The organism is Microcoleus sp. SVA1B4 (assembly GCF_036700545.1).
Taxonomy (GTDB): Bacteria; Cyanobacteriota; Cyanobacteriia; order Cyanobacteriales; family Microcoleaceae; genus Microcoleus.
Window position 1 is genome coordinate 1 of the sequence record NZ_JAUBPB010000012.1, and the last position, 45,551, is coordinate 45,551.

Consider the following 45,551-nt stretch of genomic DNA (forward strand, 5'->3'; position numbering starts at 1 on the left):
CAATGCGAACAGGATAAGGTTATTGAAAAATTCTTTCTAGACTATCCGCCGAAAAATAAAATATTTGTCGAGGTAGGAGCTTGTGATGGCGTACATTACAGCAATGTACGCCGCTTATATGAAACTTATGGCTGGACTGGACTCTGTATAGAGCCAGTAAAAAGGAATTTTGAAAAACTGGCACAATCCTATGAGAATACCTCTGTCAAGTGCATCCGTGCAGCCGTAGGATTAGAAGAAGGAGAACTAGATATAAATGTTGGTATCAATCCTGACATACCAGAATGGCAAAGTGATGTTTCTACATTTTTAGAGTCGGAAACACTGCGTTGGCAAGAAGAGTATGGAATGTTGTGGGAGAAAGAAAAAGTTTCTATCAAGAGACTGACAGCCATTCTTGAGGAAGAGGGGATTCCCGAAATTGATTTTATTTCAATAGATACTGAAGGCTTTGATTTTGATGTTCTAAAAAGTCTTGATTTTGATCGATTTCACCCCTCAATGATTGTTATCGAGTATGGCAAAGACAGAGAAAAGATTATATCATACTTAGCAGAGTTAGGCTATTCGTTGATGTTTGACAACAGCCAGGATTTATTCATGGTTAGGCTGAACCACTTATTCAGTGAAACATGCCCCTATCTGCCAGCAACGAAAGCTTACACAGGTGCAACAGGTAATCCCCCCTATGCAGAAATTCAACAAGCGACCGAAAACCATCTTCACGAGTTTATTGGGAAATCAGCCAATGAAGTTCGGTGTATTGTTATTGTTGGCGGCCACTTGGGATTTGAGATAGATAGATTTTTACAAAACTATCCAAATGCCGAAATTTATGTATTTGAAGCAAGCCAGCGTTACTTCTCCCTACTTTTAGAGCGTTTTCCTGGAAATCCACGCGTTTTTTGTTACAACTATGCTGTCTCTGACGAGAATGGAACCGCTGTTTTTTATGAAACAACGCTAGACGGAACAGGCTCTCTTCTTCCGATGAGAGTTCAAGAAGATCAAGACCAAGGACTAACTACTTTCGGTGCATCTCCAGCAGAAGCATACACAGTAGCCACAGTCACTCTGGACAGTTTTGCTCCACTAGCGGGAAAGAAGATTGATTTACTCAGGTGCGATGTGCAAGGAGCCGAACTAAAAGTTCTTAAAGGTGCCAAACAAACATTGGAGCGTTGTTCTTCTCTCTTTTTAAAAGTTTGGTTATACAGAACTATGTACCAAGATCAGTGCCAACTGTCTAATCTAGAGAAGTATCTAGCAGACCACAGTATCTATCTATCAGGTATCGGACTGAATCAAAGTGGCGGAGGTGAGGGAAACTCTTTTTGGATCAAAGGCAATCAAATTCATCAAAAAGAAATTTTAACGGTATTAAATTCTCGAAAAAAAATTGTCGCCTTGATTGAGACAAAGAACGAGTCAATACAGATTGCTTTTTGTATTCGGGCTGTTGCAAAGTTTGTTGATGCTATTTGCGTTCATGACGATGTTTCAGATGATAATACAGTGGAAATTGTTGAATCCCTGCGGAAAGAATATCCTATTGAGCGAATCATCAGAAAAACTGAGTCATGGCAATACAGCGAAAGCGGACGTCAAAAACCACTATTGGATGCTGGTCGAGAAATTGGGGGAACACACTTCATTTTTATCGATGCAGATGAAGCTTTTACATCAAACCTTATAGAAAATGAGTTCTTACGTAAGGAAATCCTGAAGCTGAGCCCAGGTGATAGGCTGCAATTAGCATGGATTCAGTTGTGGCGTTCGGTAAAGCAATATCGACATGATACATCAGTTTGGACAAATAATTATAAACAGATTATATTTGCTGATAATGGTAAATGTTATTACGGTGACGAAGCATTCCATGTAGGTAAAATGCCCCTGGGTCTTGAAGGCAAGCTATATACGATTGAGGGAGATGATTATGGATTACTTCATTTTCAATTTGTAAACTGGCGCAATCTCCTTGTTAAGCAAGCTTGGTATCGCTGCTTGGAACACATTAGGCAACCGCAAAAATCAATTCAAGAAATTAATAGTATTTATGGACTTAGCAAAGATGAAACCAATCTAGGCTTACGTCCCTGTCCGCCTGAATGGTTTTATGGTTATCCTTTTTTTGATAAAACAATCTATAATTGGCCAGAGCAATGGCGAGAAAAACAGGTTCTACAATGGTTTAAGGAATACGGTTACGACTATTTTTCAGAACTTGACATTTGGGATATAGACTGGGGGAACGGTATTGCCGAATCACCTAGTACGCATCCATATTCACCCGGTGACGTAAAATATCATCGCCCAGTTATAAATTCGGAGTCCAAAGATGTATGTAAAATACTTTTTTACTATGCTGGCTTTACTGATACCAGCCATATTGCAGATGGCGGAGCCGCTACAGCAATTATAAGTTTAGCGACATCACTGGCAAAATTATATCCTTCTTTGTGTGTTGAAATCACAGGAGATCATATAACCAAATCGCATACCTATAAGGGTGTAAAGTTTTTAGCATTTCCGAAGCCTCAAGATAGAGAAGCTTTTATATCAAAGTATGATGTTGTGATTTTGGGTGCAGTCATCAGAACGTTATTAAATATTCCTAAGCGACCAGGACAGATATGGATTTTACATCACCACTGCTGGTATTTTGAAGCTGAAGACATCAAACGATTTAATGACTTAGACGCTATCCTATGTCTTTCAGAAATTCACCGGGATGCAGCGATTTCCCAAGGTGCTCCTCCTGAAAAAACTCAAATATGTACAAACATGGTAGGAGACATTTTCACTCCACAGCCAGTAGCGCGAAGTAAACACTCTATCCTGTTTGCTGGAGCCATAGTTTCGGATAAAGGTCTCCACGTCCTATTAGAAGCATTACCCATTGTAAATCGCATTTTCCCTGACGCAGAAGTTCATGTTTATGGAAGTGCCGCGCTATGGCTGGATCACAGTGATAGCTATGAAAAAGATATCAAAAGTGTAGAACGCAAGGGAGTATATTTTCATGGATCGGTTCCTCGTAAGAGAATGCCTGAAATTTATTCTCGGCACAGCATCCTGTGTTTACCGTCTTACCTAGAAAGTTTCAGCCTTGTATCAGTTGAAGCTCAAGCCTGTGGCTGTATTCCTGTAGTACACCATGTAGGCGGGGTAGCTGCAACTCTTATAGATGGCAAAACAGGTTTGCTCTATTCACCTAACACTGAACAAGAGTTGGCAAAGACAATAATTAAGGCATTAAAAAAAATTGATTATGACGATTCAATCCGCCAAGTTTCGGCTGCGTTTGCTCAAGAATCCTTCAGTATTTATAAGGTCGTAGAACAATTAGTATCGGTCTTGCGAACAGCGCTACTAGATCAGCAATATAGCGAAGTAACTTTGTCCAGAACAGCCTTGCTAAATACGCAGCATGAGCGCTCTCATTTCAAAGTTTCAGCGATACTATCCACCTATAAATCAGAAAAATTTATTCGTGGCTGTCTGCAAGACTTGGTAGAACAAACACTCTACCAAAAAGGAGAAGTTGAAATTATAGTTATTGATAGTGCTTCTCCCGAAAATGAGCAGGCAATTGTGCGAGAATTCCAGTCAAAGTATCCAAATATAGTCTACGAAAGGACAACAGAGCGTGAACCTTTATATGCCTCTTGGAACCGAGCAATTAAGATGTCGCGGGGAGTCTATATTACAAATGCTAATGCGGACGATCGTCATCGACCTGATGCGCTAGAGATATTGGCTAACTATTTAGATACTCACCTTGACACAAGTTTAGTCTATGCCGACCAGTTAATCAGTACGGTTGCTAATGAGACATGGCTCACAAATCAAGCTACTCAGCGCTTTAGTTGGCCGCATTTTGACTACTCTGAACTGGAACGTCAGTGTATTTGCGGCCCCCAGCCAATGTGGAGAAAGGACATACACAATCGTCATGGCTATTTCCGAACATATCTAATTGCCGCAGCAGATTACGAGTTTTGGCTGCGTATTGGCAAAACTGAAAAACTGGTACATATTTCAGAAACACTTGGCATCTACTACCATAACCCTGATGGCTTATCAACATCTGGTAATGCACCTGTGGATGAGCCCATACAGATTTGGGCAGAATATGGCATATCCCGTGAGGGAGTTTCCCCTGTTAACGTGGTAGTGCCAATTGCTCCATCAGAACTAAACGCACTACCCTATCGCCAAATAGGGCAATCAACTGTTAACATAGGTCGCCCGCTTGTCAGTGTCATCATCCCCACTAAAGACCGCCCCGAAATGCTTACCCAAGCTATCCAAAGCGTTCTCAATCAAACCTTTACAGAATTAGAAATCATTGTGGTCAACGATGGGGGCGTTGACGTACAATCAGTCATCTCACGCCTCAATACCAAGGGTAACATTGTCTATAAAAAACACGATCGCGCTCTCGATCGCTCCGCCGCCCGTAACACTGGCATCCGCGCCGCCCGTGGTAAATACATCGCCTACTTAGACGACGACGATATCTACTACCCCAATCACATCGAAACCCTGGTCAAATTCCTAGAAAATGGCGAATATAAAATCGCCTATACCGATGCTGTCATGGCCCAACAGGAAAAACAAAAGGGTGAATATGTGACAGTTCAGCGTAGTGTGCCCTACTCGCTAGACTTTGATAATGACAAAATCTTAGTGAGTAACTGCACTCCTAACTTATGTCTAATGCACGAAAAATCGTGCTTAGATGAAGTGGGCTTATTTGATGAAACCCTATCAACCCATGAAGATTGGGATTTAATAATTCGGCTATCTCGCAAATTTGACATAGCCCATATCAAAGAAACTACCTGCGAATTTACCCAAAGAAAAGATGGCACTAACACCAGTAGCCATAATCGAGCCGATTTTACTCGCACTCGGGAGATTATTTTTAACCAATATCGCCCGTATGCAGAGGCTAACCCCGCTATTTTAGAGGCTCAAAAAGAGGCTTTTATTGGAGAAGCAAAAGAGTTAGCCCAGCAAGTACAGCAGATACAAGCACAATTTACCCAATCTCTGGGTAAATTACAGTCTCAGTTAGAAGAAAAAGAGTCACAATTACAGCAAACTCAAGCAGAAAAATCTCAGTTAGCAGCGCAATTGGAAACTTGGCAGCGATCGACTCAGGAGGTACAAGCTAAATTAGAGGCGACTCAATCGGAAAAGGAATGGGTAAAATCTCAGTTGAATAGTTGGAAACAAACAGCCCAAGAAATGCAGAGAGAATTGGATCGTTCGCGTTTAAAACTGAAACAAGCACAGTCACAATTAGCAACGATAAACCCTAACTCTGATAAAGTAACGATAAATTAAGACCATGTTGCCAAGGGCCAATAACAAAAACCATGACTACTTATTTTAAAACAGCTAACCAACTGAAACAAAAAGGTCAATTATCTGAAGCCCTTGCGTTTCTGGCGTAAACCGGTTCATCCTCAATACATTCAGTAGCTTGAGTCTGACTCATCCAATTAACACACTTGTTGCGATCGCATTATTAAAATCGGATGTGGTTAGATCGAATGAATCTATAGTTTGCTAAAAAATAACGTAAGCTGTTCTGCATTTAAATTGTATGTCAAAAAAATTAAAGTCTTGTGGGGAGTAGGGGTTGGGCGTCCCGCCCGCCCTGAATATACAATTTAAATGCGCGACAGCTTACTCGTGAATTTTGGTCTCCCGTATAATATTTGACAGGTAGTTGATCGTATGCACCGGCTGTGCCTGCTCGATCTGAATTCTACTCATTGGAGTAAATTGTTTGAATACTGGTTCAATACAAGGACTGGTGGCAAAGATAAAGCCATCGAAAGAAGTAGTGCCGTAATCGAAATCGGACGATACTTCAATTCTATAATCGAAATTCTCAAGCCGTTTTATAACATCCTGATGCAATTGTTGGGAATGAGTTGAAATAAAGAGATAGTCTATGATTTTGGTTGCTAATGAATTGGAGCAATCCTCTAGCATTTCCATCTCATATCCTTGAATATCACAATGAAGTATGTCAAGTTTCTGTATTCTTCTTTCCTCTAAATATTTATCAACCCCAAACAGATTTTTACCGACAAACGCCTGTGTGAATTCGCCAACGAAGCCATTCTGCTCAAAATTATGCTTTCCTGCGTTTATATTTTCCAATTCTGGCTCTACCAGATGAACGGTTGCATTGGAACGAGCCATTTTTAGCCACATTGAGTAGTGCCCCCAGTATGCACCAAGTTCAAGCATTATTGGCGAAATTGGGAAGCGATTTAATGCCTCTTGAAATACAAATTCCTCTAATGGTTCATGTACCCCGCGATTTATGGAGAGAATAGAACTGAACGCACCGTAGTAGGCGTAAGGACCAGATATTGGCATCTTCAAACCGTTGTGAAGATAAACATAGTTGCCTTCCACAAATCCAGCACGGGGATCTCTCTGTATGAGAAGGTTGAGTGGGTCTGAGACGATTTCTCTGTATCGCCCTATAAAATCCTCAGCATTAGCTTTTTGTCCCATGTGTTCTACCTTTTGTAAATAAGCGATTTTCTATACTTTAGCATATTTATTTACTTAAAACCTACATTCCGCACTTCTTAACATAGTCAGAAGTGCTTTTACGGAAAACCGTTATTCCAGGGCTTTAATATGCAATTATTTCTCAATAAAAATTATTTTACGGGAAATAGATAATGATTCTTTATAAAAAGCAATATAGTTTAATAATGCTGTAAGCCTTGCTGAGAAAAGCTTACAGCCATTTGTTGATCTAAATCTTCAGAATAATATTAAGAAGTGCGGAATGTGGGTTAAAATAGTTCCTGTCAAGAAAAGGTATAACGGGACTTAAACAAAAAAACTGAAACAAGCCCAATCACAATTAGAGCGATCGGCTTTCCCCATCGGTAAATCCTAGCTCAAAAAACCCGGTTTTTGCCAAAAACCGGGTTTCGGAAAAAAGCTCAAGTCTATTACTTCGCCTTTAATTCCAGCCCCCGACGATAACAAACACTAGCCTCCTTTTGTCGCCCCACCTTAGCCAAACTATCACCCAACTTATCATAAACCTCAGCTAAATTAGGATTAAGATCGATCGCCTTTTGATAAAACTCGATCGCCCTCTCTGGCATTCCCTTACCCAGCCAAAAATCACCCAAACCAGCGTAAGACATAAAATCATTAGGGTGAACCTTCACACATCGATCGTAAGCATCGATCGCCTCATCCCACCGCCCTTGTTTTGCCAAAGCTTCCCCTAAATAATGCTGCGCCTCCCAAGAGTCTGAATTTTGATCGAGAACGCGGCGGTATTGAGCGATCGCCCCATCTAACTGCCCTTGTTCTGCCAAAGCCTTACCTAGCCGCAAATAAAGATCCGAGTCATCAGACTTAATCTCCACAGCCTTTTGAGCCGCCTCCAAATTGCTTGGATTCAATTCGCTTGCCCTGCGATAACACTTTACCGCCTCATCTAAATCCAGCTCAACATCTTTTTGAAGTGGTTGGACGCGAGCTCTTCTTTGCAGGGCTTCCCCTAAATGACAGTGAACTACATCCGAATCAGGAGCAATTTCCAAAGCTTTGCGATAGGCAGAAATCGCCTCATCGTACCGCCCCAACTGATATAGAGCAAACCCCAAATGGTCTTGAGCCTCCAGCGAATTTGGCTCAAACTCAACCGACTTGCGGTAAGCCCCCACAGCTTGATCCCACTTTTGCACTTTCGCCAAAGCATCGCCCAAATGCTGGTAAATCACTGCCGCATTCGGTACGAGATCAAGCGCTTTCCGATAAGATGCGATCGCCTCCTCCCACCGTTGCACGATCGACAAAGTATGCCCCAAATAGTGGTGAACGATCGCCGAACCCGGTTCCAACTCAGCGGCTTTCGAGTAAGCCGCGATCGCCTCATCCCATTGACCCTGTGCCGCTAAAGCCGTTCCCAATTTATAGTAAAGCCAATGGAAATCAGGCTTCAACTGAATAGCCTTTCGGTAATAACCTACCGCTTCTGCTAATTCATTCTTACCTTGGAAAGCCTCTGCCAACTTCAGGTACAATTCCCCATCACCCGGATTTAGATTGATCGCATGACGCAAGCACTCAATCCCTTCATCAACCCGTCCCTGTCTTGCCAAAGCCTCCCACAAATTTTGGTAAGGCAAAGCCGATTCCGAGTCCAGCTCGATCGCTCTTCGCAAACAACTTATAGATTCATCCAGTTGACCTTGCAAACACAAACCCTTACCCAAGCTGTTATAAAACTCATAAAAATCTGGATATATTTCCACAGCTTTGCGGTACGCAGCAACGGCTTCATCTAGATTGCCCTGCTGTTCCAAAACCTCTCCTAAATTGTGCCAAGACCAAGCCGAATTCGGGTTAAGTTCGCAGGCCCTGCGGTAACTTTTTTCCGCCCCATCCCGGTGCCCCAATTTCGCCAAAACTTCACCCAAATTGTGGTGATACCAGGAAAAATCCGGGTTTAGTTCAGTACACCGCTGGTAGGCGGCAGCCGCTTCCTCTAATTTACCAGACTGTTTCAGGAGGTTGCCTCTATGAAAATAATTAGAAGCAGTCTCTTCATGCACTTGTAATGAGTTATTCATAATTTTGTACCGTATATTTCATTTTTTTAGCTTGGTTGAGAAAGGGTTTATAACTACCTTGTATCTGAGAACTTGCACCAATGTCAATCTTCAGGATTCTCGCGCGGGGTCGGGGCGGGTTTTTTAGTCTTTGGGTATTCCTTGAAGCTATCGGTGAACCCGCCCCTACAGGTTTTTGACATTGGTGCCGTCAGGTGAATTGTATCGGTTTTCTGTCGGAGTCACAATCCTCTCGATCCTCCCGACACTCAGGGCGGGCACGGGGGCACCGCCCCTACAGGTTGTTGATTTGTAGGGGTAGTGCCCCCGTGCCTACCCTCCCCACCAACCAGGACAACCGCGGGGGGATTGCCCCTACAAAGAATTAAACAGCCCTGCGTGCCTACCCCTCATGGAGATGTTCCTAATGACTCGGCCGCCAATTCTCGTCCTCCAATCTAATACCGCTGTCTTGACAAGCTCTGGTTAAATGAGGGCTGTAGTAAGGGTCATTCTCAATATATTTTTGCCATCGGCTTTCCATCAGCTTCGATTCCTGCTTCAGCCGCTCTTTCTTTTCAGGCGAATCCTCGTAACCTCGACTTTTAGATTCGTGGTGATAGAGAACTACATGAGGCAGGTAAATATTGCGATACCCTTTCTCTAGCATTTTCAAACACAAATCCACATCATTGTATGCCACCGTTAGTTCTTCGTCAAACCCACCAACACTTTCAAATACTTCCCGGCGACACATCAAACACGCAGCAGTTACCGCTGAAACATTATTCATGCCTACCACATTCCCGAAATAGCCAGGAATCGATCGCGGCATATGGTAATAACTGTGACCCGCCACACCGCCGCCGAGCCCCATCACCACTCCCGCGTGCTGGATTTTGTTGTCTGAATATATCAACAAATTGCCCACAGCCCCGATCGAGCTTCTCTGAGCTTGTTCAACCATCCCATCAATCCAGTCGGGAGTAATTACCTCTGTATCGTTATTCAAGAACAGCAAGTAATCTCCCTCCGCTTTGCTAGCAGCGTAGTTGTTAATCTTAGAGAAATTGAACGGAATATCGAGGCGATAACTTTTAAACCTCGCTGATTCCTTAGCCCTCCATTTAGCCATAATTTCCGCCGTGTGTTGCTCTTGACTGCCGTTATCGATCACGATAACTTCGTAGTTGGGGTAGACGCTCTTAGTAAAGATAGACTCCAAGCAATTGTCCAAAACATCCCCCAAATCCCGCGTCGGAATAATGATGCTGACCCGCTTGTAATCCGCAATTTTGTAGCGTGCAATAAAGTGTCCCAAAAAGTAGGGAACGCCTTCAACTTTCCCCGGTTCGCCTCTGCGTTCGATCGCCTCTTGCAAAGCTTTTTGCCCTGCATCATAGGCATAGGGTTTAGCATCTACACCGCCAGCCGCCGAACCCGCGTGCATTCTCCAGTGGTAAAGAATTTTAGGGATGTGAAAGATTTTGTCAGTTTTTTCCGTAAACCTCAAAACCAAATCATAATCCTGAGCTCCCTCAAAACCCGGTCTAAAACCGCCGATTTCATTAATTAGCGATCGCCTGTAAGTTCCCAAATGGCAAGTGTACATCCTAGATAAAAATGAATCCGGACTCCATTCTGGCTTGAAGAAAGGATTTATCAGTTCCTGATCCTGATAAATCTTATCTTCATCTGAATAAATCATGTCCGCTTCCGGGTGCCGGTTCAGCAGCAGCACCACTTCATACAACGCCTCTGGCGTCAGTGTATCGTCGTGGTCTAGCAAAGACACAAATTCACCCGTCGCCAACTCCAAAGCAGAATTGGAACAGTGAGAAATGTGACCGTTTTTGGTTCTGTAAGCTACTTTAATTCGGCTATCTTTAGCTGCATATTCTTGCAAAATTTGCTTGACATGAGGCGCGGTTGATGCGTCATCCGCAATGCACAATTCCCAATAAGGATATATCTGATTGAGAACTGATTCTATTGCCTCCTGCAAATAATTTTCTGGCGTATTGTAAGCAGGCATGACAATGCTAATCAGCGGCTTGTAGTTAAAGATTTCTAATGTTTCCGCCATTTTTCGCAAATCAGCTTCTCTGGGGCTGTTCTTCGCGCGCCACTTCGTGTAAGCTGGGTCTTGACCGAGGAATAGCGAATCTCGCAAGTTTTTATAATCCAAACCAAAAAGTTTCGGATCGAGTTTGCTCGCGGTCTGATAAGCTTCCAGAGCTTCCGAAAGCTTGTCTTGTTTAGCTAAAGTTTTTGCTAAATTGTGGTACGACCAGCCAAACTCAGGAGCAACCTCGATCGCTTTCCGATAAGTGGCAACAGCTTCATCAAGCCGACCTTCTTCTTGAAATACATCAGCTAAGTTGTGGTGCGACCAAACAAAATTTGGATTCAGTTCTGCCGCTTTCTTATAGCTTTTAATAGACTCATCAACTTTACCCATCCATTTGAGGACATCGCCTAAATTGTGGTGAGTTCCAAAGTAATTAGGATTAATTGAAATTGCTTTGCGGTAGGCGGCCACAGCCTCAGCCAATTTACCTTCTTCTTGCAGAGACGCCCCTAATTCGTGGTACTCGGTAGCTACCCCAGGGCTGTGTTCGATCGCATTTCCAGAGTGTCCGTGAACAGCGCGATCGCTCTTTTCCGCCGCCCTACTTACACCCTTTTTTTTTAACACATCTTCTAACAGCGCCGAAATCCCCCGATCGCCCGGCCGAATCTGCAACGCCATCTGATAAAAGACGATCGCCCCATCCGGCCAATTCTTCCGCACCAAAGCATCAGCCAACTCAACGTAAAGGTCAGCATCATTCGGCGCAATCTCCAGCGCCTTGTGATACAACTGCACGTCATCACGATTCTCCTGAATCGCCCGCCGGTACAAACGCATAGCATCCTTCAAATCCCACTGCGATCGCATCCTCAAAGCATCAGCCAACTTTTGCGAAAGCCACGGCAAATCCGCCTGAATTTCCGCAGCACGGCGGTAAGCGGCGATCGACTCATCCCACCGTTCCAGATTCTCAAAAGCCGTTCCCATGTTGTAATAAGTCCACGGAAAATCAGGATTTAACTCGGCCGCGCGCCGGTAAACATCGATCGCTTCCTCCCAGCTTTCCATTTCTAGCAGCACGTCGCCCAACTTGCTCTGCGACCAGAAGAAATTCGGATTAACTTCGTTAGCACGCCGGTACGCAACAACTGCCTCATCCCACCGTTCCAAATTCACCAGCGCTTCTGCTAAATTGTTGTGCGCCCAAAAATGGTCGGGATTGAGTTCGATCGACCTTTGGTAAGCCGAAATTGCCTCATCCCACCTTCCTAGTTTAATCAGCGCGTCTGCTAAATAGTTGTGCGACCAACTAAAATCTGGATTTAATTCTGTTGCTTTGCGGTAAGCATTCACGGCTTCTTCCCACCGTTCCAACTTCAGCAGCACATCTGCTAAATTGTTGTGAGACCAGCTAAAATCAGGATTTAATTCGATCGCCTTGCGGTAAGCATTTACAGATTCCTCCCACCGTTCCAACTTAACCAGCGACTCAGCTAAATTGTTGTGCGACCAAGAAAGATCAGGATTGTTTCTAATTGCATTGCTGTAAGCATCTACCGCCGCTTCCCACTGTTCTTGCCCCTTAAGAATTTCGCCCAATTCGTGATAAGCTGCACCCGCATTTGGGTTCAACTCCACCGCGCGCCGATAACACTCAATTCCCTTATCTACCTTACCTTGCTCGATCAAAGTTTTGGCTAAATTCTCGTGTTCCTCAGCGGTGCCAGACTTCGGGTCGATCGCAAATGCTCGATACCAAGCCTCAGCAGCAGCCTCCGGCTTGCCTAACTGCGTCAACAGTTTCGCAAAATTGCGAAAAGCACCGGCAAAATCCGGTTTCAGGGCGATCGCCTTTTCGTAAGCAGAAACCGCTTGCTGCCACTGTTCCTGCTGCGCGCAAATGCTGCCGTAATTAGCATAAGCTTCGGCAAAATTTGGGTTAATTTCTATTGCTTTGACATAGCAACTTTTAGCTTCATCAATTTTGCCGCCAGCTTGTAGCGCGTTGCCCAGCATTTTGTAAAGCGGCGCTTCCGGCTTAATTTGCAGCGCCTTCTTGCAAGCTGCGATCGCCTGTTCCAATTTGCCCTGAGCAAAATAGCCTTCTGCCAGTATTTTGTATGCTTCTGGATCTTCTATATTAATTGTAGAATTAACTGCCTGCTGCACTGGCGGCTTAACTGCCTGCTGCACTGGCGGCTTAACTGCCTGCTGCACTGGGGTAGCTGCGGGCTGCTGCTTAACTGCACCGTTTGTCGCAGTTGCACCCGCCAAAGTTTGCTCTCCCTCGCTGCCATTTCTCGCATTAGCTGCGTTCAGTTCAATAGCTTTGCGATAATATGCTGTCGCTTCCTCTAACTTGCCTTGTTTTTTGAGCGCTTCGCCCAAATTTTGGTAAGCTGTCGCCACATTAGGATTTAATTTTATGGCGCGATCGTAACAGGCGATCGCTTCGGGGAATTTTTCCTGCCGAAAAAAAGCGTCGCCCATATTCAAGTGTTCCCCCGGCGCTACTTTTTCCGGTTCCAAACTAAATGCTTGATACCAGCACTGCTGGGCTTCTTCCGGTTTGTTAATTTGTCCAAATACTTTTGCTAAATTCCGGTACACTCCCGCGAAATTCGGCTTAATCGCGATCGCCTTTTGATAAAATCCGATCGCCTCCTGCCATTTTTGCTGCTGCGCGCCCAGGCTGCCCAAATTCGCATATACTTCCGCAAAATTCGGTTCTATTTCAATCGCTTTAGCGTACCAGTGCCGCGCCTCTTCCATCCTGCCTTGAGCTTGCAGCGCGTTGCCCAAAGTCTTGTAAGCTGGTGCAAAATTGGGGTGAATCTTCAAAGCTTGCTCGCAGGAGGCGATCGCTTCTTCTAATTTTCCTTGGGATAAGTATATTTCTCCCTGTTGGTTAAATTGAACCGCTGTTGATTCTGTATTGACTGTTGATGGCATAGGGGCGGCGGCTCCACAAGTAGCAAGTAAATTATAGGATTCAAAATGTTTCACAATTATACAGCGGTTTGACGCCAAAATTGCCGTCTTACCGAAGCTGTCGAGAATGTGATGGAAAGGTTCAACAATAGCAGAATACGATCGCGATCGGGCAACTCCGGCAAAAAAGCGATCGGCCACCTCCGCCTCGGTTTTTTCCAGGCATTCTGCTGCTTGCACCGGATATAGAGGTTTTCACGCCCCATGAGGGATGCCAGAGTCGGCGAATGTCAGGATTTTCGAGGTTGGGTTTGTACCTCCAGAAACCTGAGAAAGGCGATAGTGCAGCAGACGACGATCCAGCGGCAATAGTTCCTCACACACCAAAATCGAGCGCAGGCAGGATGCCTGCACCACAAGACTTATTGAAGAAATATATTAAAATAATTAACAGCAAATGTTTTGTCAACTTTCGCTTAAATTGCGGTAATTTTGATGTTGTTAGAGCCACCACCTCAACTTGTCGGTGAAAAGCGCCTCACCTTTGGCGATATCGATTGGCAAGCCTTCAAGCAAATTCAAAGTTTGCTGATGGAGCGCACCCGCGCCCGTTTTAGCTACGATAACGGAGTATTAGAAATCACCATGCCCCTCGAAGAACACGAACGCTCTGCTCGCTTGATTGAACTCTTTATTAGAGTCCTTGTGGTGGAGATGGGCATGAAAATCAAGACGATGGGATCGACTACGCTCGATCGCGAAGACCTCCTCAAGAGCGCCGAGCCTGACAATGGGTATTACATCCAGAATTATGCCTTAGTGGCGGATCGCCTGGTTAATTTGAATGTCGATCCCGCCCCGGATTTAGTCGTGGAAGTAGATATTACCCATACCGATATCAATAAAAATACACTCTATGCCAGTATAGGCGTGCCGGAATTTTGGCGGTTTAACGGGCGGGTATGGCGGATTCTGCAATTAGTCGATGGGGCTTATGTTGAGCGCGATCGATCTCCGACTTTTCCCATTATTGAAAAAACGGATTTATACCAGTTTCTAGAAGTGGCTTTCATCGATGAAGTTGCCGCACAGATTGATTTTAGTCAATGGGTGCGACAGCAGATTCAAGGCGGAGTAGAGTAAGTGCGATCGAACCCAAACGAGAATAGCCTTTTTAGCAAAAAACGATCGCCCTTTTCGGAGAAAGCGATCGCCCTTTTTTCCACAATTAGTTAACAACTCTTAGCAATTACTAATTAAGCTGCTGCGGCTGCGGCTGCGTCTTCTTCTGCGTCTTCGGCTTCAGAACCTGCTTGAATTCCCAGCACGCTAACAACCACCTGATCTGGTTCGCCGAGAGCTACCACTCCTGCAGGCAAAACTAACTCGTGAATGTGCAGCGCATCCCCAACCTTTAAATGAGAAATATCTACTTCAATTGCTTCAGGAATGCTGTCTGGTTTGCACTTAACTGCGAGTTGCGTCAGTACGGTATCCAAAATGCCGCCTTCTAACTTGACGCCGACTGGTTCGCCGACAAAATTCAGCGACACTTCAACTTCCAGGCTGTCTTGAGTTGCCACCGAGAAAAAGCTCAGGTGGTAAGGATAGCCCTTCCAAGGATGAACTTGAACTTCCCGGAGCAAGGTTTTTCCGCTCCAAGAGAGGTCGGGAATGCTGAGGTCAATTAGGGCATTGTTGACTACGTGCTTTTTGAGCAGGTGTTCAACTGTTTTGGCTTTGATGGTAAGGGAAATGGATTCCGATCCTTTGTGGCCGTAGAGGACGGCGGGAATCAATCCAGAGCGGCGCAGGGCGTTAGGTTTACTGCCTTCTGCCCGCTTTTGACATTCTACTGCGAGTTCCATTTTCTGACTTTCTGCTAATTGTTTTTACATTTTACCAGAATTGTGATATTGCGATCGCGCTTAATTAAACGACCCGCTGAAGATACTGATAATCTTCGTTTTCAACACATTTTAGCAAGTCCAGCAATTTCCTCAAACGGTAGGTTGCTGTTTGATACTCTTCTTTGAGAGGGGAATCTCCCAGCTTGGTGAGGACGGTATCGCTTTCGCAGATAATTGCATCGCGGAAAAAATTTCTGAGCTTCTGGCGAATATCTCGATCTAACTCAACTACAGGTAGCTTCTCCTCTTCTTCATCTATCAAAATATTTCTGGGGACAGATTTGCCGATTTTGGAAAATTCTGATTTGGCCAACCACTCGTAAACGTCTTCCGACATTTCGACATAGTGCGGTGGTCGAGCAGTTTTGAAGGCATAAAAAATAATATCTAACATTAGCTTTCCTCTTGACCTTCCTGATTCAACAACTCACTTTCTGGAAAATTTTCTACCCAAGCTACATCTGCTTTGTCGAATACAGCCTTAGCCGGTTGAGTAATTTTTCCTGTGGTAATAACTCCAATCACAGTCCCTTTTTGACATATTTCCTGAGCTTTTGTGGAATCTATTTTCTTGTTTTTCCAGGCTTTGATTTCAATATGCGGTTCATTCATTATTGTTTATATTTTTTTTTATAAATTAACGATTGAATTCGCTCTGCCAATTGCGGAGTAGCTGTTTAACTCGCGGAACATCCCGATCGTTGACTATCAAAATATCACCTTTGGGATTGTTTCCGGTTGTTCTCTTGGCTTGTATTCCTTCTTTCCCTAGCTCTATTATAACCCACCCAATCATGTCTCTGTGAACTTCTAGCCGTGCTATCAGTTCATCCTCGTCAGTCATTTACGTAACTCCTTGTAAATAAGGATGCACTTGACCTCGCCGTGGATCAAGTGCACTAATCTCCTGGAACCTTGAGCTAGGTGGGTCGCGACGAGACTGCCAAAAGCTTCGAGTATTATGGATCGAGACCCAACATTATATTTTACCTGACAACGTTAGGCTGGTGCTGCTACAGGCGTACCGTCAGCAGAGAGCAAAGCGCGTTTTGGGCCGTGAATTGGGTCTTCTACAATAATAGTTTGGTCGCGGCTCGCACCGAGAGAAACGATCGCGATCGGCACTTCCATCAAATCTGCCAAAAACTTCAGATAATCCAATGCTTGCGGCGGTAAATCTTCCAAATTCCGGCACTCTTCCGTAGACTGTTTCCAACCGGGAAGGGTTTCGTAAATAGGTTGGCACCGAGCAAATATCCGGGAACTTTTCGGGAAATCAACACATCTTTCGCCGTCAATTTCGTAAGCAACGCAAACTTTTATTTCTTCTAATTCATCCAAAACATCTAGTTTGGTAATTGCCAAACAGTCAAGGCCGTTGATGCGGACTGCGTAGCGGCCGATTACCGCATCGAACCAACCGCAGCGGCGTTTGCGGCCGGTTGTCGTGCCGAATTCTGCACCTCGATCGCCCAAAATTGCTCCTATTCCATCTACCATTTCAGTAGGGAATGGGCCTTCTCCGACGCGGGTTGTATAAGCTTTTGCTACGCCAATTACGCGATCGATCGCTGTTGGGCCGACTCCGGTTCCCACACAAGCACCGCCAGCGATGGGATTGCTCGAAGTAACGTAAGGATAAGTGCCGTGGTCTAAGTCTAATAAAGTGCCTTGCGCGCCTTCAAACAGAATATTTTTCCGCTTGTGAAGTCCCTCATAAATCTTCAGGGAACTATCTACTACGTGCGGGCGCAAACGTTCCGCATAAACTCGATATTCATCAATTACGTCTTGCGGATTTAAAGGCGGCAAATTGTAGAGTTTTTCGAGAAGGACATTTTTACAATTAATCGTCCATTCCAATTGTTCTTGCAACCCGTCCAAGTCCATTAAATCTAGCATCCGAATGCCAGTGCGTTCCGACTTGTCGGCGTAAGTAGGGCCAATGCCGCGTCCCGTCGTCCCGATTTTATAATTTCCCCGCTGCGTTTCCGATGCTACATCAATTAATCGATGATAGGGCATCGTTACGTGAGCCGTCTCCGAAATCATCAGCGAGGTTGTCGAAATATTCAGTGCCTCTAGCTGATCTAACTCTGCAATTAAAACTTTAGGGTCGATGACCGTGCCGCAGCCGATAATACACTCTTTATCAGGGTAGAGAATCCCAGACGGAATTAAGTGCAGCTTGAAAGTCTGACCGTTGACTACCACGGTGTGACCCGCGTTGACGCCCCCTTGGTAGCGGACAACGATATCTGCGGATTTGCTGAGCAAATCGGTAATTTTGCCTTTTCCTTCATCGCCCCACTGGGCGCCGATTACAACTACGTTAGCCAAGGGTTTCTCGCGTTCTGTTCAGGTTGACACAATCTCCGATTATGTATGAATGCGTCCTAAATGTCAATCAATTTTAGATTTTAGATTTTAGATTTGGGATTTTAGATACGGGCATGGGGCATGGGGCATGGGGCATGGGGCATGGGGCATGGGGCATGGGGCATCTCCCAAAAAGCCTATTTTGAACAGGCAAGATGCCTGTTCCACAAGAATTATGGGAGATGTCTATTGGGCATTAGGCATTGGAACTAACAAATAACCAATGACTAATGACTACTGACTACTGACTAATGACTACTGACTAATTAATTTTTGTTAAGATTGAGAAAATAGAGGCTTTGTTGCCATGAGTTTACACGCTGAGTTGCACCGCCATCTGGGTGGTTCCGTCGTTCCTAGGGTGCTGTGGCGGTATTTCGATCGCCACAATGCTGAGATGGTTAATCGATTTCAAGAATACTCGAAGTTTGAGGAGTTTTACACTCGTCCGCGCAATACTCTGAATGAGTATTTAGAACTGCACACGCTGGTAGAAAGCGTTCAAACTGTTGAGACGTTGCCTTATTTTATCTATCGGTTGATGCGGGGCGCTTACGTGTTTGAAAATCTGGCTTATTTGGAGTTGCGCTATACGCCTTATTTGCGGACTCCAGAACATTTGGATCAGTCAGAACGCATTGATTTGATGGCAGAAATTGTACAAGTTGTGGGCAAGGCAAGTCAAATTAGCGATTGTCCGATTGTGACTAGCCAAATTTTGTGTATGCACTCGCGTTTACCCTATGAGGTGAATCGGGCGATCGTAGATTTGGCGGCCGGGATGGGAGAATATGTTTGTGCGATCGATCTAGCTGGCGGCGATGCTTGTATAGGCGATCGTTTGGATGAGTTTGTCGGATTGTACCAGTACGCGAGGTCGATCGGCATCAAAACTACCGGCCACCTCTACGAAACTACTTCTGGCTGTTATCCCGAACTTCTGCCCTATCTGATGCGTATCGGTCACGGGATTCAAATTCCGTTAAAATATCCCGAATTGCTGCCAGAAGTCGCGCGTAGGGGTCAATGCTTGGAGGTTTGCCCGACTACCTATCTCAAAACGGGGACGTTGCAGGATATGCGCGAATTGAAGGTTGTGTTCGATCGATGTTTTGAAGCTGGTGTGGATATTGCCATTTGCACCGACAACGCGGGATTGCACAACGTGCGGCTGCCTTTCGAGTACGAGAATTTGTTAACTTTGGATATCATTGATTTTCGACAGTTGCAAGCGTGTCAAGAGGCCGCTTTCCGCCATGCTTTCGCGTGGCCCTACGGGGAGCGGCCTGTGAAAATGCTGACAGGTTTGTTGCAGCATGAGTCTGTGGAGGCGATCGTGAATTAACTGTGTAAGCTTCTCTCAATGGTTCGTAGTGAGGACTTGAGTTTTTATTCATATAGAGGACTTGCATTCCTTACTACGAACCGACTAATTTTTCAATCAAAAACGGGTGGCCACAAATCAGAAATTGGCAATTCCCAGCCAGGGAAAAACTCTGGAATTGTCAATATGTCTCCATCTCTGAGCACTTCCGGCTCGGCTCCTGTACGATATACTGTGAGAGTTAATCTGTCCGGGTCAATCAATATTCCCACTTCCGTTCCTAGACTCAAAAAGGATTGTATTTTTTCTGTGATAGGTTTGATGCGATCGGTTTTAGATTTAATTTCCACCATCAAGTCAGGAACCAATTCTACAAAATCCCGCCGACTCCGCTTCAGCTTTTCTGCTTTGACAAAAGATACATCTGGTGCGCGCAAGTCACTATTTGGTAAAATAAAGCCAGCGCTGGAACCCGTTAATCGACCCAGCTTGCGTGGCAGTACCCAGATTCCCAAAAGAATAATTAACCGAGAACCAATTTCATCTGAGGTGTAATCGCATGGGCCCATTGCAAGGATATTCCCCTGTATTAACTCTAGTCGCCATTCAGGATGTTCGGCTTGTACTTTTTCTAAGTCTTTGACAGTTAGTGACATGATCGAGTCTCCGTCTAATACCTAAGTCTATCATAAACTAAGCTTTAATTAAAAGAGCCAAGAGATATTTGTAAAATTATAATAAGCGTCTGGCGATCGGCAATCCGTAGCAAGTTATAGTTTGAAGGCAGAATCATCAATATAAAAAGATAAAAAAAAGATGACAAATATGGACGCTTACTGGATGCCGTTCACCGCCAACCGACAGTTTAAAGCGAATCCGCGAATGTTGGTTTCGGCAAAAGATATGCACTTTACAAGCGATGATAACCGCTCAATTTTAGATGGTACTGCGGGGCTGTGGTGCGTGAATGCAGGACACGCCCGCGAGACAATTGCCGAAGCAGTTAAACAGCAGGTTTTGCGTTTGGATTACTCTCCGGCTTTTCAGATGGGACATCCGGGGGCTTTTGAATTGGCGGAACGTTTGGTAAAGATGATTCCGGGCAATTTCGATCGCGTTTTCTTTACTAATTCGGGTTCGGAATCTGTAGAAACTGCTTTAAAAATTGCGATTGCTTATCACCGGGTGAAAGGTGAAGGAACTCGCCAACGATTAATCGGTAGGGAACGCGGTTATCACGGCGTTGGTTTTGGGGGAATTTCTGTCGGCGGTATCGGTACAAACCGCAAGTTTTTTGGCAGTTTGCTGACGGGAGTCGATCATTTGCCTCACACTCACAATCTAGAACACAATGCTTTCAGCAGCAAACAACCGGAATGGGGAGCGCATTTGGCGGATGAATTGGAGCGGATTGTCGCTTTGCACGATGCGTCTAATATTGCAGCGGTAATTGTGGAACCGGTGGCTGGTTCTACAGGTGTTTTGATTCCCCCGAAAGGTTATTTGGAGAGGCTGCGGGCGATTTGCGACAAATACGGAATTCTGCTGATTTTTGATGAGGTAATTACTGGATTCGGGCGGCTCGGCTCTAGTTTTGCTACGGAATATTTTGGGGTGGTTCCCGATATTGTGACGGCGGCGAAAGGGATAACTAACGGTACGGTGCCGATGGGGGCGGTGTTTGTGAAACAAGGCATTTATGATGCTTTTATGAATGCTCCTGAAAATGCGATCGAGCTTTTTCACGGTTATACTTATTCTGGTCATCCTGTGGCTTGTGCGGCTGCTTTGGCGACGCTGGATATTTATGAGGAAGAAAGGTTATTTGAACGGGCCGATAAGATGGCCGGTTACTGGGAAGATGCGGTGCATTCTTTGAAGGGGGTGCGGCACGTAATTGATGTCCGTAATCTGGGGCTGGTGGCAGGTATTGAGTTGGAATCTATTGCTGGGAAGCCGGGGAAACGGGCGTTTGATTGTTTCTTGCAGTGCTATGAAAAAGGGTTGCTGATTCGGACTACGGGTGATATTATTGCTTTGTCGCCACCGCTGATTATTGAGAAGGAACATATCGATCGCATTGTGGAAATTTTAACTGGGGTTTTGCTGGAGATGGAGTAGGATTAAAAGGAGATTTTGCACCATTCTCTCTTAACAGGCAAGATGCCTGTTCCACAAAGAGTGAATTTATTGTGGGGAGTAGGGGTTGGGTATCCTGCCCGCGATTAAACTCACTCTTTGTACTATTTTTAAGAACAGGCAAGATGCCTGTTCCACAAAGAGTGAATTTATTGTGGGGAGTAGGGGGTGGGCATCCTGCCCGCCCAGAGAAAGCTTATTGAAAAGGGTTCAAAAAATTGAAAAGCGCTATAATAATTGACAACTAACGACGAATGACGAATAACTATGGTGCAATTAACTGCAAAAATCTCTGCTAACGAGTTAGCAAATTTGGCTGTAGATTTGATTCGGAAAACAGGTTGCGAGTACGGTGATGTGCGTTTTTGCAGTTACCGAAGGCAGAATCTTTACGCGCGCGATCGATCTTTAAGTCAACTGTCAGATAATGTAAGTTCCGGTTTTGGCGTGCGAGTCCTTCTAGACGGCGCTTGGGGGTTTGCCGCCAGTCACAGCAAAACACCGGCAGAGGTTGCCAGAATAGTCGCTTTGGCTGTAGAAATCGCTAAAGGCAGTCGCTTAACTCAGAAGGAACCGGTGCGGTTAGTGCCTGTCGAAAAATATGTTGATACCTACATTACTCCCATCGCCATTGACCCTTTTTCTGTACCCGTTGGTGAGAAAGCTGAACTGCTGCTAACTATCAACGAGCAACTGCTAGCACACGGCGCACAAGGCATCAAAAAAGCTTCTTCTTTTTTGCAGTCCAGCCGCGAAGACAAGGTTTTTGCTTCCACAGAAGGCTCGCTAATCGAACAAACAATCTACCGCAGCTATCCGGGTTTTGACTGTACGGCAATTGCGGGCGGCGATGCCCAAAGTCGCAGTTACGATCGCCCGCCGCTGAATATCGGTTACGAACATATTAATCCCGATGATTTGTTGAGTCAAGTCGAAAGAGTTGCCGCCGAAGCTATTGAGAAAGTGCGCGCTCCCAAAATCCCTGCTGGTATTTGCAAATCCCTGATTCTTAAGCCGACAAATTTGTTTTTGACAATCCACGAATCGGTAGGACATCCAACTGAATTAGACCGGGTTTACGGTTACGAATCTAATTTTGCTGGCACTAGCTTTGCTACTACTGATAAGTTAAATAAACTGCAATACGCTGCACCTTGGGTGAATTTTAAGTGCGATCGCACTCAACCGGGTGGCCGCGGTACAATGGGTTACGATGATGAGGGCGTAAAATCACAAGATTGGTACGTTGTCAAAGATGGAATTTTAGTTGATTATCTCACTGACAGAGAGACGGCTTATCGCCTCGGACGGGGTAGCAGCAACGGTTCTGCTTACGCTGACAGTTGGTCGAGCGTGCCGATGGTGAGAATTCCCAATTTGGGATTGGAGCCGGGCCCGGATGGCGGCAGCCATACTGCTACTTTGGCAGAGATGATTGCGGATACGGAAGACGGGATTTTAATCGACGGTATAGGTAGTTATTCGATTGACCAGCAGCGGCGCAATTTTCAATTCGGCGGCGATGCTTTTTGGAAGGTGGAAAAAGGTAAAGTTGTCGGTATGTTGAAGGATGTAACTTATCAGGCGATGACTACTGATTTCTGGAATCAAATAGATGCGATCGGGCCAGCTTCGGAGCTGGTTCAGTGCGGTACTAATATGTGCGGAAAGGGCGAGCCGATGCAGGTTGCTCAGATGACTCATGCTTGTGTGCCGGTGCGAGTGAGGGATATTCAAATAGGGGGAAATTCTTAATGAGATTGTAGGTTTTTAAAGTGAGAATTATAAAGGAGCTGTAGGGTGCGTCGCCATCAAAAATCCTCAAAAAAATCTAAAATATCGCAGCGACGCACCTTACTAATTATGACAATTGCGTCCCGGACTGACAACTTAGATGCCCGACAGCTTACTCTCAAACCCAAAAAGGAGTCTCGACGTGAAACTTGAACTTTACCAGCGTGTAGCATTGTGTCGGGATATGCCGCTATATCAGCTAAAAAAAGGTGATGTAGCCATGCTAGTCGATCGCGTACCTCATCCAAGGGAAGGCGAAGATGATGGCTGCGTTCTAGAAATATTTAATGCTTTAGGAGAATCGATTTTAGTTGTGGCTGTTTCTCCTTCAGATGTGGAACCTCTGCGAGCAGATGAAGTGTTAGCAGTACGCTCTTTAGTACAGGCGAGTTAACCGTATTATTGCGGCTAAACCTATTTTTAAATACAACAAATCTTTCGCGACTTTAGCTTATGCTCGTAACAACATCGCCCGCAAATTTAAGTGAAGACCAAGCCTTATCTTTACTAGAAAAAGCAGTCAAACTATCCAAAGCAGAGGAAGTATTTGTAAGTCTCTCTACTGGCGAGGAATCTCTTTCGAGATTCTCGGAAAATCAAATCAGCCAAAATATCAGCAAAACTGTATTTAGCCTGAGCATTACTAGCTATTTCGGTAACAAAAGCGCCTCTGCTGCTGTTACAGAATTTGATGAAGATGCGATCGCCTCCGCAGTCAAGCGATCGGAAGAATTGGCCAGAATTGCGCCGGCAGACCCCGAATGGATGCCGCTGCTGCCGCCTCAAACCTACGATTTGCGATCGCCCGCATTCGACGCAGCAACGGCAACTGTATCGCCTCTAGCGCGGGCCGAAATGGTGCAGCAAGCGTGCGCCAGATCCTCCCAGGGGGGCGCTCATGGTTCGGGCACTTTGAGCACTGAGGCGTCGCTGTACGCGATCGCCTCGTCAACCGGACTCCGCGCCTGTAACCAGTCTACAGAGGCGGATTTCAGCTTTACTGCTCGCATTGAAGACGGTTCTAGTTGGGCTCAGAGCACTGCTTGGAGTATCAACGAATTGCCGATCGCCCAATTAGCAGAACAAGTGCTCGATCGGGCGATCGCATCCCGCAACCCGCGCCCCATCACTCCGGGCGTTTATCCGGTAATCTTTGACGGCGCTGCTTTTGCGGGCTTGCTACCGTGGGTGATTTGGGGGCTGGATGCGAGGGCGGCGGATGAGGGGCGATCGTTTATGTCGATCGCCGATGCAGAGGGAAAACCAGCGGGAAACCGCGCGGGAGAACAACTTTTTAGCCCGTTAGTGCAAGTGCAGCGCGATCCGGCTCATCCTTTGCTGCGATCGAATACTTTTTTCGGCGACGGATTGAGCAATAACTATTTGGAAATCATCAAAGATGGCGTGCCTCAAAGTTTGTCTTATTCCCGCTACTGGGCCGCACAAAAAGGCAAAGAGGCAAAAGGTGCTTATTACCCGATCGTAATGACAGGTTCCGACCAAAGTTTAGCAGATTTAATTGCTCAAACCGAGCGAGGAATTTTTGTCAGTCGAGCTTGGTACGTGCGCTACGTCAATCCGAAAACATTGGAAGTAACGGGAATGACTCGCGACGGTACTTTTTGGATTGAGGATGGCAAAATTGCTTACCCGATTAAAAACCTGCGTTTCAATCAAGTTTTACCTGATATGTTGCGCGATGTGGATGCAGTTAGTGCGGTGAAGCGTTACGGCGGTAGTGTCGTGCCCGGAGTGCGCGTGAAAGCTTTTAATTTCACGAGTATTACTGACAGTTTGTGAGTTGCAGCGGTGAGGTGTGCGGAAACCCACCCGGAGGAGTCTGAATTATTCATATCTCTCTTCTCTTTATCTGCGTAAATCCGCGTCCATCCATTGTCATCTGCGGTTAATACATTCTCTTTTTTAAACCGCAGATGAGGGCAGATAAACACAGATTAACGCAGATGAATTAGAGCAATTTCGGTTGCAACTTCCGTGATTGTTGACTGTTGACTCGATTTTACAATTCCGATGGTACCGGATTTGATATAATTTAGGGCGATCGATAAAAACCAATTCCCAATTACCAATTCTCAATGAATCAATATTTTGCTACAGTTGCGCGCGGTTTAGAAAGTATTGCCGCCCAAGAATTAGAACGTTTGGGGGCCCAGGATGTCCAGCCAGATTTTACTGGGGTTTACTTTGCGGGCGATCGCGCTTTATTGTACCGCGTCAATCTTTGGTCTAGAACAATTTTTCGAGTGCTAATGCCGATCGCCGAATTCCGGTGTTACAACTCGGATATGCTCTACCGCGAAGTGCAGAAAATCCCCTGGGACGAATACTTATATCCCGAAAATACTTTAGCAGTAAACTGCACCGGCGGCAACGAAAAGTTGAACCACACTCACTTTACAGCTTTGCAGGTCAAAAATGCGATCGCCGACCAACAGCGCCTTCAATTTAACAAGCGTTCTAATGTCGATGTAGAGCATCCCGATTTGCAAATTAACCTTCACATTCATCAAGATAGAGCTATTTTAAGTTTAGACAGTTCTGGCGGCAGTTTGCACCGCCGGGGATATCGACCGGCGATGGGGCTTGCTCCCCTCAAAGAAACCCTAGCGGCGGCTTTGTTGGAGATGGCAGAATGGACGCCAGATTTGCCGTTTTTAGACCCGATGTGCGGTTCTGGAACTTTGCCTTTGGAAGCGACTTTAAAGGGCTTGAATATTGCACCGGGATTGTTTAGAGAAAAGTTTGGATTTATGAGTTGGCGCGATTTTGACGAACCTTTGTGGGATAAATTGTGGGCCGAAGCTGAAAATAGTGAGTTACCGGAACTGAAAGAGGTGATTGCAGGGTGCGATCGCGATTCCGATATGTTAACTCAAGCTCGCACGAACGCGCAGCAAGCCGGTATTTCCGGTAAGATTCAGTTTGCTCAAACCGAATTATCTCAGTTGGAAGCACCCGCAGACAGAGGCGTTCTGATTTGCAATCCTCCCTACGGAGAGCGCCTGGGAGATGCTAGCGAATTAGGAGATTTGTACAAGATGTTGGGGGATATTTTCAAGAATCGTTTTAAAGGTTGGAATGCGTTTATTTTGACAGGAAATAAAGAGTTGGGTAAAAAGGTGGGACTCAGGACATCGCGGCGTATTCCGGTTTTTAATGGATCGATTCCGTGTACTTTGCTCAAATATGAGCTGTATTAGGGAAGGGGAGTGACCAAAAAGAAGAGGTACTAATAGTAAAGGAAAAAAAGAATATATGCCGAATTACATGGCTCAACAATAATCAAATTAAAATAGTAATTTTACATTTGAATATATTGTTTTCTTACCTGGAATATCCTGTCAGGTAAATTAACCACAATAGTTGTAGTGGCGGGTTTCACAAACAATCTGTAATTCACATCCATAATATCTATAAACCCGCCCAGCCCGATCGACAGAATTTCATTACGGGAAATTCAACGGAAATGACATAACATCTACACCGGCAACAAAGAAACGTGAGCGGAAACAATCTTCCACCCTTGAGGAAACTTCCGCCACATCTGACTCTGCCGCCCCAGTCGCACCACTCCATCCATTACACGGCGAAATTCCAGCGTCACAGCCGCCGTGTCTGCATCGAAAGTCACGACTTTGAGGTTGAACATTTCTCGATCGACATTTACAGGCGATCGCCCTTTGCGAAAAGCCCTCACCTCATCGCTCCCGTACAGGTTCTCCGTCACCCCAAACCGCACGACTTCCGGCGCATCCCAGAACAAATTATCGAGAGTTTCAATATCATTCGTACAAAGAGCTTTTTCGTATTTTAAATATAGTTCAGTTAACTCAGCCACCACAGCAGAATCATTGATAACAGTCATTCGATTTTAGATTTTAGATTTTAGATTTTAGATTTTAGATTTTAGATTGACACCACGGATAAATCCGGGGGCTTGAGGATGCAAGGATTTTGGATTTTGGATTGATTCCACAGATAAATCCGGGGGCTTGTACCATCAAGAAATTATTGGTCATAAATTGTAGATTTTAAAACTCTTAACTTTCACAAGTTGTGTTTGCACTAAGGAATAAAGTCCTTATTGCAAACACAACTAATTACTGGAAATTAATGCTCAATTTTCAGCGAGATAATCTTGTCACCTTGGCGGATAGCATTGACGACAGACATATCCTCAGTTTTGCCAAAAGTTGTGTGAACTCCATCTAGATGAGACTGGGGAGAATGGCAAATAAAGAATTGGCTGCCACCCGTATCGCGGCCTGCGTGAGCCATCGATAAAGTTCCTGCCAAATGTTTGTTGGAGTTGATTTCGCACTTGATTTTGTAGCCGGGGCCGCCCGTTCCATTGCCTTTTGGACAGCCACCTTGAATCATAAAGTTAGGAATGACTCGGTGAAAAGCCAATCCATCGTAAAAACCTTTTTCCGCCAAGTCAACAAAATTCTTCACTGTGTTAGGCGCATCCGCATCGAACAATTCCAAATTGATTGTGCCTTTGTCGGTTTCCATAATAGCGCGGGTCATGATTTCTCCTGGCTTCCTAAAATGAGTGTGTTGCCTGCGTGTTAATTGCGGACTTCGCTTTTATAACGACAGGTTTCAAACTGTCGTTATATTGTGGCTTTCAGAAGTGTAGCATATTCCCGCAACTCTCATAGGACTTATGTGCGCTTTCTGAGGAAACCCGGTTTATTGCGATATTTCTGGTTAGCAAAGCCAATATTTTCGGAGACACCGAGTTTGTTACCCTCTGTCATATTTTAATTGTTGGTCACTTGCGGGCGATCGGGTTCTTCCTGAATATCGTTCATATTAAAAATGAAAGGAACCCGACTCGAACCTGCGCCCATCACCAGCACTTTTGGCATCTGAGCGCCGCCGCTTCTCCAAGCTTCGATCGCCTCTTTTTGCAGCACTAAATCGCCGCCTTGAGCCTTCAAAGTTTCAGCCAAAAGTCTTTGAGCTTCCGCCCTACCTTGAGCGCGGTTAATGTCAGCTTGAGCCTGTTGTTCTGCTTCTTGAGCCACATAAACAGCCCTTTGCGCCCGCTGTTCAGCAACCTGTTTCTCCTCAACCGCTTTCGCAAAATCTGTGGAGAATCGAATATTAACAACGCTCGTATCGAGTACGATTACATCATACTTTGATAGCCTTTCCTTCAGCGCAGTATCAAAGTCTCGCTTCAGTTCACTTCTTTGAGTAATAGATTGTTCGGCGGTTCTCAGTGCAGCGGCTGTTTTAAATGCTTCTTGCGTCTGAGGAGCAATTATTTTTGAGACTATATTCTCCAATGTTCCTTGAGTCCTTCGGACATCAACTATTCTCGCAGGATCGAGGCGAAAGTTAATCGCAAAACTAGCATTTAAATCCTGAAGGTCTTTAGTAGCACTCTGGGCGGGAACTTCAAATTTTTGCACTGTTACATCGTACACATCTACCTTGGAGATCAGCGGGGGTCTGAGGTGAAACCCCTCTAACAATGCTCCATCTGTGGCTTTTCCTAAAACGCTAACCACCCCTGCTTCGCCTGGATTGATGACGACAAAAGAGTTTAATCCGAGGAGTAGAGCGCCTACTAATAGAATTCCTGCGAGTGCTGATGATATGCTCTGGAAACTTTGACTTTTCAAAATACACGCTCCTTTGTGATAATTTCATTATAATGGTTAAATAGATTCGGTTGCCTCTAAAGTCTAAAATATAAAATTAAAATCTAAAATGGATGGGGTTGCCTCTCAAATCTAAAATGGATTGGCTGATGAGCAAAATTGTTAAATATCCTAGAACTTATCACATCGAAGGTTCGCGTTTGCAACCGGGTGATGAAGACCTCGACAGCGTGCCATTTAGCGTTTTGAGCGATCGCCCTGTAATTATAGAAGAAAAGGTAGACGGCGCTAATACAGGCATCAGCTTCGCACCAGACGGGCAAATGCTGCTGCAAAGTCGCGGCCACTATCTCACCGGTGGGCCGAGGGAAAAACATTTTAACTTATTCAAACAGTGGGCTTTCAGTCTCAGCGGTGTGCTGGGAGAAGTGCTGGGAACTCGCTACATTCTTTACGGCGAATGGCTTTATGCGAAACACACTGTTTTTTATGATTTTTTGCCGCACTATTTTATGGAATACGACGTGCTGGACTTAGAAACAAATCAATTTTTGAGTACAGAATCCCGCCGCAAGTTGTTAAGCGGACTGCCGTTAGTGTCAGTTCCCGTGCTGTTTTCGGGAGTGCTGAAATCGCCCAAGCAAATGATGCAGTTTCTGGAAAAATCTAATTTTATTCAGCCGGGACATTTGGATCGGTTGCGTTTATACTGCCGGGAATTGGGATTAGATGAAGAACGATGTTTGAAAGAGACTGACAAGAGTGATCGCATGGAGGGGCTGTACCTTAAAGTCGAAGAAGATGGCATAGTAAAGGCGCGTTACAAATACGTGCGTGCCAGCTTTTTAACGGCTATTAAGAATGCGGAAGGACATTGGCTCAATCGCCCTATTATACCCAATATTCTGCGTCCCGGCGCAGATTTATTTAATTTTAGTTTGTAAACTGATATCTTGCACCATTGTCAAGAACGGGCAAGATGCCCGTTCCACAAAGAATGAATTTTCTTGTGGAACAGGCATCTTGCCTGTTCCTAAACAAGTAATTGAGAATGGTGCAAAATGTGAGTAAAGTAAAAACTGCCGACCATTGGCGTCAAATTTCCACGCTCTTTCCCGAAGTCCGGCAGGGGTTTAAACCCCTGACTCAAAGCTAAAGTCCTCTTCAATAGGACTGATGAGTTGTTCAGTCAGATCCAACAAGTAAAGTTATGAATGCACTGTTATCGCCCTCGGCAACTTGGACTTTTCCCTTTTGTCCCGAACCGCCCGATTGGTTCCTGGATTGGGACAGCATTCAAAATCATTTCGATTGGATTCAAAACTTAAAAGGATGTCAGCAAGACCCGATTTATCACGCCGAAGGAGACGTTTTAATTCATACCAAAATGGTCTGCGAAGCATTAATATCTTCCCCAAATTGGCGGCAATTACCCGTGCAAGAACGATCGATACTTTTTGCGGCCGCTTTGCTGCACGATGTCGCCAAACCAACCTTTACAAAAATCGAAGCCGATGGCAGAATTAGCTCAAAAGGTCACGCCCGCCAAGGTGCGAGAATGGTTAGACAAATTTTATCTCAATTCGAGCCGCCTGTGCAGTTTGAGATTCGGGAAACCGTGGTGGCGATCGTCCAATTCGGCAGTTTACCCATCTGGCTGATCGACAAACCCAACCCGCAGCAGTCTGTAATTAAAGTGAGTCAAGTTGTCCGCTGCGATTTCCTCGCACTTTTAGCCGAAGCAGACGTGCGCGGCCGCCACTGCGCCGACAAACAAGAATTACTCGATAAAATAGAACTATTTCGGGAGTTTTGTCAAGAAAATAATTGTTTGGATTCTCCCCGACAATTCCCCTCAGCACACAGCCGATTTATCTACTTCCGCAAAGAGAACGGCCACCCGGATTACGAAGCATTTGACGACACTAAATGCGAAGTAATTTTGATGTCTGGCTTGCCAGGAAGCGGTAAAGATTATTGGATTCGGAACAATCTCCCAGATTTGCCAGTAATCTCGCTGGATGCACTGCGAAAAGAGATGAATCTCCCTCCCGACGAAACCCCTGGAAATGTGGTCAGAGCCGCGAAAAAAAGAGCCCGCGAATACATGAATGACGGGCGCTGTTTTGTGTGGAACGCCACGAATACAACTAAACAAATGCGCCAGCAATTAATTAATTTTTTTGCCGATTATCAAGCGCGCATTCGCATTGTTTATCTAGAAGTACCTCTAGAAGAAATATTGCAGCGGAATCGATCGCGCACAGCAACACTACCGCAAGCAGTCATTCGCAAATTAGCTGCGCGGCTGGATATTCCAGACATCACAGAAGCCCATCAAGTCGAGTGGATCGTTAACAATTAATCTCCCTTTTTACCTCAAACTGTTAGAGCCCCGACTTCTTAAAGAAGTCGGGGTTCTGGATATTAGGTTTGGGGTTTCCCTTGATATCAATGAGTTTGATAATTTTCCTCAGTCCAGCAGCGCGGCAGATTTTCACCGGAAGGAAAGACTAAATTACTTTTTGGAAAAGTTGCTTTCTCTTGCTCTTCTTGACCAGCTTGATTTTTTCCCGACACTTCTTGTTTTGTAGGGCTGATTAAAGCATCTACATCGAGGATTTCAATCAAGTCGCCTGATTCTTTTTCTTGTAAAAGCATAGTTTCTCCTTGAAGGGTAAATGCGAGTTAGGGTTTGAGGACAACTTTGATGCAGTTGTCTTTTTTGTTTTTGAAAATCTCGTAAGCGTGGGGCGCTTCATCCAATTTCATTCGGTGCGTAATTACGAATGACGGGTCAATTTCGCCTTTTTGAACGCGATCGAGCAAAGGCCGCAAATAGCGGTGAACGTGCGTTTGTCCCATTTTCAGGGTCAAGCCTTTGTTGAAAGCTGCACCTAAAGGCACTTTGTCAACGAAGCCGCCGTAAACGCCGGGAATTGACACTGTACCCCCCTTGCGACAGGCGAGGATCACTTGTCGCAGGGCCGTAGGTCGATCGCTCTCTAACCGCACGGCTTGCTTGGCTTTGTCGTACAAAGCGTCGAGACCGGTGCCGTGGGCTTCCATTCCCACCGCGTCGATGCAAGAGTCGGGCCCGCGTCCCCCCGTCATTTCGGTGACGGCTTCCCCGGCGTCCATTTCTTCATAATTGATGATTTCAGCTTTGGCCGCGGCCGCCATTTGCAAGCGTTCCGGTACGCGGTCGATCGCAATTACTCGATCGGCCCCCAGCATAAACGCGCTTCTGATCGCAAACTGTCCGACCGGCCCGCATCCCCAAACAGCTACTGTATCCCCCGGCTGAATATCGCAGTTTTCGGCCGCCATGTAACCGGTAGGAAAGATATCGGTGAGGAACAATACTTGTTCGTCAGAAAGTCCGTCGGGAATTTTTAAAGGGCCAACATCTGCAAACGGAACTCGCGCGTATTCTGCTTGACCGCCTGCATAACCGCCTGTTAAATGCGAGTAGCCAAAAAGTCCAGCGGGGGAATGACCGAACATTTTTTCAGCCAGCCCAGCATTGGGGTTGGAGTTGTCGCACAGCGACCACAAATCGCGGTTGCAAAAGAAGCAACTGCCGCAAGAAATAGTAAAAGGAATCACGACGCGATCGCCCTTTTTTAAGTTCTTGACTTCGCTGCCGAGTTCGACTACTTCCCCCATGAATTCGTGCCCCATGATATCGCCCGATTGCATTGTCGGGATGAAGCCATTGTAGAGGTGCAAATCAGAGCCGCAGATTGCTGTAGACGTGATTTTAACTATCGCATCGCGCGGATTGATAATTGCTGGGTCTGGTACATTATCAACTCGCACATCATTTGCTCCGTGCCAGCAAAGAGCTTTCATTATTTTTTTTCCTCTATTTAACTACTAGCTAGCAGATTTTTGATTCTAAATCTTACCTTTACTAAGCCGATAAATTACTCGCTTCGATGTTTTTAATTCTAAGCATATAAAATATTTTATCTCTCTATCCGAGGTATAATTTAAAAATCTATCTTTCGGCTGTTTTAAATAACAAAAATGTAAAGTTTATGCCCCTAAAATGCGGAAACTTTGACCTTATTGTGTTAACGCCCAACCTTTATAGCAAGCACGCTCGACGGTTAAGACGTTCCTAATTGCTGAAATCATTGCGGAAGATTGCTTCTTCTTTCTTTTTACGGTGAGCGAACTTGAAAGGCTTTCAACATCTGCTATAACAGTTAATAAGGAGATGGATGAGTTTGCTTTTGTGACTCGCCGATCCCTATCCTCTCACAATAGATAAAATATCCGCCCTAAGTCTCACTGTAGCGGCTGCTTGGACTCACATTAGATAAGTAGCGACATAAAAATTCTCAACTAAAAGCAAGTTTATCGATTATTAAGTAGGGTGCGTGACTTTTGTATAGCTCAACACTCTTCACCAATATTGACAATCACGCACCCTGCTTAAGGAGGATTAATCGTCAAATATTGTATATTAGTTATAGCTAAAAGCCGAGCTTGCGCTAAAGTTGTTAAAGATTAAAATTTATCGATCGCCTTTTATGCCTTACACTGCATCTACCCCAACAGACCCCAATCAACCCAACATCCGCAATGCCGACCACCGCCTACTAGAATTCACCAAGCTAACTCCGATGATGCAGCGGTATGTGGAAGTGAAAGAACAGTATCCCCATGCACTTTTATTGTTTCGAGTCGGAGATTTCTTTGAGTGTTTTTTCCAAGATGCAGTTACGATTTCGCGCGAATTAGAACTTGTTTGTACTAGCAAAGAAAGCGGCAAAGAAATCGGCAGAGTGCCGATGACAGGAGTGCCGCACCACGCCCTCGATCGCTACACTTCAATGTTAGTAGAAAAAGGCTATGCTGTGGTAGTTTGCGACCAAGTAGAAGATGCTTCGATTGCAGCCAAAGAAGGCCGCCAAGTGAAGCGAGAAATTACCCGCATTCTCACTCCCGGAACTTTGACTGATGACGGAATGCTCAAACCCCGACAAAATAATTTTTTAGCAGCAGTCGTCATCGCTGGAGAACATTGGGGATTGGCTTATACAGATATTTCTACGGGAGAATTCGTCACTACCCAAGCAGACAGTTTAGAACAATTAACCCTAGAATTGCTGCGCTTGCAGCCTTCGGAAGTTTTGGTACCGACTAATGCGCCGGATTTGGTGACTATGTTGAGGCCCGGAGAGAAATCCGAGCATTTGCCCGATTGTTTGCCGAATTCGTTTTGCTATTCTTTGCGATCGCAAATTCCGTTTAGTTTGTCCGAAGCAAAACAGAGAATCCTGCAAAAGTTCAAAGTGCGATCGCTCGAAGGTATGGGATGCGGCCACCTTTCCCTCGCAGTGCGCGCCGCCGGCGGTTTGCTGCAATATATCGAAGAAACTCAAAAGGAAAAAGCAGTTTCTTTGCAAAGATTGCACACTTACACTCTCACCGATTTTCTCATACTCGACTACCAAACCCGCCGCAATCTCGAAATTACTCAAACAGTGAGAGATGGGGTTTTTCACGGTTCGCTGCTGTGGGCTATAGACAAAACCAGCACCGCAATGGGAGGCCGCGCTTTGCGCCGCTGGGTGCTGCAACCTTTGCTCAACATTAAAGGCATTTGCGCCCGACACGACACGATTCAAGAATTAGTAGAAAATAACGCCCTGCGCCAAGATTTGCAGCAGTTGCTGCGCCAAATTTATGACATCGAAAGACTGACAGGCCGCGCCGGTTCTGGAACAGCTAGCGCGCGGGATTTGGTCGCTTTAGCTGATTCTCTGGGAAAACTGCCGGAATTAGCCTCGATCGCAGCCCAAGGGCGCTCGCCCTATTTGAAAGCGCTGCAAAATGTACCGCCAATTTTAGAAGAATTAGCAAGTAAAATTCACGCTCATTTAGTTGATGAACCGCCGATTCATTTAAAAGAAGGAGGTTTGATTCGATCGGGAATCAATCCTATGCTAGATGAAATGCGCCAAACTGCATCAGCAGACCAAGAATGGATTGCAAATTTAGAGGCAACTGAGAGAAAGCGCACCGGAATTTCTAATTTAAAAGTAGGCTACAATAAAGCTTTCGGCTATTACATCAGCATTACAAAATCGAAAGTAGACCAAGTGCCGAAGGACTACACCCGCAAGCAAACTCTCACCAATGAAGAACGTTATAGCACTGAAGAATTAAAAGAAAGGGAAGTGCGAATTCTGACAGCGCGGGAAGATTTAAATCAATTGGAATACGATATTTTTGCTAAAGTGCGATCGGAGGTAGGAGAACACGCCGAAATTATTCGCAACGTTTCCCGCGCCGTGGCGGCGGCGGATGTTTTGTGCGGTTTAGCAGAAGTAGCAGTTTACCAGAATTACTGCCGCCCGACTATGACAGAAAGCCGGGAAATTAAAATTATTGAAGGTTGTCATCCTGTGGTGGAAAAGTCTTTGCCGCCGGGATTTTTTGTACCTAATTCTGCTTTTTTGGGTCGGGAAGAATCGCTAAACCGCCCAGATTTAATTATTTTAACCGGCCCGAATGCTAGTGGCAAGAGTTGTTATTTGCGGCAGGTGGGTTTGATCCAGTTAATGGCGCAGATGGGCAGTTTTGTGCCGGCGAAAGCTGCGAGTTTGGGAATTTGCGATCGCATTTTTACCCGCGTCGGTGCAGTAGATGATTTGGCAACTGGTCAGTCTACGTTTATGGTAGAAATGAACGAAACTGCCAACATTCTCAATCACGCGACGCCGAAATCATTGGTTTTGTTAGATGAAATTGGCAGGGGAACGGCGACTTTTGACGGACTTTCGATTGCTTGGTCTGTGGCGGAATATTTAGCAACTGAGATTCGGGCGCGGACAATTTTTGCGACTCACTATCACGAGTTAAATGAGTTAGCTTCTATTTTGGATAATGTGGCAAATTATCAGGTGACAGTGAAAGAGTTGCCGGATCAAATCATATTTTTACACCAAGTTCAGCCGGGAGGCGCTGACAAATCTTACGGGATTGAAGCGGGGAGATTGGCCGGTTTGCCGCCGTCGGTGATTGACAGGGCGAGACAGGTGATGAAGCAGATTGAGAAACATAGCAAAATTGCGATCGGGCTACGGAAAGGTGTTAAAAAAGATGGTAAAAAAGAGTCGGAGGGCGAACAGTTGGATATTTTTGAGGATTGAAATTTTAGGTGGTAAAAAAATTGGTAGTAACTTCTATATTGCACCATTTTCAATAAGCCTTTCAGGGGCGGGATCTCCTGCCCAACCCCTACTCCCCACAATAAAATTCACTCTTTGTGGAACAGGCATCCTGCCTGTTCTTGAGCATGGTGCAATATCTCAGTTACTACTTTTACTACAAACCAGGAACTCTCCAGCAACTCTAACGCCCATTTTGCAATTTTCTTACCTCTTTGTGCACGCTCATCCCTATTTCCAGAGCCGGCCAACTTGCTCAATCAGTTAAAAGCGCGGCGTAAAAAGTCGAGGGCGGACTTGGCGGACATCAACGCTATTCTGGGGCTTCTAGCTGTAGAGTACGGCTCAAACCCAGTCTAGGTATGGATTGTATTCAATTTGTATTCAAACGAGGCTAATTGTCTCCAATTTGTATCCAATTTCTAGTCAACTAGACCCCCCGACAACCCAGAAAATCAGCAATAAAAAACCTCAAACCGTTGATTTATCGTTGGTTTGAGGTTTTTATAGAAGTAAGCGGGCAGCGGGAATCGAACCCGCATAGTTAGCTTGGAAGGCGCTAGGGAGTATGCGCTAGACCCCTTGTGCAGTAACGATTTGTTTGTTTCAAGAATACTTTGTCTCCAATTTTGTCTCCAATTTGTCTCCAAAAGTAGTATCTTGGTTGCATTGAAATTGGAGACAAAATTATGGTTGACTCTCCTGATCGGGCAAAAAAAGGGTCGGTTGTTATCCAGACTCGCAGTGGCAGACTGAGGCTGCAGTTACCTAGACATCTTTATGGTGGCGAACGCAAACACTTTTACCTTAACTTGGCCGATACCCCTGAAAACTGGGAACTGGCAGAAGCTAAAGCACAGTTGATTGAATCCGACATCAAGTTTGAGCGGTTTGACCCCACACTCAAAAAGTACAAGTCACAGACTCACCTGACTGTTATTGAGACAGTCAAGCCTAAGCCGGAACTGACACTGACTAAATTGTTTGAGAGATACTTGGAGTTCAAGAAGCCAACACTCAAGACAACAACATTCAATTACATGGTGACGGGCATCCAGAGCTATATTGACCGCTGTCCTTACCAGCCTCTGTCAGAGGACAGCGCTTTGCAGGTACGCGCTTGGTTGTTGGAGGATACGACTAACAGCATGACAAAGCGGGTTTTAACCCATCTAAATGCAGCGGTTAAGTGGGGGATTAAGTTCAAAATCGTGAAGGGTTTAACTGTCTCCCCGTTTGAAGGGATGTCGGCAGAATTGCCCAAGCACAACTGGGAAAGTGACCCGGAACCTAACGCGTTTACAGCACAAGAAAAAGAGCTGGTATTGGAGGCTTTCAAGAATCACAGAGGGACTTGGAATGGGAGGGGAGAAACCGGGCAAAAGTTTTGTTTTTACTACCCGATGGTGCAGTTCTGGCTACTAACTGGATGCCGTCCATCTGAAGCTGTTGGTTTGAGGTGGTCTGACATTGCTACTGACTTTTCTCACATTGTGTTTAATGGGAGTATACAGCACCCAAGCGGTAAGGAGACAAGGGTTGACGGCAGTAAAAACAATAAGCGGCGTAAATTTCCTTGCAATCAAGAACTGGTTCAGTTGTTGAAAAGTATCAAGCCACAAAACCTGATTGATAAGGATAGGTTGGTATTTCCATCACCTATCAAGGGCGGGGCGATTAATTACAACAATTTCAGTAAGCAGGTATGGCATAAATTGGTTGACCCGATTACTGAAAAAACCAGGCAACATGAACAGGGTTCTAAGACTACTACCCCCTACTCTTGCCGGGATACTTTTATCAGCGAACAGGTAGGCAAAGGTGTACCGAGTGCTGTTGTTGCTAAATGGTGCGATACGTCGGAAAAAGTGATTAATGCTGTCTATTTAGACGGCAAGATTTTGGAGCATTTACGCCCGCTTTGATGCTGTTAGGATGTTGATTCTACGGGCAACTTTTGCGAAACAAAACTTTACAGTTCCAGTGTTGACAAGGAACTGTAAGTCTGCAATCGTGAGTAACTAAGGAAGATTGATGCGCGACTGACTAGCACTTCCAATGCTAATCAAGTCACGACTTCCCCAAACCGTTACATCACAACGTTTGGAGCCTATAAATTATGCCACTTTCGGCCGATTGTCTTTGCGGACGATCGCAACTCTTAATGATTGAGTTTGCGAGGTTTTGCAATGACTGAACTATCAATTTTCAATTTCGAGGGTCAAGAAATAAAGGTGTTCGGTTCGGCCGAACACCCTGAGTGGGTAGCTACTGAGGTAGGAAATGTTTTGGGACTGAGCCCCATTACCGTTCGCCGTCGGCTTTCTAAAATGCCTGACTGTTGGAAGGGTGTTCATTCAATGAACACCCTTGGCGGCCAGCAACAAATGCTCACCGTGACAGAGCCAGGTCTTTATGAGCTGATTTTCCGATCGGACAAACCAGCGGCCCAACGGTTCCGAGTTTGGATGTTTGAGGAAGTGTTACCCAGCATCCGCCGAACGGGTAGCTACTCCCAGTCAGACTCTCAGCAGACTTTTGACCCACAAATATCGCAACTCATAGAGCTTGCACAGACCCAAGTTGATGTCATCAACGAACAGCAGAAAATGCTGGCAACAGCCCTAGCTAGCCTCGGCAAGACCAAAACAAAGGACAAGAAGCAGCCCAAGTGGACACCACGCAGCACCAGTCATTTGATGGAATTTATCCGTGAAGTCGGTTTGGAACCTCAGCCTGACGGTCAGGTTTACGTTTCTGACCTCTGGCAACAGTTGCGCGACTGGTACATCAAGACTGGTGTGCTCAAGGTTGAAACTGTCAAGGGCAAAGAGAAGTTGACTTGGCGGGACTTACCAAACAAGCGGGACAACCCTGTTAAAGCTATTAACCAGTTGTCTCGCAGGTTGTGTGAGCTTTTTCCTAAACTCCAGAGGCGGCGACATACGGGACACGATACCGGGCATGACGGTAAGTTGCGACTTGGATGTAGCTACCTAACTGGCATTGGCTACGCGCAAAATTCCGAACTGTCTGGAGACGATAGCCATGACTAAGCCTACCGTCAGCTACCGGAGAATTGACCAATTAAAGGCGATCGCCTATGACCGTGGCTTCTCCAATGAAGACGCCAGACAGTTCGGGAAACTCAGCAAAACTGCTACGTGGGAAGCGCTGCTAGAACTGTACCTCGTTGACGGTGAATCGCTAGACACAGTGAATGTAGACACTGTAGACGAGACATCTGAACCGCTAGACACAGTGCTAGAAGATATACAAACAGTCGCAAATAGTCGCACACAGTCCGACTGTTTGTATACCTTGACTGAATCGGCTGACACAGGTGAAATACCCGCAAACAGTCGCAAGCAGTCCGACTGTTTGTATACCTTAACTAAACCACTAGACACAGTGCTAGACAGTGTAGACACAGTGAGTGTAGACACTGTAGACACCCTAGATTGGACTAACGACGGTTCATTCCCTGTGTGCGGTTTCACCCGCCAGACTTCCACTAGCTTTTTAGACTGGGTTGACTTTGGGCAACTCATCGCACTCATACTCGCATCGGCGGGGGTGTTTATGCTGGCTATGTCTATGTGGCGACAAATCAACCCCTTGAATTTATTTCCCTCCCCAGTTCGCATCAACATTCAAATCGGGACAAAATTATGAGCTTACAACTACGCCTTTTTGGCGGTAATTCTGATGCTGGAAAACTGACTGCCAGCAACGACGGCGGACACGCTATTGACAAATCAAAAGTTTTAGCAAGCACTGACGCAAGTGTCATCACACCGCTAAATCCTGGTAACTTTTCCAGCATTCGTAGTGTTCCAGTTGTGCCAGCACCGCGCTACTTTACCAAAGAAGAAGCGGACGCCGTGAAGGATTTAGCAAAAGAGAAAACAGACGGTGCAAAGCAGTCTAAGCGCGCCTATGAAGCACTGGCAAAAGTTGAAGAAGCCGATGCTAAAGTTCACCGTCATCACCGCAAATATGAAGGTGTTGTGGCTGATAATGAACTGAGCAAAAAACGCTCAGACACTCGACTGGCTAAGCACTTGCACAGCTTGCGTCCTGGTTACGCGCGACTGGGCTTAGGGATTGATAAAGCTGAAAATGATGCCCGTGCTCGCATTGATGAAATTAAAGCCAAGTTGACGGGAGGGACTAACTAAATGAAAGCGATGTATCTGGCAAACTACTTTATTGCCGGATGCGTCGCTTTCTCCCTTTTAGGGTGGATAGCGAGTTTGCATCCGATGGCAATGAAAGCCGTCTCATTCTTGTTAGCAGCTATTGCGATTGCTTGGGGTTTGAGCTGGTTGCTTGACTACTCACTGAGCAAGTTGATGAAGATTTCAGTCACCGACTTACAAGCCTTGTTAATCGGCGGTTTAGCGATGTCGCTAATTGGTTTAGGGGTGTTTCTATGCAGCTAAAACTGTTTGTATTGAGTGCTTCCTCTGTCGTGCTGTGGTTGGTTCCCCTAGCAGCACTAGACAAAAAGCTAGACACTCACAAAGCGCTGCAAGGTATCAGTTTGTGTGCTGCAATTGCCTGTGCAGTGTCGGCGGGTAACATCGCCCGTCAATTAGCAGACGAGGGAGAGATTGAGGAATTGAAACTGAGGGCAATCAAGGCAGATGTAGAGGATGAAATCAGCACCAGCGTCTACGTTTCACAGCAACAAAGACAGCAGGAAGCCGAACTTATTCTGACAAGCCCTGGCGTTGATGTGGAAGCCTCACGGCAAGCGCTGGAAGCTATATATAGCAGTGACTTACAGGATACTGCTTCCCCTTCCAAGCATCCCGATTACCCTATATACTTGGAAGTTTGTAAGTCAAGGGAAGCGGGTAAGTCACCCACTTGGATTGTTGAGAATGTCCTCAAAATGGGAGGGCGTAAATTTTCCGAAGGCAAGGCAAAATTGCAAGATTTACTCAATCAGTTTGAGGGGGACAAGAATGACTAGACTACCAAACATCCCAACTACAGCAGCGTTAAGATTGACTGGCACTAAGTCAGAAATAGAGCTAGTATTGGCAGTTTTGCGAGGCAAGGATTTCTTCTGGAAAACTAACGGCAAGTTTTACCCGCAGCGGGGGGATGAGAGTCAGTACGCTTACTACCTCAATGACTTGCAATTGCCTCAACTGGGGGCGACAGTCCCGCCAATACCGGGGGAACCACAACCTAGACCGTGGGATGCGGTTTTGGGAGGTCAGGGCGATCGGTAGCGGTCAGGCAAAAAAGGGGGTGCAAAGGGCAAATGTCCGAAATTTCGGACGTTTCCCAGAACCCTCTCCTAGTCTGCGTTTCCCGCCAGAAAATCACTCGTCGATGTTATACATCGACGTGGTAGAGACCAGCTAACCAAATAACAGAGAAATTATGCCTACAGGAAAGCCCCAAGCCGGGATATTTTACAAAAGTGCGGCCACAGCCGTAGACCCGCCAAAATGTATCCCCATGAAAAAGTACACAGAGAAATATTTTGTTTCCCGCTTTCAGGTCAAGCGGCTATTAGCCAAAAAGCTACTATGTGCGGTGTGGTGTAAGCGACAACTCTTCATAGAGGATATTCCACCGCCGCTCTAGATCGAGTGACTCAAACACACCATTTCAAAGTGACAGGTAGAATGAAATGATGATTTTGCTAGTAGAAGACTTGAAGCAGGACAGACGGGTAGTACGATTTTTGTTTGGCGGCTCCAATGACGAGTCGCTGGCAACTCTTTGGGAACGTCAAAGGGAACTTTCGACAAAGCGGCCAGCTTTTTGGAAGTTGATCATGCAGGCTTCTAATAAAATCTTTCTGGAACAATTCAACGACACGCGATGCCTAGACAAGACTTATCGGTTTGTTGAAAGTCGAGTCAAACTTCTCCCAGAGCTTAGCCATTTACGCCGCCCAAGATTCTGCTCTATTAAAGAATATTGGGACGAAAACCCCGATACTTTTTTACGCTCCCTCAACAACCGGGTTGCGTTTCAAGAGTTTGTCGAGTGTTTGAGGCTCGATCGAGTAGAGCCTTCCTGCACGGGCCCGCCTAAAGGATTTGTGCCGCTTCCCGACGCTGAGATAGGTGGCTGTGCTCGCAATGACAGCTTAATCGCACCCGCAATCTAACTCGCGGGGCGGTCTCTCCTATGCTCTAAATTTTCAAAAACTATAAACACCAAAAAACCGCTGCTTTCAATTGAGACCTGAGCGCAACGGTTTTAGGTAATTCACTCATCCCTTAGAAAGACGAGACAAATCATCATGTCCCATAATATTAACTCGAATGACGGGCAAACTTCAAGCACCCGTGGAAATCTTGTTCGTGTAACCAAAGACAATCCTTGCCCGCACTGTGGCAAACCAGACTGGTGCTACTCGATCGGCGACCTCTCTGTCTGCAACCGCGACCAACCGCCCGCTACTGGTTGGGAAGCGACTGCGAAATCCGATCAAGATGGCCATTTTTACTACGCTCCCATCCAAGAAAAGAAAGCCATCCGTCCCGCAGGTACTCGCTACTGGGAATATCCTGCTCGCGACGGTTCCCCGCTTGCCAGGGTACGGCGGATTGATTTCGGCGACGGACGCAAGAAGGATATCAAGCAGCAGCACTGGGATAAAGATAAAAACGACTGGGTAACGGGACTGGGGAACGTTCAACGTGCGAGCATCCCCATTTATCGCTATGCCGATGTCCAAAAGGCGATCGCAAACGGCGACTACATTTTCATCGTTGACGGCGAGTCGTGTGCCGATGCTCTTTGGGCTTTAGGTTTGGCCGCTACCACCAGCATCGGCGGCGCTGGAAAATGGCGAATCACTGACACAAGCGATTTACAGGGCGCAAAAGTTGTTATTTGTCCTGACCGCGACGTACCAGGGATTGAGGATGCGGCCAAAATTTCCCAACACTTCCCAGAGGCTCAGTGGCTGTACTGTTACCCAGAATCCTGGGCCTGGAATAATCCTCAAAAGAGTCAGGGATTAGATGTCAAAGATTGGATTGACAGCGAAAAGCTCAGCGCTCAGGACATACTAAATTCTCTTACTTCTCACCCGCGCACGCGAGAAGAAGTAGTATGCCAGAAGTATGACAGTAGTAAGGACAACTACATCCCAGACATTGCACCGACTCCAGAGCAAAACTATATCCAGAAAGCTGTTGATGCGCTGTATTCTGGCGCGCCTTGGGTATCCATAGCAGGACAGCTTTTTGAGTTCACCGGGACTCATTACGAGCTGCGACCGGAAGTGACCGAGAAGCGACGCATCCTTGAGTGGTTGAGCACCTACTCTGAATTTGTGGGGGGGAAATATCGCTGCAACCGTGCCAACTCTGCCAGTTTCAAAGAGGTCTACACTTACATCCTTTCGGCTGTGGCAGTAGACCCCAACACCATCAATCCTGATGGGTTGAACACTACTAAAGGGGTGCTGAAAATCAATCCTGATGGCTCCTACTCGCTTGTGCCGCATGACCCCAAAAATATCTATACCTATGTCGGCTGCACGTATGACCCCGACATTGACGCGACGGATTGCGATCGCCTTCTGGAATGTCTTGAGCCCTCGCAGCGCGAGATATTCCTGAGAACTGCGGCGGCTGCGTTGAACTTGAAACTTGTGCGATCGAAGTTGACGGGGCGGGGCGTAAAAGGTTTGCTGTGCTACGGCGAGGGGTCTAACGGCAAGGATACGCTGCGAGCTGTGTTGGCCGCTGTATTCGGGCGGGGAATGACTAACAAGTCGCTGTCGGATTTCAAGTCCTACGATAATGGCCGCAAGTTCAATTTGTCAGGTGTTCTAGGGGGTGTCTGCAACTGGGCCTCTGAGAACACTTCAAAAGTAAACCTAGACAACATCCAGAGCCTTAAGCAGTTCATTACTGGCGACCCGATTGATATTGAACCCAAAGGTAAGGACAGTTACGAATACAAGCCTGTTGCTACCTTTTTTGCCAACTGCAACAAACTACCCTCTATCACCGGGGGGACGGCTGCAATTGATGACCGCTATGGCATCTTGAGTTTCAAGAAAACCTACAAGCGCAACGCTGACCCGTCTCAGGGTGAGTTAGAGGCTGACCCGCGCTTCAAAGATGATGAAAACTTTATCCTTGAGCGGATTGCGCCGGCGATGCTTAACAAGATGCTGGAGCGGTTGCCACTGCTGTTAATCGAGGGCATTGACTATAAAGCGACCCGTGAGGCGATGCGGGAAGCTCAGGAAGAGAGCCGGCACCTTTGGCAGTTTGTGAGGGACTTGGGTTATGAAGCTGGCAAGGGCGAGCGGGTTTACGCCAAAGATTTATGGAGCGAGCTACAAGAGTGGTATCAAGAGGCGGGGATACTTGAGCTTGAGTGGAACGAGAAGGGCAAGGAAAAATTAATCTGGAACGAGCTACCTAACCAGTGGGATAAGCCCGTGAAGGCTATAAACCAGTTGTACGCTCGACTTTGTGAGATTTTCCCCAAATTGGAGAAACATCGGCACACAGAACGAGGCGTCGAACCGGAGCGAACGATGGGAGAAGCTTATTACCTCGGCATCAAAAAACAAAAGTCTGAACAAAGTGAGAAATCATCCTCAGCATCCTCAGCACCTTATGGAACAAGGGAATCATCCTCAGCACTGCCTCAGCAAAATTTTTCTGCTGAGGATGGCGCTGAGGCAACAATCCTTGCACAGAGGGCTGCTGAGGATGCTGAGGCACTAAACCCAACTCTTTTGGACTTGTGCAATGGAATTGCAAAACTCTCCGACTCCGACAAGCAAAAACTGACAGAGTTACTCACAGGCATCCCCTGCTCCGACCCGCTCAAAGCATTCAGAGTCGGAGACAAAGTAGCTGGCAACAACCCCGAAGATTCTAGCTACAACTGGCACGGTCGCATCCTTGAGATTCACACCAGTATCAGTTGCAAAGTTGACTGGCAAGAGCGCGAAGGCAAGAAGGGCGGACGGGTAATCTCAATGCTCTTCTGTAACCTGCGGAAAATTTAGAGGCTCTGCCTGACAACTAACGGCTCAATCTCATCCCCCTTAATTGGGGGATTTTTGTGTCTACAAGTTTTGTCTACAATATGTTGACAGTGTAGACAGTTATCAATTATTGTAGACAAATACTGTATACAGGTGTCTACAATGAGTCAAAGTCAAGTCGTATCGTTCAGGGCTTCCGGTCACTTCCTGAACTGGATAGAAGCTCAGAGGCTAGATGGTGAGTCGGTAAGTCAAGCTGCACAACGCATCCTTAAGGAAGTATCAGGCACGTTTACAGCAGCGTCTACAGAGAGTGACACTAGCCTCGTGTCTACAGTAGCCGCCGAAAGCGTAGACCTACTTATATCGGAGCGTATTGCCCCACTAATTGAACGGATAACCATCATTGAGGAACGTCTGGAAAAATTGAAGGCTTGAGTGATAGCAGGGTAGTTGTCTAATTAGATGCTAGACAGGTGCTAGACACAGTGCTAGCATCTAACTAGACAACCACTAGACAAATACTAGACACAGTGCTAGCATCTAACTAGACAACCACTAGAC

Annotated in this window: 36 protein-coding genes; 22 read left to right on the top strand and 14 right to left on the bottom strand. The window is 45.9% G+C overall.

Annotation, left to right across the window (positions count from 1 at the left end; all coding sequences use genetic code 11):
- Positions 1 to 60 precede the first annotated feature (60 nt).
- Positions 61 to 5,358: an FkbM family methyltransferase gene (locus QT987_RS08205; RefSeq protein WP_333239050.1), complete on the top strand. Its 5,298-nt coding sequence runs from the start codon at positions 61 to 63 to the stop codon at positions 5,356 to 5,358.
- Positions 5,359 to 5,703: 345 nt separating this feature from the next.
- On the opposite strand, the gene QT987_RS08210 is transcribed toward QT987_RS08205, so the two are convergent.
- The 3 genes from QT987_RS08210 to QT987_RS08220 all read right to left on the bottom strand — a co-directional run bounded on the left by QT987_RS08210 (position 5,704) and on the right by QT987_RS08220 (position 13,644).
- A complete protein-coding gene (locus QT987_RS08210) occupies positions 5,704 to 6,549 on the bottom strand; it encodes an FkbM family methyltransferase (protein ID WP_333238876.1) in 846 nt (281 codons plus the stop codon).
- 452 nt (positions 6,550 to 7,001) lie between these two features.
- Positions 7,002 to 8,639, bottom strand: coding sequence for a tetratricopeptide repeat protein (locus QT987_RS08215; protein WP_333238878.1), 1,638 nt, complete (start codon positions 8,637 to 8,639; stop codon positions 7,002 to 7,004).
- Positions 8,640 to 9,042: 403 nt separating this feature from the next.
- Entirely contained in the window at positions 9,043 to 13,644 is a 4,602-nt protein-coding gene (locus QT987_RS08220) for a tetratricopeptide repeat protein (RefSeq protein WP_333239053.1), read from the bottom strand.
- 266 nt (positions 13,645 to 13,910) lie between these two features.
- Between QT987_RS08220 and QT987_RS08225 the strand changes: the two genes are divergently transcribed.
- Positions 13,911 to 14,153 carry a hypothetical protein gene (locus QT987_RS08225; protein ID WP_333238880.1) on the top strand — a complete coding sequence of 81 codons (243 nt, stop codon included), beginning with the start codon at positions 13,911 to 13,913 and terminating at the stop codon, positions 14,151 to 14,153.
- Positions 14,119 to 14,766 (top strand): Uma2 family endonuclease, encoded by a 648-nt coding sequence (locus QT987_RS08230; RefSeq protein WP_333238882.1) that lies wholly within the window; start codon positions 14,119 to 14,121, stop codon positions 14,764 to 14,766. The genes QT987_RS08225 and QT987_RS08230 overlap by 35 nt, the downstream gene beginning before the upstream one ends.
- 113 nt (positions 14,767 to 14,879) lie before the next feature.
- Here QT987_RS08230 and QT987_RS08235 read toward each other — a convergent pair whose 3' ends face one another.
- From QT987_RS08235 to QT987_RS08255, 5 genes are all read right to left on the bottom strand, one after another.
- Positions 14,880 to 15,491 carry a 50S ribosomal protein L25/general stress protein Ctc gene (locus QT987_RS08235; protein ID WP_333238884.1) on the bottom strand — a complete coding sequence of 204 codons (612 nt, stop codon included), beginning with the start codon at positions 15,489 to 15,491 and terminating at the stop codon, positions 14,880 to 14,882.
- Positions 15,492 to 15,555: 64 nt separating this feature from the next.
- A complete protein-coding gene (locus QT987_RS08240) occupies positions 15,556 to 15,927 on the bottom strand; it encodes a hypothetical protein (protein ID WP_333238886.1) in 372 nt (123 codons plus the stop codon).
- On the bottom strand, positions 15,927 to 16,145 hold the full coding sequence (locus QT987_RS08245) for a hypothetical protein (RefSeq protein ID WP_333238888.1): 219 nt from the start codon (positions 16,143 to 16,145) through the stop codon (positions 15,927 to 15,929). The genes QT987_RS08240 and QT987_RS08245 overlap by 1 nt, the downstream gene beginning before the upstream one ends.
- A 25-nt stretch (positions 16,146 to 16,170) precedes the next feature.
- Entirely contained in the window at positions 16,171 to 16,377 is a 207-nt protein-coding gene (locus QT987_RS08250) for a hypothetical protein (RefSeq protein ID WP_333238890.1), read from the bottom strand.
- Positions 16,378 to 16,532: 155 nt separating this feature from the next.
- Positions 16,533 to 17,873, bottom strand: a complete 1,341-nt coding sequence (locus QT987_RS08255) for an adenylosuccinate synthase (protein WP_333238892.1) — start codon at positions 17,871 to 17,873, stop codon at positions 16,533 to 16,535.
- Positions 17,874 to 18,219: 346 nt separating this feature from the next.
- Between QT987_RS08255 and QT987_RS08260 the strand changes: the two genes are divergently transcribed.
- A complete protein-coding gene (locus QT987_RS08260) occupies positions 18,220 to 19,257 on the top strand; it encodes an adenosine deaminase (protein ID WP_333238894.1) in 1,038 nt (345 codons plus the stop codon).
- Positions 19,258 to 19,349: 92 nt separating this feature from the next.
- Here the strand turns inward: QT987_RS08260 and QT987_RS08265 are convergent, their stop codons facing one another.
- Entirely contained in the window at positions 19,350 to 19,892 is a 543-nt protein-coding gene (locus QT987_RS08265) for a Uma2 family endonuclease (RefSeq protein ID WP_333238896.1), read from the bottom strand.
- Between the two features lie 160 nt (positions 19,893 to 20,052).
- Between QT987_RS08265 and QT987_RS08270 the strand changes: the two genes are divergently transcribed.
- The 5 genes from QT987_RS08270 to QT987_RS08290 all read left to right on the top strand — a co-directional run bounded on the left by QT987_RS08270 (position 20,053) and on the right by QT987_RS08290 (position 26,390).
- Positions 20,053 to 21,357 (top strand): aspartate aminotransferase family protein, encoded by a 1,305-nt coding sequence (locus tag QT987_RS08270; RefSeq protein WP_333238898.1) that lies wholly within the window; start codon positions 20,053 to 20,055, stop codon positions 21,355 to 21,357.
- A 285-nt stretch (positions 21,358 to 21,642) separates the two neighbouring features.
- Complete coding sequence (locus tag QT987_RS08275) at positions 21,643 to 23,130, top strand: TldD/PmbA family protein (RefSeq protein ID WP_333238900.1); 1,488 nt, start codon at positions 21,643 to 21,645, stop codon at positions 23,128 to 23,130.
- Positions 23,131 to 23,311: 181 nt separating this feature from the next.
- The gene (locus QT987_RS08280) at positions 23,312 to 23,563 is read left to right on the top strand and encodes a DUF4926 domain-containing protein (protein WP_333144873.1); all 252 of its coding nucleotides are present in this window, start codon (positions 23,312 to 23,314) and stop codon (positions 23,561 to 23,563) included.
- 59 nt (positions 23,564 to 23,622) lie between these two features.
- On the top strand, positions 23,623 to 24,969 hold the full coding sequence (locus tag QT987_RS08285) for a TldD/PmbA family protein (protein ID WP_333238902.1): 1,347 nt from the start codon (positions 23,623 to 23,625) through the stop codon (positions 24,967 to 24,969).
- Positions 24,970 to 25,265: 296 nt separating this feature from the next.
- Positions 25,266 to 26,390 (top strand): THUMP domain-containing protein, encoded by a 1,125-nt coding sequence (locus QT987_RS08290; RefSeq protein ID WP_333238904.1) that lies wholly within the window; start codon positions 25,266 to 25,268, stop codon positions 26,388 to 26,390.
- A gap of 278 nt (positions 26,391 to 26,668) precedes the next feature.
- Here the strand turns inward: QT987_RS08290 and hpxZ are convergent, their stop codons facing one another.
- The 3 genes from hpxZ to QT987_RS08305 all read right to left on the bottom strand — a co-directional run bounded on the left by hpxZ (position 26,669) and on the right by QT987_RS08305 (position 28,826).
- On the bottom strand, positions 26,669 to 27,055 hold the full coding sequence (hpxZ, locus tag QT987_RS08295) for an oxalurate catabolism protein HpxZ (RefSeq protein ID WP_333238906.1): 387 nt from the start codon (positions 27,053 to 27,055) through the stop codon (positions 26,669 to 26,671).
- A 245-nt stretch (positions 27,056 to 27,300) separates the two neighbouring features.
- Complete coding sequence (locus QT987_RS08300; RefSeq protein WP_333024554.1) at positions 27,301 to 27,720, bottom strand: peptidylprolyl isomerase; 420 nt, start codon at positions 27,718 to 27,720, stop codon at positions 27,301 to 27,303.
- Between the two features lie 236 nt (positions 27,721 to 27,956).
- Positions 27,957 to 28,826 (bottom strand): prohibitin family protein, encoded by an 870-nt coding sequence (locus QT987_RS08305; RefSeq protein WP_333238908.1) that lies wholly within the window; start codon positions 28,824 to 28,826, stop codon positions 27,957 to 27,959.
- Between the two features lie 128 nt (positions 28,827 to 28,954).
- Here QT987_RS08305 and QT987_RS08310 point away from each other — a divergent pair, with 128 nt between their 5' ends.
- Complete coding sequence (locus QT987_RS08310; RefSeq protein WP_333238910.1) at positions 28,955 to 29,749, top strand: RNA ligase family protein; 795 nt, start codon at positions 28,955 to 28,957, stop codon at positions 29,747 to 29,749.
- Positions 29,750 to 30,015: 266 nt separating this feature from the next.
- The gene (locus QT987_RS08315) at positions 30,016 to 31,170 is read left to right on the top strand and encodes an AAA family ATPase (RefSeq protein WP_333238912.1); all 1,155 of its coding nucleotides are present in this window, start codon (positions 30,016 to 30,018) and stop codon (positions 31,168 to 31,170) included.
- Positions 31,171 to 31,256: 86 nt separating this feature from the next.
- On the opposite strand, the gene QT987_RS08320 is transcribed toward QT987_RS08315, so the two are convergent.
- Positions 31,257 to 31,466 (bottom strand): acetyltransferase, encoded by a 210-nt coding sequence (locus QT987_RS08320; protein ID WP_333057082.1) that lies wholly within the window; start codon positions 31,464 to 31,466, stop codon positions 31,257 to 31,259.
- Between the two features lie 27 nt (positions 31,467 to 31,493).
- The gene (locus QT987_RS08325; RefSeq protein WP_333238914.1) at positions 31,494 to 32,660 is read right to left on the bottom strand and encodes a zinc-dependent alcohol dehydrogenase; all 1,167 of its coding nucleotides are present in this window, start codon (positions 32,658 to 32,660) and stop codon (positions 31,494 to 31,496) included.
- A 686-nt stretch (positions 32,661 to 33,346) separates the two neighbouring features.
- On the opposite strand from QT987_RS08325, the gene mutS reads away from it, so the two are divergent.
- The 11 genes from mutS to QT987_RS08380 all read left to right on the top strand — a co-directional run bounded on the left by mutS (position 33,347) and on the right by QT987_RS08380 (position 45,008).
- On the top strand, positions 33,347 to 35,974 hold the full coding sequence (gene mutS / locus QT987_RS08330; protein WP_333239055.1) for a DNA mismatch repair protein MutS: 2,628 nt from the start codon (positions 33,347 to 33,349) through the stop codon (positions 35,972 to 35,974).
- Between the two features lie 707 nt (positions 35,975 to 36,681).
- Positions 36,682 to 37,917 (top strand): tyrosine-type recombinase/integrase, encoded by a 1,236-nt coding sequence (locus QT987_RS08335; RefSeq protein WP_333238916.1) that lies wholly within the window; start codon positions 36,682 to 36,684, stop codon positions 37,915 to 37,917.
- 264 nt (positions 37,918 to 38,181) lie between these two features.
- A complete protein-coding gene (locus QT987_RS08340; protein WP_333238919.1) occupies positions 38,182 to 39,048 on the top strand; it encodes a BRO family protein in 867 nt (288 codons plus the stop codon).
- Positions 39,041 to 39,667: a hypothetical protein gene (locus tag QT987_RS08345; RefSeq protein ID WP_333238922.1), complete on the top strand. Its 627-nt coding sequence runs from the start codon at positions 39,041 to 39,043 to the stop codon at positions 39,665 to 39,667. Before QT987_RS08340 ends, QT987_RS08345 begins: the two co-directional genes overlap by 8 nt.
- Entirely contained in the window at positions 39,664 to 40,173 is a 510-nt protein-coding gene (locus QT987_RS08350; protein WP_333238925.1) for a hypothetical protein, read from the top strand. The genes QT987_RS08345 and QT987_RS08350 overlap by 4 nt, the downstream gene beginning before the upstream one ends.
- Positions 40,174 to 40,437: a hypothetical protein gene (locus tag QT987_RS08355; protein WP_333238927.1), complete on the top strand. Its 264-nt coding sequence runs from the start codon at positions 40,174 to 40,176 to the stop codon at positions 40,435 to 40,437.
- Complete coding sequence (locus tag QT987_RS08360) at positions 40,428 to 40,973, top strand: hypothetical protein (RefSeq protein ID WP_333238929.1); 546 nt, start codon at positions 40,428 to 40,430, stop codon at positions 40,971 to 40,973. Before QT987_RS08355 ends, QT987_RS08360 begins: the two co-directional genes overlap by 10 nt.
- Positions 40,966 to 41,238, top strand: coding sequence for a hypothetical protein (locus QT987_RS08365; protein WP_333238931.1), 273 nt, complete (start codon positions 40,966 to 40,968; stop codon positions 41,236 to 41,238). Before QT987_RS08360 ends, QT987_RS08365 begins: the two co-directional genes overlap by 8 nt.
- 154 nt (positions 41,239 to 41,392) lie before the next feature.
- The gene (locus tag QT987_RS08370) at positions 41,393 to 41,599 is read left to right on the top strand and encodes a hypothetical protein (protein ID WP_333238933.1); all 207 of its coding nucleotides are present in this window, start codon (positions 41,393 to 41,395) and stop codon (positions 41,597 to 41,599) included.
- Between the two features lie 46 nt (positions 41,600 to 41,645).
- Positions 41,646 to 42,131, top strand: coding sequence for a hypothetical protein (locus tag QT987_RS08375; RefSeq protein WP_333238935.1), 486 nt, complete (start codon positions 41,646 to 41,648; stop codon positions 42,129 to 42,131).
- A gap of 135 nt (positions 42,132 to 42,266) precedes the next feature.
- The gene (locus tag QT987_RS08380; RefSeq protein WP_333238937.1) at positions 42,267 to 45,008 is read left to right on the top strand and encodes a DUF5906 domain-containing protein; all 2,742 of its coding nucleotides are present in this window, start codon (positions 42,267 to 42,269) and stop codon (positions 45,006 to 45,008) included.
- Positions 45,009 to 45,551: the final 543 nt, after the last annotated feature.

What these genes read in the sequence shown, in the direction of transcription:
- QT987_RS08210 (WP_333238876.1), bottom strand. Translation starts at nt 6,549, where the DNA reads ATGGGACAAAAAGCTAATGCTGAGGATTTTATAGGGCGATACAGAGAA.
- QT987_RS08215 (WP_333238878.1), bottom strand. Translation starts at nt 8,639, where the DNA reads ATGAATAACTCATTACAAGTGCATGAAGAGACTGCTTCTAATTATTTT.
- QT987_RS08220 (WP_333239053.1), bottom strand. Translation starts at nt 13,644, where the DNA reads ATGCCATCAACAGTCAATACAGAATCAACAGCGGTTCAATTTAACCAA.
- QT987_RS08225 (WP_333238880.1), top strand. Translation starts at nt 13,911, where the DNA reads ATGTCAGGATTTTCGAGGTTGGGTTTGTACCTCCAGAAACCTGAGAAA.
- QT987_RS08230 (WP_333238882.1), top strand. Translation starts at nt 14,119, where the DNA reads ATGTTGTTAGAGCCACCACCTCAACTTGTCGGTGAAAAGCGCCTCACC.
- QT987_RS08235 (WP_333238884.1), bottom strand. Translation starts at nt 15,491, where the DNA reads ATGGAACTCGCAGTAGAATGTCAAAAGCGGGCAGAAGGCAGTAAACCT.
- QT987_RS08240 (WP_333238886.1), bottom strand. Translation starts at nt 15,927, where the DNA reads ATGTTAGATATTATTTTTTATGCCTTCAAAACTGCTCGACCACCGCAC.
- QT987_RS08245 (WP_333238888.1), bottom strand. Translation starts at nt 16,145, where the DNA reads ATGAATGAACCGCATATTGAAATCAAAGCCTGGAAAAACAAGAAAATA.
- QT987_RS08250 (WP_333238890.1), bottom strand. Translation starts at nt 16,377, where the DNA reads ATGACTGACGAGGATGAACTGATAGCACGGCTAGAAGTTCACAGAGAC.
- QT987_RS08260 (WP_333238894.1), top strand. Translation starts at nt 18,220, where the DNA reads ATGAGTTTACACGCTGAGTTGCACCGCCATCTGGGTGGTTCCGTCGTT.
- QT987_RS08265 (WP_333238896.1), bottom strand. Translation starts at nt 19,892, where the DNA reads ATGTCACTAACTGTCAAAGACTTAGAAAAAGTACAAGCCGAACATCCT.
- QT987_RS08270 (WP_333238898.1), top strand. Translation starts at nt 20,053, where the DNA reads ATGACAAATATGGACGCTTACTGGATGCCGTTCACCGCCAACCGACAG.
- QT987_RS08275 (WP_333238900.1), top strand. Translation starts at nt 21,643, where the DNA reads ATGGTGCAATTAACTGCAAAAATCTCTGCTAACGAGTTAGCAAATTTG.
- QT987_RS08285 (WP_333238902.1), top strand. Translation starts at nt 23,623, where the DNA reads ATGCTCGTAACAACATCGCCCGCAAATTTAAGTGAAGACCAAGCCTTA.
- QT987_RS08290 (WP_333238904.1), top strand. Translation starts at nt 25,266, where the DNA reads ATGAATCAATATTTTGCTACAGTTGCGCGCGGTTTAGAAAGTATTGCC.
- hpxZ (WP_333238906.1), bottom strand. Translation starts at nt 27,055, where the DNA reads ATGACTGTTATCAATGATTCTGCTGTGGTGGCTGAGTTAACTGAACTA.
- QT987_RS08300 (WP_333024554.1), bottom strand. Translation starts at nt 27,720, where the DNA reads ATGACCCGCGCTATTATGGAAACCGACAAAGGCACAATCAATTTGGAA.
- QT987_RS08310 (WP_333238910.1), top strand. Translation starts at nt 28,955, where the DNA reads ATGAGCAAAATTGTTAAATATCCTAGAACTTATCACATCGAAGGTTCG.
- QT987_RS08315 (WP_333238912.1), top strand. Translation starts at nt 30,016, where the DNA reads ATGAATGCACTGTTATCGCCCTCGGCAACTTGGACTTTTCCCTTTTGT.
- QT987_RS08320 (WP_333057082.1), bottom strand. Translation starts at nt 31,466, where the DNA reads ATGCTTTTACAAGAAAAAGAATCAGGCGACTTGATTGAAATCCTCGAT.
- QT987_RS08325 (WP_333238914.1), bottom strand. Translation starts at nt 32,660, where the DNA reads ATGAAAGCTCTTTGCTGGCACGGAGCAAATGATGTGCGAGTTGATAAT.
- mutS (WP_333239055.1), top strand. Translation starts at nt 33,347, where the DNA reads ATGCCTTACACTGCATCTACCCCAACAGACCCCAATCAACCCAACATC.
- QT987_RS08335 (WP_333238916.1), top strand. Translation starts at nt 36,682, where the DNA reads ATGGTTGACTCTCCTGATCGGGCAAAAAAAGGGTCGGTTGTTATCCAG.
- QT987_RS08340 (WP_333238919.1), top strand. Translation starts at nt 38,182, where the DNA reads ATGACTGAACTATCAATTTTCAATTTCGAGGGTCAAGAAATAAAGGTG.
- QT987_RS08345 (WP_333238922.1), top strand. Translation starts at nt 39,041, where the DNA reads ATGACTAAGCCTACCGTCAGCTACCGGAGAATTGACCAATTAAAGGCG.
- QT987_RS08350 (WP_333238925.1), top strand. Translation starts at nt 39,664, where the DNA reads ATGAGCTTACAACTACGCCTTTTTGGCGGTAATTCTGATGCTGGAAAA.
- QT987_RS08355 (WP_333238927.1), top strand. Translation starts at nt 40,174, where the DNA reads ATGAAAGCGATGTATCTGGCAAACTACTTTATTGCCGGATGCGTCGCT.
- QT987_RS08360 (WP_333238929.1), top strand. Translation starts at nt 40,428, where the DNA reads ATGCAGCTAAAACTGTTTGTATTGAGTGCTTCCTCTGTCGTGCTGTGG.
- QT987_RS08365 (WP_333238931.1), top strand. Translation starts at nt 40,966, where the DNA reads ATGACTAGACTACCAAACATCCCAACTACAGCAGCGTTAAGATTGACT.
- QT987_RS08370 (WP_333238933.1), top strand. Translation starts at nt 41,393, where the DNA reads ATGCCTACAGGAAAGCCCCAAGCCGGGATATTTTACAAAAGTGCGGCC.
- QT987_RS08375 (WP_333238935.1), top strand. Translation starts at nt 41,646, where the DNA reads ATGATGATTTTGCTAGTAGAAGACTTGAAGCAGGACAGACGGGTAGTA.
- QT987_RS08380 (WP_333238937.1), top strand. Translation starts at nt 42,267, where the DNA reads ATGTCCCATAATATTAACTCGAATGACGGGCAAACTTCAAGCACCCGT.